57 protein-coding genes, 1 tRNA gene and 1 other RNA gene (1 of these 59 cut by a window edge) are annotated in these 55,804 nt (G+C 62.1%); 25 read left to right on the top strand and 34 right to left on the bottom strand.

Annotated elements, in window-relative coordinates:
• Both LAN70_16115 and LAN70_16110 read right to left on the bottom strand, forming a co-directional pair.
• A protein-coding gene (locus tag LAN70_16115) for a S9 family peptidase (protein ID MBZ5512674.1) crosses the window boundary here: on the bottom strand, nt 1–1,077 show its start. 1,116 nt of this gene lie to the left of the window's left edge; 1,077 of the gene's 2,193 nt are visible here — the first part of the coding sequence; it begins with the start codon at nt 1,075–1,077; its stop codon lies beyond the left edge, outside the window.
• 82 nt (nt 1,078–1,159) lie between these two features.
• A complete protein-coding gene (locus tag LAN70_16110; GenBank protein MBZ5512673.1) occupies nt 1,160–1,840 on the bottom strand; it encodes an HAD family hydrolase in 681 nt (226 codons plus the stop codon).
• Nucleotides 1,841–2,097: 257 nt separating this feature from the next.
• On the opposite strand from LAN70_16110, the gene LAN70_16105 reads away from it, so the two are divergent.
• The 3 genes from LAN70_16105 (at nt 2,098) to LAN70_16095 (ending at nt 5,682) form a co-directional block, all read left to right on the top strand.
• Nucleotides 2,098–3,132: an ROK family protein gene (locus tag LAN70_16105; GenBank protein MBZ5512672.1), complete on the top strand. Its 1,035-nt coding sequence runs from the start codon at nt 2,098–2,100 to the stop codon at nt 3,130–3,132.
• Between the two features lie 39 nt (nt 3,133–3,171).
• Nucleotides 3,172–4,395, top strand: coding sequence for an MFS transporter (locus tag LAN70_16100; protein MBZ5512671.1), 1,224 nt, complete (start codon nt 3,172–3,174; stop codon nt 4,393–4,395).
• Between the two features lie 72 nt (nt 4,396–4,467).
• Entirely contained in the window at nt 4,468–5,682 is a 1,215-nt protein-coding gene (locus LAN70_16095; GenBank protein MBZ5512670.1) for a pyridoxal phosphate-dependent aminotransferase, read from the top strand.
• 87 nt (nt 5,683–5,769) lie between these two features.
• On the opposite strand, the gene LAN70_16090 is transcribed toward LAN70_16095, so the two are convergent.
• The 7 genes from LAN70_16090 to LAN70_16060 all read right to left on the bottom strand — a co-directional run bounded on the left by LAN70_16090 (nt 5,770) and on the right by LAN70_16060 (nt 9,982).
• Nucleotides 5,770–6,402, bottom strand: a complete 633-nt coding sequence (locus LAN70_16090) for an MBL fold metallo-hydrolase (GenBank protein MBZ5512669.1) — start codon at nt 6,400–6,402, stop codon at nt 5,770–5,772.
• A 128-nt stretch (nt 6,403–6,530) separates the two neighbouring features.
• Nucleotides 6,531–6,878, bottom strand: a complete 348-nt coding sequence (gene secG / locus LAN70_16085; GenBank protein MBZ5512668.1) for a preprotein translocase subunit SecG — start codon at nt 6,876–6,878, stop codon at nt 6,531–6,533.
• Nucleotides 6,879–6,946: 68 nt separating this feature from the next.
• A tRNA-Leu gene (locus tag LAN70_16080) sits at nt 6,947–7,031 on the bottom strand.
• A gap of 141 nt (nt 7,032–7,172) precedes the next feature.
• A complete protein-coding gene (locus LAN70_16075; protein ID MBZ5512667.1) occupies nt 7,173–7,709 on the bottom strand; it encodes a hypothetical protein in 537 nt (178 codons plus the stop codon).
• Between the two features lie 138 nt (nt 7,710–7,847).
• On the bottom strand, nt 7,848–8,489 hold the full coding sequence (locus LAN70_16070; GenBank protein ID MBZ5512666.1) for a hypothetical protein: 642 nt from the start codon (nt 8,487–8,489) through the stop codon (nt 7,848–7,850).
• 2 nt (nt 8,490–8,491) lie between these two features.
• The gene (locus tag LAN70_16065) at nt 8,492–9,409 is read right to left on the bottom strand and encodes a prepilin peptidase (GenBank protein ID MBZ5512665.1); all 918 of its coding nucleotides are present in this window, start codon (nt 9,407–9,409) and stop codon (nt 8,492–8,494) included.
• Nucleotides 9,410–9,472: 63 nt separating this feature from the next.
• Nucleotides 9,473–9,982, bottom strand: a complete 510-nt coding sequence (locus LAN70_16060) for a hypothetical protein (GenBank protein MBZ5512664.1) — start codon at nt 9,980–9,982, stop codon at nt 9,473–9,475.
• Nucleotides 9,983–10,096: 114 nt separating this feature from the next.
• Here LAN70_16060 and LAN70_16055 point away from each other — a divergent pair, with 114 nt between their 5' ends.
• Complete coding sequence (locus tag LAN70_16055) at nt 10,097–11,905, top strand: HD domain-containing protein (GenBank protein ID MBZ5512663.1); 1,809 nt, start codon at nt 10,097–10,099, stop codon at nt 11,903–11,905.
• A gap of 136 nt (nt 11,906–12,041) precedes the next feature.
• Here the strand turns inward: LAN70_16055 and LAN70_16050 are convergent, their stop codons facing one another.
• Nucleotides 12,042–12,368: an antibiotic biosynthesis monooxygenase gene (locus LAN70_16050; protein MBZ5512662.1), complete on the bottom strand. Its 327-nt coding sequence runs from the start codon at nt 12,366–12,368 to the stop codon at nt 12,042–12,044.
• A gap of 245 nt (nt 12,369–12,613) precedes the next feature.
• Here LAN70_16050 and ftsY point away from each other — a divergent pair, with 245 nt between their 5' ends.
• From ftsY to LAN70_16025, 5 genes are all read left to right on the top strand, one after another.
• Nucleotides 12,614–13,570 carry a signal recognition particle-docking protein FtsY gene (ftsY, locus tag LAN70_16045; protein ID MBZ5512661.1) on the top strand — a complete coding sequence of 319 codons (957 nt, stop codon included), beginning with the start codon at nt 12,614–12,616 and terminating at the stop codon, nt 13,568–13,570.
• Between the two features lie 9 nt (nt 13,571–13,579).
• Nucleotides 13,580–13,786 carry a hypothetical protein gene (locus tag LAN70_16040; protein ID MBZ5512660.1) on the top strand — a complete coding sequence of 69 codons (207 nt, stop codon included), beginning with the start codon at nt 13,580–13,582 and terminating at the stop codon, nt 13,784–13,786.
• Nucleotides 13,767–14,924 (top strand): bifunctional diaminohydroxyphosphoribosylaminopyrimidine deaminase/5-amino-6-(5-phosphoribosylamino)uracil reductase RibD, encoded by a 1,158-nt coding sequence (ribD, locus tag LAN70_16035; GenBank protein ID MBZ5512659.1) that lies wholly within the window; start codon nt 13,767–13,769, stop codon nt 14,922–14,924. Before LAN70_16040 ends, ribD begins: the two co-directional genes overlap by 20 nt.
• Before the next feature lie 104 nt (nt 14,925–15,028).
• Nucleotides 15,029–15,670 (top strand): riboflavin synthase, encoded by a 642-nt coding sequence (locus tag LAN70_16030; GenBank protein ID MBZ5512658.1) that lies wholly within the window; start codon nt 15,029–15,031, stop codon nt 15,668–15,670.
• Nucleotides 15,671–15,835: 165 nt separating this feature from the next.
• Nucleotides 15,836–16,237 carry a PPOX class F420-dependent oxidoreductase gene (locus LAN70_16025; protein MBZ5512657.1) on the top strand — a complete coding sequence of 134 codons (402 nt, stop codon included), beginning with the start codon at nt 15,836–15,838 and terminating at the stop codon, nt 16,235–16,237.
• 83 nt (nt 16,238–16,320) lie between these two features.
• Here LAN70_16025 and LAN70_16020 read toward each other — a convergent pair whose 3' ends face one another.
• Together LAN70_16020 and LAN70_16015 are read right to left on the bottom strand one after the other, a co-directional pair.
• Nucleotides 16,321–17,202 carry an ATP-binding cassette domain-containing protein gene (locus LAN70_16020; GenBank protein ID MBZ5512656.1) on the bottom strand — a complete coding sequence of 294 codons (882 nt, stop codon included), beginning with the start codon at nt 17,200–17,202 and terminating at the stop codon, nt 16,321–16,323.
• Nucleotides 17,169–17,876: a molybdenum cofactor guanylyltransferase gene (locus tag LAN70_16015; GenBank protein MBZ5512655.1), complete on the bottom strand. Its 708-nt coding sequence runs from the start codon at nt 17,874–17,876 to the stop codon at nt 17,169–17,171. The genes LAN70_16020 and LAN70_16015 overlap by 34 nt, the downstream gene beginning before the upstream one ends.
• A gap of 234 nt (nt 17,877–18,110) precedes the next feature.
• On the opposite strand from LAN70_16015, the gene LAN70_16010 reads away from it, so the two are divergent.
• Both LAN70_16010 and LAN70_16005 read left to right on the top strand, forming a co-directional pair.
• The gene (locus tag LAN70_16010; protein MBZ5512654.1) at nt 18,111–19,394 is read left to right on the top strand and encodes a DUF5677 domain-containing protein; all 1,284 of its coding nucleotides are present in this window, start codon (nt 18,111–18,113) and stop codon (nt 19,392–19,394) included.
• 97 nt (nt 19,395–19,491) lie between these two features.
• Entirely contained in the window at nt 19,492–20,577 is a 1,086-nt protein-coding gene (locus tag LAN70_16005; GenBank protein MBZ5512653.1) for a potassium channel protein, read from the top strand.
• On the opposite strand, the gene LAN70_16000 is transcribed toward LAN70_16005, so the two are convergent.
• The gene (locus LAN70_16000; protein MBZ5512652.1) at nt 20,574–20,969 is read right to left on the bottom strand and encodes a hypothetical protein; all 396 of its coding nucleotides are present in this window, start codon (nt 20,967–20,969) and stop codon (nt 20,574–20,576) included. The genes LAN70_16005 and LAN70_16000 overlap by 4 nt on opposite strands.
• A 268-nt stretch (nt 20,970–21,237) precedes the next feature.
• Here LAN70_16000 and LAN70_15995 point away from each other — a divergent pair, with 268 nt between their 5' ends.
• Nucleotides 21,238–22,266 (top strand): BON domain-containing protein, encoded by a 1,029-nt coding sequence (locus tag LAN70_15995; protein MBZ5512651.1) that lies wholly within the window; start codon nt 21,238–21,240, stop codon nt 22,264–22,266.
• 132 nt (nt 22,267–22,398) lie between these two features.
• On the opposite strand, the gene LAN70_15990 is transcribed toward LAN70_15995, so the two are convergent.
• From LAN70_15990 to LAN70_15950, 9 genes are all read right to left on the bottom strand, one after another.
• A complete protein-coding gene (locus LAN70_15990) occupies nt 22,399–23,430 on the bottom strand; it encodes an NAD(P)-dependent glycerol-3-phosphate dehydrogenase (protein MBZ5512650.1) in 1,032 nt (343 codons plus the stop codon).
• A 154-nt stretch (nt 23,431–23,584) separates the two neighbouring features.
• Nucleotides 23,585–24,238: a glycerol-3-phosphate 1-O-acyltransferase PlsY gene (plsY, locus tag LAN70_15985; GenBank protein ID MBZ5512649.1), complete on the bottom strand. Its 654-nt coding sequence runs from the start codon at nt 24,236–24,238 to the stop codon at nt 23,585–23,587.
• Nucleotides 24,239–24,303: 65 nt separating this feature from the next.
• Nucleotides 24,304–24,885, bottom strand: coding sequence for an RNA 2',3'-cyclic phosphodiesterase (gene thpR, locus LAN70_15980; GenBank protein MBZ5512648.1), 582 nt, complete (start codon nt 24,883–24,885; stop codon nt 24,304–24,306).
• Nucleotides 24,886–24,991: 106 nt separating this feature from the next.
• A complete protein-coding gene (locus LAN70_15975; protein ID MBZ5512647.1) occupies nt 24,992–26,236 on the bottom strand; it encodes a competence/damage-inducible protein A in 1,245 nt (414 codons plus the stop codon).
• Between the two features lie 138 nt (nt 26,237–26,374).
• Nucleotides 26,375–27,445: a gluconolaconase gene (locus tag LAN70_15970; GenBank protein ID MBZ5512646.1), complete on the bottom strand. Its 1,071-nt coding sequence runs from the start codon at nt 27,443–27,445 to the stop codon at nt 26,375–26,377.
• Between the two features lie 40 nt (nt 27,446–27,485).
• Complete coding sequence (locus tag LAN70_15965; protein ID MBZ5512645.1) at nt 27,486–27,998, bottom strand: phosphatidylglycerophosphatase A; 513 nt, start codon at nt 27,996–27,998, stop codon at nt 27,486–27,488.
• Complete coding sequence (locus LAN70_15960) at nt 27,973–28,227, bottom strand: DNA gyrase inhibitor YacG (GenBank protein ID MBZ5512644.1); 255 nt, start codon at nt 28,225–28,227, stop codon at nt 27,973–27,975. The genes LAN70_15965 and LAN70_15960 overlap by 26 nt, the downstream gene beginning before the upstream one ends.
• 120 nt (nt 28,228–28,347) lie before the next feature.
• Nucleotides 28,348–29,853: a 30S ribosomal protein S12 methylthiotransferase RimO gene (rimO, locus tag LAN70_15955; GenBank protein ID MBZ5512643.1), complete on the bottom strand. Its 1,506-nt coding sequence runs from the start codon at nt 29,851–29,853 to the stop codon at nt 28,348–28,350.
• A 99-nt stretch (nt 29,854–29,952) separates the two neighbouring features.
• Complete coding sequence (locus tag LAN70_15950) at nt 29,953–32,205, bottom strand: DUF3488 and transglutaminase-like domain-containing protein (protein ID MBZ5512642.1); 2,253 nt, start codon at nt 32,203–32,205, stop codon at nt 29,953–29,955.
• A 121-nt stretch (nt 32,206–32,326) separates the two neighbouring features.
• Here LAN70_15950 and ffs point away from each other — a divergent pair.
• The 3 genes from ffs to LAN70_15935 all read left to right on the top strand — a co-directional run bounded on the left by ffs (nt 32,327) and on the right by LAN70_15935 (nt 33,986).
• Nucleotides 32,327–32,423: signal recognition particle sRNA small type (gene ffs / locus LAN70_15945), an RNA gene on the top strand.
• A gap of 143 nt (nt 32,424–32,566) precedes the next feature.
• Nucleotides 32,567–33,568 carry a ketoacyl-ACP synthase III gene (locus LAN70_15940; GenBank protein MBZ5512641.1) on the top strand — a complete coding sequence of 334 codons (1,002 nt, stop codon included), beginning with the start codon at nt 32,567–32,569 and terminating at the stop codon, nt 33,566–33,568.
• Nucleotides 33,569–33,602: 34 nt separating this feature from the next.
• Nucleotides 33,603–33,986, top strand: a complete 384-nt coding sequence (locus LAN70_15935; GenBank protein ID MBZ5512640.1) for a VOC family protein — start codon at nt 33,603–33,605, stop codon at nt 33,984–33,986.
• Nucleotides 33,987–34,111: 125 nt separating this feature from the next.
• Here LAN70_15935 and fumC read toward each other — a convergent pair whose 3' ends face one another.
• Nucleotides 34,112–35,518, bottom strand: coding sequence for a class II fumarate hydratase (gene fumC / locus LAN70_15930; protein MBZ5512639.1), 1,407 nt, complete (start codon nt 35,516–35,518; stop codon nt 34,112–34,114).
• A gap of 213 nt (nt 35,519–35,731) precedes the next feature.
• Here fumC and LAN70_15925 point away from each other — a divergent pair, with 213 nt between their 5' ends.
• Both LAN70_15925 and LAN70_15920 read left to right on the top strand, forming a co-directional pair.
• On the top strand, nt 35,732–36,814 hold the full coding sequence (locus LAN70_15925; GenBank protein MBZ5512638.1) for a YpdA family putative bacillithiol disulfide reductase: 1,083 nt from the start codon (nt 35,732–35,734) through the stop codon (nt 36,812–36,814).
• 37 nt (nt 36,815–36,851) lie between these two features.
• Nucleotides 36,852–37,457, top strand: a complete 606-nt coding sequence (locus tag LAN70_15920; GenBank protein MBZ5512637.1) for a hypothetical protein — start codon at nt 36,852–36,854, stop codon at nt 37,455–37,457.
• A gap of 138 nt (nt 37,458–37,595) precedes the next feature.
• Here LAN70_15920 and LAN70_15915 read toward each other — a convergent pair whose 3' ends face one another.
• The 4 genes from LAN70_15915 to LAN70_15900 all read right to left on the bottom strand — a co-directional run bounded on the left by LAN70_15915 (nt 37,596) and on the right by LAN70_15900 (nt 40,476).
• Complete coding sequence (locus LAN70_15915) at nt 37,596–38,396, bottom strand: 1-acyl-sn-glycerol-3-phosphate acyltransferase (GenBank protein ID MBZ5512636.1); 801 nt, start codon at nt 38,394–38,396, stop codon at nt 37,596–37,598.
• A 203-nt stretch (nt 38,397–38,599) separates the two neighbouring features.
• Complete coding sequence (cyaY, locus tag LAN70_15910; GenBank protein ID MBZ5512635.1) at nt 38,600–38,932, bottom strand: iron donor protein CyaY; 333 nt, start codon at nt 38,930–38,932, stop codon at nt 38,600–38,602.
• Nucleotides 38,933–39,022: 90 nt separating this feature from the next.
• The gene (locus LAN70_15905; protein ID MBZ5512634.1) at nt 39,023–39,958 is read right to left on the bottom strand and encodes a hypothetical protein; all 936 of its coding nucleotides are present in this window, start codon (nt 39,956–39,958) and stop codon (nt 39,023–39,025) included.
• A gap of 44 nt (nt 39,959–40,002) precedes the next feature.
• The gene (locus LAN70_15900; GenBank protein ID MBZ5512633.1) at nt 40,003–40,476 is read right to left on the bottom strand and encodes a single-stranded DNA-binding protein; all 474 of its coding nucleotides are present in this window, start codon (nt 40,474–40,476) and stop codon (nt 40,003–40,005) included.
• 406 nt (nt 40,477–40,882) lie between these two features.
• On the opposite strand from LAN70_15900, the gene LAN70_15895 reads away from it, so the two are divergent.
• The 8 genes from LAN70_15895 (at nt 40,883) to LAN70_15860 (ending at nt 49,783) form a co-directional block, all read left to right on the top strand.
• Complete coding sequence (locus LAN70_15895; GenBank protein ID MBZ5512632.1) at nt 40,883–42,655, top strand: activator of (R)-2-hydroxyglutaryl-CoA dehydratase; 1,773 nt, start codon at nt 40,883–40,885, stop codon at nt 42,653–42,655.
• Nucleotides 42,656–42,744: 89 nt separating this feature from the next.
• Nucleotides 42,745–46,341: an acyl-CoA dehydratase activase-related protein gene (locus LAN70_15890; GenBank protein MBZ5512631.1), complete on the top strand. Its 3,597-nt coding sequence runs from the start codon at nt 42,745–42,747 to the stop codon at nt 46,339–46,341.
• 209 nt (nt 46,342–46,550) lie between these two features.
• The gene (locus LAN70_15885) at nt 46,551–47,015 is read left to right on the top strand and encodes a VOC family protein (protein MBZ5512630.1); all 465 of its coding nucleotides are present in this window, start codon (nt 46,551–46,553) and stop codon (nt 47,013–47,015) included.
• Between the two features lie 168 nt (nt 47,016–47,183).
• Entirely contained in the window at nt 47,184–47,468 is a 285-nt protein-coding gene (locus LAN70_15880; GenBank protein ID MBZ5512629.1) for a hypothetical protein, read from the top strand.
• 127 nt (nt 47,469–47,595) lie between these two features.
• Nucleotides 47,596–47,940, top strand: coding sequence for a 4Fe-4S dicluster domain-containing protein (locus LAN70_15875; GenBank protein MBZ5512628.1), 345 nt, complete (start codon nt 47,596–47,598; stop codon nt 47,938–47,940).
• A gap of 277 nt (nt 47,941–48,217) precedes the next feature.
• A complete protein-coding gene (locus LAN70_15870) occupies nt 48,218–48,643 on the top strand; it encodes a DUF420 domain-containing protein (protein ID MBZ5512627.1) in 426 nt (141 codons plus the stop codon).
• A 2-nt stretch (nt 48,644–48,645) separates the two neighbouring features.
• Entirely contained in the window at nt 48,646–48,915 is a 270-nt protein-coding gene (locus tag LAN70_15865; protein MBZ5512626.1) for a hypothetical protein, read from the top strand.
• A 7-nt stretch (nt 48,916–48,922) separates the two neighbouring features.
• On the top strand, nt 48,923–49,783 hold the full coding sequence (locus LAN70_15860; protein ID MBZ5512625.1) for a hypothetical protein: 861 nt from the start codon (nt 48,923–48,925) through the stop codon (nt 49,781–49,783).
• A gap of 7 nt (nt 49,784–49,790) precedes the next feature.
• Here the strand turns inward: LAN70_15860 and LAN70_15855 are convergent, their stop codons facing one another.
• The 7 genes from LAN70_15855 to LAN70_15825 form a co-directional block, all read right to left on the bottom strand.
• Nucleotides 49,791–50,615 (bottom strand): ABC transporter permease, encoded by an 825-nt coding sequence (locus LAN70_15855; GenBank protein ID MBZ5512624.1) that lies wholly within the window; start codon nt 50,613–50,615, stop codon nt 49,791–49,793.
• 26 nt (nt 50,616–50,641) lie between these two features.
• Nucleotides 50,642–51,640, bottom strand: a complete 999-nt coding sequence (locus LAN70_15850; protein ID MBZ5512623.1) for an ATP-binding cassette domain-containing protein — start codon at nt 51,638–51,640, stop codon at nt 50,642–50,644.
• A 177-nt stretch (nt 51,641–51,817) separates the two neighbouring features.
• A complete protein-coding gene (locus tag LAN70_15845) occupies nt 51,818–52,111 on the bottom strand; it encodes a hypothetical protein (GenBank protein MBZ5512622.1) in 294 nt (97 codons plus the stop codon).
• Between the two features lie 181 nt (nt 52,112–52,292).
• On the bottom strand, nt 52,293–53,021 hold the full coding sequence (locus LAN70_15840) for a hypothetical protein (protein MBZ5512621.1): 729 nt from the start codon (nt 53,019–53,021) through the stop codon (nt 52,293–52,295).
• Between the two features lie 177 nt (nt 53,022–53,198).
• Nucleotides 53,199–54,161 carry a heme o synthase gene (cyoE, locus tag LAN70_15835; protein MBZ5512620.1) on the bottom strand — a complete coding sequence of 321 codons (963 nt, stop codon included), beginning with the start codon at nt 54,159–54,161 and terminating at the stop codon, nt 53,199–53,201.
• A complete protein-coding gene (locus LAN70_15830; protein ID MBZ5512619.1) occupies nt 54,158–55,105 on the bottom strand; it encodes a COX15/CtaA family protein in 948 nt (315 codons plus the stop codon). Before LAN70_15830 ends, cyoE begins: the two co-directional genes overlap by 4 nt.
• Nucleotides 55,106–55,215: 110 nt before the next feature.
• Nucleotides 55,216–55,804, bottom strand: a 589-nt coding sequence (locus LAN70_15825; GenBank protein ID MBZ5512618.1) for a carboxypeptidase regulatory-like domain-containing protein, incomplete at its 5' end; no start/stop codon positions are given.

Below are 55,804 nucleotides of genomic sequence, written 5' to 3'. Positions count from 1 at the left end.
TGAGGCGCGCGGCGTCCCTTGATCGCCGAACACACCCGAGCCTACGTCCCAGTCAAAGCTCGTGGTCAGATTGCGCGGCTTGGCGCCCGGCGCCAGGTCTACCACCCACAGGTCTTCCTGGGTATAAGAGCGCACCGGCTGATTGGGCGCGCCCAAGAACGCCATGCGCTTGCCGTCGCGACTGACGGCAATCGAGCGCAGCGCGCCGCCCTCAATGCGCGTGACTTCCTTGGTCTCGCCGCCGATTGCGGGAACCGAGTACACGGCGTTCTGCCCCAATTCGTAGTACGGTTCCAGCGATCGGTCGGAAACGAAATAAATTCTCGAACCGTCCGGCGCCCAGGTGGCTTCCTGTTCGGAAAATTCGCCCGCGGTAAGCTGCTTGGGCTTGACGTTCTCATCCACAGTGCCGCCGGCGGCAATGCTCCAGATGTGGCTGGGATGGGTGAAATCGAGGTATCCGATGCCGTTCATGCGATAGACGGCGCGGCTGATAACGTGCACGTCGCTTTCGTGCTCCGGCTTGCCACACTTCGCTTTGTCACTCTCGGATTCTTTGTCCTTGCCGTCCTTGCACGCTGCTTTCGCTTCATCCTCCGCAGTGGTGGTGCTGTTGAATGCGATGCTGCGGCCGTCCGGCGACCACGTGGGACGTGACGCGCCTTTCGGCAACTTGGTCAGCGGCCACGGCTCGCCGCCGGTGAGGGGAAGGATATAGACCTGCGGCGGCTGACGCTTGCCGTCCTTATTCTCCACGCTGCGCACAAAGGCCAGCCGCGTGCCCTCCGGCGACCACTGGGGAGACGTGTCGCGCGTGCCCGAGGTCAGCATGCGCGGCTCGCCGCCGCGCGTGGAGACGGTCCAGATGGACGTGTCGTAATCGTCCTTCTTGTCGTTGACCACCACTCGGACGAACGCCACTTGCGAACCGTCAGGCGAGACCTGCGGATCGGCGATCCAGGTGAATTGGAACAGGTCTTTTTCCGTGATCGCGCGTTGGCCGGCGGCGGAAGCGGCGAGGGTGCACAGCAACCAGCAGGCGAGCAGGGCGGCACGGCGGCCGCGGGCAGATGTCATGGCGAGCTCCGAATAGAAATGTCGTGATACGACAGGCTTACCGTCCCCCGAGGTGCGGGGTGGTGGAATGATATCAAACGGCCTAGGGGTGCCAATGGTCGAGGCGGGTTTCCAGTTCGGCCAGCGACTCGACCCGCGGATACGCCGTATCGCGATACGCGCCGGCGACATCCATCAGCACCGCACCCATGCCCACAGCCTGCGCGCCGACGAAGTCAATGGAGTAAATGTCGCCGACGTACAGGCTCTCCTCCGGCGTGGCGCCCAACTCCGTTAGTGCGCATTCGAAAATGCGCCGGTCGGGCTTTTCAAAACCACAATGGCGCGAATCGGTGAAGCAAGCGAAGCAGTCGTCGAGCTTGAGCAACTCGAACAACCGGCGCACGCTGCCGTCGGAGTTGCTGATCAGCCCGATGCGATACCGGCGCTTGAGCCGTTCCAGCAACTCGCGAGTGTGGGGACGCACTCGACGCCAGTTGATGCCGCTGCGCGCGGCCGCCACCAGCGCGGCGCGGAGCCGGGCATCATCGGCGATGCCCAGCTCGCGAAACAGGCTGAGGTAATACAGGTCCCAGTATTGCGCGTCCACAGAGTGGCGCCCGTCGCGTGCCGCGTCGAATTGGCGCTTGGCATCGCGTTCGGCGGCCTGAAGCTGTTCTTCGGAAGGAAACAGGTGGAGTTCGGCCAGCGCCGCCAGGGTGAGCGCGGGGTCGGGAAAGACGATGGTACCGCCGGCATCGAAGAAGATCGTAGTGAGTGACACGGAAGCGGCCGCAGGGGCGCGGAACTCAGGCCAATGTACCACAGCCGCGTCGCTGAAACTGCGTGCCGGGGCCCAGGCGAAGCGTAGAATTGAATTTCATTCCGAAATTGCAAGCTTCGCGATCTTAGCCGGCGTGCGGCCGTGTCCCAACTTGGAATTCGCGCACCGCGGAGGAGTAAACCGGGTGCTGGTTGGCGACCCGCCGCTGATATGCTTCGGCAAGCGGCTGGGGCAACGTTGTATAGGCGGGTGCATTCATGGCGGAAACCGTATTCGTAGCGGATATCGGCACGACCAAAATATCGGCCGCAGTTTTGGACCGGGATGGCAAGCTGCTGGCACGCAGGACGGAGTCGCTGGATGCATCCACCACGCTCGGGCCGATCAAGCAGATCGCGCGCATTGCGTCCGAACTAGGGCAGGCACGAGACAAGTACAGCGCAGCAGGAATCGCCGTTGCCGGCATGGTGCGATGCGACGGCACGGTTTGCGCCCAGGAACTGCCGGGCTGGGACAAGGTCCCGCTGGCTCGCCTCCTGCAAAGCAAGCTGCGCGTTCCGGTGGTGGTGGAGAGCAACTACAACGCCGCCGTGCTGGGCGAGACTTGGCGTGGCGCCGGCCGCGGCAAGAACGACGTGGTCGTGCTCACCGCCGGTGTGACCGTGGGCGCGGGAATCATCTGCGGCGGACGGCTGCTGCGCGGCGCGCATGGTCTTTCCGGCTCCGCCGGGTGGATGGCGGTCAGCGAAGCCGACGGTTTCGACGTGCGTAAGTTGGGAGGACTGGAGGCGTGCGCCTCCGAGCCGGCCATTGTGCGTGCCGGGAAAAATGCGGTCGTAGGTGGGTTCGGCGGCGCCCTGGCCGAGTTCGAGCCAGATGCTTTCTCCGCCGAGGATATCGCCGAGCTAGCCCGCCGTGGCGATGCCACCTGCAAACAGATCTATCGGCGCGCCGGCAAGCTGCTCGGACTTGCGGTCGCCAACCTGGTCAATCTTTTCGATCCCGAAGTCGTGGTCTTCGGCGGATCGTTGGTTTCCTCGACCGACCTGTTCTGGGACGAACTGACCCACACCGCCCTCAGCCGCTGCCATCCCATCGCCGCCCGCCAGGTACGCATCCGCATCAGCGGCCTGGGCGAGGATGCCAACCTGCACGGCGCCGGCTATCTGGCATGGCAGAGCGCCAACACCGCCGCCTCCCCGCCCGCCGCCTATGAAGACCCCCACCAGGTTTCGGCCAAAAAGGTGAAGAGAAAACTGTCGTCCCCGCGCGCCCACGCCGTAGCCCGGTAGTTTGAATTCCGGGACAGCGTAAAATTCAATTCTCTCTCCATGGTTCCCACGCCGCCAACCGGTGCAGCCTTCAGTCGCGGACGCCTGTTCCTCTCCGCCTGCGGTGCGCTGTTCGTATTCGGCGTCGTGCTGGTGCTGCTGGGGACTCTTTTCGGCATGCCGCAGATGCGCGCGCGTCTGCAGTTGACCGACATGGTGCGCCAGGGCAACCTGCAAACTCTGCTGCTGTTCGGGGTTTTCCTGGCGACGGTGATCGCCGGGCCGCTCATCGACCGATTTGGCAACAAGCTGGTGTTGGCCGTCTCCGCTTTGCTGGCCACTGTGGCGCTGGCCGGATTCGCGGTCGCAACCGGTTACCGCGCGGCACAGGTATTCGGGTTCATTCTGGGCGCGGGTGGCGGCGGCCTGAACATGGCGAGCAATGTTCTGGTCTCCGATATTTTCGGAGACGATCGTGGCGCGAAGCTGAACCTGGTCGCAGTTTTCTTTGGGGTTGGGGCCCTGTTCATTCCGCTGGCTGCGGCGGCCGCCGGTCCCGCACACATCGTTCCCGTCATGCTCGCGGCCGCCGCCATTTCCGCCGGCTGCATGGTTGCCTATCTTGCCCTTCCGTTTCCGCCGGCGCGCGAGGCCAGCGGGTTTTCGCTCCTTGATGCCGGTAACGTGGTGCGCTACCCCGGCGTGCTGCTGTTCGCGTTTCTTCTCTTCTTCGAATCCGGCAACGAGGCGGCCTTCATTGGATGGACCTCCACCTGGGCCGGAGAGATGTCGGCGACGGCCCGCAACGCGACCCTGGTCCTGGCGCTGTTTCAAGCCATGATGATGCTGGGGAGGATCAGCGCCAGCCGCGTGCTGCGCGCCATCACCGAGCAGCAACTGGTGTTGGCCAGTGGCGTGGGCGCGCTGCTGGCCACGCTGATTGTGGCGCTTGCGCCTTCTGTCCCGGTGCTGGCCCTGGGTGTGGCGCTGGGCGGTCTGGCCTGCGCTTCGATTTATCCCACCATGCTGGCGATTGCCGGCGATCGCTACCGCAGCTTTGCCGGGACCGTGTTCGGCGTGCTCTTCGCGGTCGGGCTCAGCGGAGGCATGGTGTTCCCGTGGAGCATTGGGCACCTGTCGCAATCGTTCGGATTCCGCGCCGGCATGGCCATGCCCTTGCTGGGTGCTTCTATGATTTGCGTGCTCCTGCTGGTGATCAGGGAGTCGTCAGTCACAAGTCGTCGGTCTTCAGCCTCCAGTCGTCCGGGGGCGCCTGAAGACTGACGACTTGAGACTGAAGACTCAAGCAGCAATTTTTCAAATTACAAATTACCAATTACCAATTACAAATTGAGAGTGTTTTCCTCCCGCACCAATTGGCCGCTCGCGCCCAACCGCTTCAGCACGGCTCTGGAGAAGCATCGGGCGTCGGGCAGGGAACTGCTCGACCTTACCGCCTCCAATCCCACCAACCTCGGCCTGCGCTACGACGCGGAGGCGATTCTTGCCGCGCTCGCGAACCCGAACGCCCTGGAATATCGTCCGGACGCCAAGGGCATGCGCGTGGCCCGCGAGGCGGTGAGCGCGTACTACCGCGAGCGCGGCGCCCACATCGATCCCGAGCGGCTGGTGCTTACCACCAGCACCAGCGAGGGTTATTCCTTTGTCTTCCGGCTGCTCTGCGATCCCGGCGATGAAGTGCTGGTGCCCGCGCCCAGCTATCCGCTCTTCGAATTTCTTGCCGACCTCCAGGACGTTCGCCTTCGCCCGTATCCGCTGTTCTATGACCACGGCTGGCACCTGGATGTGCACGCTCTCACCACCGCCGCGGGCGAGCGCACCCGCGCCATCCTGCTGGTTCACCCCAACAACCCCACGGGCTCTTACGTCAAGCCGGCCGAGGCGGAGCAGTTGAACGCGGTCTGTGCCCAGCGCGGCTTGGCGCTGGTGGTTGATGAAGTATTTCTTGACTTTGCCCACGAGGAAGTCGGGCACCCGAGTTTCGTTCACCCGATCACCCGATCACGCGATCGCCCGATCCCGGGTGGGGAACTTCCCAGACCCGCCCTCACCTTCACGCTCAGCGGGCTGTCGAAAATCGCAGGCCTGCCGCAGATGAAGTTCGCCTGGATCGCAGTCAGCGGCCCCGAAGACCTGGCGCACCAGGCCATGGCGCGGCTGGAGGTCATTGCCGATACCTACCTCTCGATGAACGCGCCCATCCAGCTTGCCGCGCCTGTGCTGTTCGCCCAAGGCCACGACTTCCACCGGCAGCTCATGGCGAGGATTCGCGCCAACCTGGCGGAATTGGATCGTCAACTCGCCGCGCAAAAGGCTTGCGCGCGCCTGCAGATCGAAGCTGGGTGGTATGCGGTGCTGCGGGTGCCGGTCACGCGTTCCGACGAAGATCTCGTCATCGAACTGCTGGAGCAGAAATCAGTCCTGGTCCATCCCGGACACTTTTACGATTTTCCCGCCGAGGGATATCTCGTGCTCAGCCTGATTGCGAGTGAGGAAGAATTCAGGGAAGGAGTGAAGCGGCTGCTGGAATTTGTAATTGGTAATTTGTAATTTGCAATTTTGTAATCCGCGCCGCCAACTTTGCCGGTCATGCCGGGATGACTCGGGTTCCGAAAATTACAAATTACCAATTACAAATTACAAATTGATGAGGAAGGGATTGCTCTCCCGCTCCTCCCCAATCGTGGTTTCCGGCCCATGCCCGGGAACCACGATGGTTTCGTCCGGCAGCGCCAGCACGCGCCCCTTCAGCGAGTCCATGATCTTGTCGAACGATCCGCCGGGCAGGTCGGTACGCCCGATGCTGCCGGCGAACAGCGTGTCCCCGGCAATCAGCTTCTGTTCGGCAGGGAAGTACAGGCAGATGCTGCCCTCGGTGTGCCCCGGCGTGTGCATCACGGTAGCGTCGAGGCTGCCCACGCGCAGCCGGTCGGCGTCCTTGACACTCTGATCGATCGCGATCTTGCCTGGCGGCCTCATCCCGACCCACGCCGCCTGCACATCCATCATCTTCAGCAGCGCCTGGTCGCTTTGGTTCAGCAGGATGGGCGCGCCGGTGAGTTGCTTCAACTTCATTGCTCCGCCGACGTGGTCAATGTGCGCGTGCGTGATGACGATCTGCTTTACCTTGAGCCCGTGCTGCTCGACGATTTGCAGAATATCGTCAATCTCGTCACCGGGATCGATCACCATGGCCTCGCGCGTGCCCTCATCGCCGATGATGGAGCAGTTGCACTGCAGCGGCCCGACGGGAAGAATTTTGTGGATCATAAGTAGCTCTCAGCTGTCAGCTCTCAGCTTTCAGTTTGTACATCCCAATCGCAATCCAACGGCAATAAAGGCCTCCAAACCCGGAGGCCTTTGATTCTAGCTGACGGCTGATAGCTGAGAGCTGATAGCTATTTCTGCGTCGGCGCTGTCGGACTGGGCGCTGGCGTAGTGGTCGGCGGCTTTTGCGGCGCCGACTGCGCGGGCTGCGTCTTCAGGTTCTGCAGCACCGAAGTGCTCGGCCGGCGCGAGGCGAAGATGGAGAGCGTGATCGAGGTCAACATGAAGATCACCGCCGCCAAAGTGGTCGCCTTGCTCAGCAGGGTGGCGGCGCCGCGCGGCCCGAAGGCGGTCTGGCTGCCCATGCCGCCGAAGGCAGCGGCGATGTCGGCGCTCTTCCCGCTCTGCAGCAGGACCACGATGATGAGAAACAAGCAAACGATGATGTGGACGACGGTGATCGTGTAAACGACAAACATTTCCGGGCTGATGCGGCGCGAAGCCGCTTCCTTTCTTCGCTTTCCTCTGGCGTTTCGGGATTGCGAGTTGGTGCGGAAGGGGGGATTTGAACCCCCACGCCTTTCGGCGCCACCCCCTCAAGATGGTGTGTCTGCCAGTTCCACCACTTCCGCACTGCCCAATGCGGCCAATCATCAGGTCCGAATCGAATGAGGCGTGATTATTATAGCAGACGCAGTTTGGCCCCTGGTTGCCGCTGCCTCGCGAAAACACGAAGCCCCCAGGCGACTCTCCTGGGGGCGATCTGGTTTCCGCTACTCGGCGCGGACGCCCGCCTTGCGCGCCTGTTCCTGAATGTCGGCCAGCTTCTGCTTGGCATCGGCGACCGCTTTTTGCTTGTCATCAAGCTCGGCGCGCTGCTTGCGGTCATCTTCCGCCCACTTCTTCGAGTCGCGCAGGTTATTGCCTACGTCGGCATAGTAGACCGCTACCTTGAGGCGATACTCGCGCTGGGCGACGTCGAGCTCGCGTTCGAGCTGGGCGATGCTCTTCTTCTGCTCGTCGGCTTTCGCCTTGAAGGAAGCCGCCAGCTTCGCCTTGTCTTCGGCGCTGGGGGCCGCGGCCGCCTCGCCTTTCTCGGACTTCTCGCCTTTGGCTTCTGCCGCAGCGTCGGGTGCTGGAGCGGCGGCCATGGCGATATCGTCGTTGGTAATAACCCTGGCCGAGCTGGGCCGCTTCGACTGCCGCTGCTGCCGCGCCAGTTCGCCGAGAGACTCCTGCGCCCCGGCGCTGCTCACGATGGTGAAGGCGGCCACGAAGGCCACTGCCAACAGTGACAAGGTCCGTTTCATAGAGGTTTTCTTCTCCCGAACCCGCGGGCTGCCCCGCGATTCCAGAGCTCCCAGAATATTGTAGCTCCCCTCGATGGCATTCTTGGCAAGGATTCGCACGGAAGCACTAGGGTAAACGCCGCAATTGGCTACGTCCAATCACTCTGGTTGCCCCACTAACGTCATCAGGCAGACGGCGCCGTAACATTCGCCGCCACTGCCCAGGGCGGGCGCGATGGTGATGGCGAGCCGGCGCTGGTCTCCCGCTGGGGTTGCGTAATCGGCCTCCAGACCCCGGAAGACGGCGGCGTCGCGCAGCGCACGCTCCAGCGCCTCGGCAATGCCGCTTGGGGCGACCTGCGGATCGCGGCTGCGCAGCGAGGTCACGCCGCGGAACAGGTCGCGCGGATGCATGCCGGAAACCATGGCGTAACCGAGCATGTCGCGGGCAGCGGGGTTGGCGAATTGTCCCAGCCCCGCGGGGTTGAAGACGACCACGCCGGTATCGAGGTTGGTGAGCACGGCGGCCGACAGATTCTCGCTCAGGGAAGCGCGCTCGTGCGCCTCCCGGTGCAGCCGCTGCAGTTCCTGCTCCTTCTCCTTGAGCTGCTGGATAACGCCCTGATACGCGGCCACCGCGAACGCGGGAGCATTGTCGGCGCGCGGCGTGGGCACGCTCAGGTCTTCAGCCATTTTCTTACGCATCCGGCGCATGAACCATACGCCGAGGATGAACATCGACGCGACGAAGACGAACAGCAGCGCCATCCGCAGGATCACCGGGTTGGCGAGCAGTTTCACAGCTACACGCCCCAGTACCAGCGGAGCAGGCGGTGGCCGAAGAACAGGGCGACGAGCGCCATGGCGCCGAGGAACACGCCGAACGGCATTTCGTAATGGCTGTACACGGTGCGCGCCGAGCGCCAGGCGCGGCGTCGCGCCACGCTGGCCGGCTCGTGCTGGCGCGCCATCCGCCGGCGCGTGCGCTTCGTCCACACCGTCAACACCGTTGCCAGCCCGAACAGCGAGCCCACCAGCGAGGCGCCGAAGATGGTCAGCACCGTCATGCGGACGCCGAGAAATGCACCCACCATGGCCATGAGCTTCACATCGCCCAGGCCCATGCCTTCGCGGCCGCGCGCGTGCAGGTACAGCATGGCGATGCCATAGAAAAAGGAAGCACCGAGGGCGGCGCCAAACAGCGCATCCCCCAACGACAGCCATCGCCACGGAATCGGCCCGGCGCGGGCGCGCAACATTCCCGGCACGATCTGCGCGACCACGTCGTTCAACGGGGCCGCCAGGCTGAAGGCCAGCCCCACAGCCAGCCCGGGCAGGGTGAAGGCGTCGGGCAGCAGCTTCCACTCCGCGTCCATGAAGATGAGGCCGACGATCAGAAACGAGAACACGCAGTATTTCAGGGTAAGGATGGTCAGGCCAGATTGCGCGTAGCAGGCGAGAAACAGGAACGCCGTCAGCAATTCCACGGCGGCGTAGCGAGGCGATATCGGCGCGCCACAGTGCCGGCACCGGCCCCGCAGGATGAGCCAGCTCAGCACCGGGATGTTGTCGTAGGGCCGGATGGCGTGGTGGCACTGCGGGCAGGCGGAGTGCGGCGTGACCACGGAAATTCCGCGCGGAATGCGGTGGATGCAGACGTTCAGAAAGCTTCCGAACGCCAGCCCGAACAGGAAAACCGCGGTTGCCGGCAGAGGGTCCATTCGCTTGCAGGAATGGATTGATTATGGCAGCGGCCGGCGCAAAGTGGCTAGTGTCGAATGCGGCTACGGTTTGTGAAATCGCAGCAAGTGTCCGGGAAGCATCTCCGCGTTGGGATCGTCCAGGGGCAAATGGCCGGTCCAGTTGGTCCCTTTCCGGTTCACCAGCCGGGTATGCGCGCCCAACTCCCGCCAGCCGCTGCCGGTTTCCTCGCGCACCTGGAAGGCAACGGAGTGCGCTTCGGCCACGTGCGTGTCTTTTTCAGACTGCTCGGAGTTCTCTTCGTGCCGCTGCTTCCACTCGAAGAGCGACGCCTCCAGCCCCTCGCTGACGGCTTCGGTGGGGAGCATGCACAGGATCCAGTCGTGACCCGCGTCAATCGCGTAGGTCCCTGGGCTCACCCCGAGCACGCCTTCCTTGACCACCGCACCGTGATCGCGGGCGAGCTTGACGGTGTCGTCGGTGGAGGCGTGATCCACCACCAGCACTTCGTCGCAGGCGCGCAGCGACTCCAGCGCGCGCCCGATGCGCTCGGCGTCATTGTGGGTATGGACGAGGGCCGTAATCTTGGCCATGGCGGCTTGTCGGGTGTGCTGCGAGGCCCTGTACTAGAGTAATTCTCCCCAGTAAATTCTGCCTCGCCGGGCCCCGCTTTCATCATACAATCGCGCCATTGCGGGGGCGGTAGTTTGTTCAAGAAGCTGGCGATTCCGGAGCGCGTGCCGATCTTATCCCTGATCCTGGGTGTGCTGATCCTGGTCAGCGTCGTGCCCATGTATTTCTACGCCGACAAGGTGATGGCCATCAATCGCGTCCGCCTGAAGACCAACGAAATGTATCTTCAGAACACGATCACCCAGTCGGTGGGTGAGGACATCGAACACCGGCAGCGCAGCCTGGAAACCATGCTCGGCAACCTGGCGTCGGCGATCGTGATTGCCAGCGGCGGCGACCTGCACGGCGAGCATGTCAGCGCGCCCGAGTTGCGCGCTCTGCTGGAGAAGTTCGTTTCATCCTCTGCCGACGTCGGCTACGCCACCGTGCTGAATGCCGATGCGAAGGGCATTTCCGCGGGACGCCTCACGCCCGACGATTTCGTCCACAAGGAGTTGGAGCGGGCGTTCATTGCCGGCAGCCAGGGCCGCGCCTATACCGGGCAGGCGCTGACCATTGAGACCGGCCGGGACCGCCGCATCGTGGTGCTGTTCAGCACTCCGATTACGGCGGGCGGGCGGTTTATCGGGATGCTCGGCGCGGCCATCGATTTGAATTTCTTGCGCTCGCGCTTGCAGGAGGTCGCCAAATTCGGCGGCCTGCTGACCTACGTCGTGGACCGGCAAGGAAGGCTGGTCGCCGCCGCCACCTCCAACTATGCCACCGGCCAGGACATGACGAAGTTTGAGATCGTCAAGAACTTCGTCGAATCCGGCGGCAAGGCGGTGGTCGCGACCAAGGAGTTTACCGTCTTCGGGGCCAACGGCCAGAAGACGGCCATGCTCGGCACCTTCAGCCCGGTGCCGTCGCTGGAGTGGGCGGTGATCGCGCAAAAGCCGCAGTCCGACGCTTACAGCGACGTCATTGACATGCAGTCGCAAGGCATCACCTATGCGATCTACGCGGTGGTGCTGGCGGTGATTGTCGGCGTCTTCGCGGCGCGCCGCATCACCGGACCGCTTGACATCCTGACCAATTCCAGCCGGGCGATCGCACGCGGCGACTTCTCGCAACGCGTGCGACTCACCAGCCGCACCGAATTCGGCGAATTGGCCCAGACCTTCAACCACATGACTGAGGACCTGGAGCGCTTCGTGGCCGACCTGAAGCGCGCCGCCGAAGAAAACCGCGCGCTGTTCATGGGCTCCATCCAGATGCTGGCCGGCGCGGTTGACGAAAAGGACCCGTACACGCGCGGCCATTCCGATCGCGTCACGCGCTACTCCACCATCCTCGCCACGGAAATGGGAATGACGGAAGAGCAGATCGAGGTGGTGCGCGTCTCGGCGCAACTGCACGACGTGGGAAAGATCGGCATCGAGGACCGCATCCTGAAGAAGCCCGGAGCGTTGACGCCGGAAGAGTACGAGGTCATGAAGACGCACACCACGCGCGGCGCCAACATCCTGCGTCCGGTGCAGCAGTTGAAGGAAATGATCCCCGGCATCGAACTGCACCACGAGTCGCTCGACGGGCGCGGTTATCCGTTTGGCCTCAAGGGAGACGAACTGCCGCTGGTGCCGCGCATCATCGCCGTGGCCGATACCTTCGACGCCATGACCACCAACCGCCCTTACCAGGCGGCGCGCCCGCCCGAGTACGCGGTGAAGATCATCAGGTCGCTGGCGCAAAACAAGTTTGATCCGCAAGTGGTCGCGGCCCTGGAGCGCATCTTTGAACGCGGCGACCTGCATCTCCGCCGCGCCGCCGTTGTGGAAGACACCGTGGCCGCGGCCGCAGCCAGCAACACGGGCGACGTCTCGGTGGAGACTGCGCGCAGTTAACTGCAAGAAGAAGCCACGTACTCACGCGGACTGATAACCGACTAGCAACCGATGCTGTTAGTCCGCATTGATCTGCGTAAATCCGCGGCTCTTTGTTCTTCCGCAACCCACTCGGGACTCGCGACTCCGGACTGGTTTATGCCGCGGCGCTCTGGCCCGAACTGATGTCGTGCACGGTCGAGTTCTCCACCGTCAGCGTCTTGATGTCGGGCTGGCCGTTCAACAACGGCACCAGCTTTTGCGCCAATTCAGGGAACAGGGTCTGGTCATAATGTTCCACGTCCTGGCGTGTGTTCCACAGCGTGGTGCACACGAATGTGCCGCTATCGGCGTCGAGCGACTCGACCAGGTCCACGAAGCCGGGCTGCCGGGTGATGTTGGGCAGGACTTCGCTCTTGAGGGCGGTGCGGAATTCGTTGATTTTTTCCGGCTTGATGGTGCAACTGACGATACGTGAAATCATGGGGAGGCTCCTTCTCGCGGAATGGAAATACGCCGGGAAGAATGGGGAACCGTCACACCCCACTGTGACGTGCGGCAAGGGTAGTCCCGGCCGCCGCCCCGGTCAAGCGCCGCGACACCTTAAAATTTCGGTCCCCACAGCTTGTCGCCTGGCGCCGAGGTAGTCCGGCCCTCCTTGCGCGCGACCCCATCTATAATGAATGGTTTGCACACGTGCCCCGGTTCGCACCGTCGCCAGTGATCCCCATGATCCAGACCTTGTTCGGCAGCCTCGACGAGGAGCCCAAAAAACCCGGCTTGCTCGACCGCATGAAGCAGGCGGTCACGCGCACGCGGGAAAATCTCAGCGAGCGCATCGAAGAAGTGGTTTCCTTTCGTCAGGAAATTGACCGCGAGACCCTCGACGACCTGGAAGCCACCTTGATCGCCGCCGACCTCGGCAGCGCGACCACGCACGAGGTCCTGCAGGCATTACGCGAGAAGGTTGACCGCCGGCAGATCGGCAACGTGGACGAGCTCAAGCATGTGCTGAAAGGCGAGCTGCTCAACATCTTGAGCCGGGCCAGCCTGCAACCGGTCAAAGCCGTGGAACCGCCGGAAGTGATTGTCGTCGTCGGCGTGAACGGAACGGGGAAGACCACCACCATCGGCAAGCTGGCGCATGCGCTGCGCGCGCAGGGGAAAACGGTGTTGCTGTGCGCCGCCGACACTTTTCGCGCCGCCGCCATTGAGCAACTGGAAGTCTGGGGCGACCGCACCGGCACCGAGGTGATCAAGACCAAGCCCGGCGGCGATCCCGCGGCGGTCTTGTACGACGCGTTGCAGGCGGCCAAGGCGCGCGACACCGGGTACGTGATCGTGGACACCGCCGGACGCTTGCACACGAAAAGCAATCTGATGGAAGAGCTCTCGAAGATGCGGCGCACGGCGCAGCGCATTGTTCCGGGCGCGCCGCACGAGGTATTGCTGGTGATGGACGCCACCACCGGCCAGAACGGGCTGCAGCAGGCGCGCCTGTTCACCGAGTCGGCGGGCGTGACCGGCATCGTGCTGACCAAGCTGGACGGCACGGCGAAGGGCGGGATCGTCGTCGCCATCTCGCGCGAGCTCGGCGTGCCGGTGCGCTACGTCGGAGTGGGCGAGAAGCAGACGGACCTGTTGCCCTTCGATCCGGAACAATTTGTGGACTCCTTGTTCGAATAGAGGTTGCGTATGACGACATTGATCGCGATTCTGTTGGTCCTGGCCGCGGTCTTTTTTATCTGGCGCATGTTGAATGTGGCTCGGCCTACGGTTGAGCCGCCAGAAGAGGTTGCTGTCCGCGAGCCGGTGCCGCGGCGGCCGTTGAACAGGAGCGGTGCCGTTGCGATCGCAGAGCCCGACGACGAGTCCCATACCGATGCCCGCGCAGGACGATGAACGCTTCATGCAGCGCGCGCTCGAACTGGCGCGGCTCGGCATTGCGCTGACCTCCCCGAATCCCTGCGTCGGCGCCGTGCTGGTGGACGCAAACGGCCAGGTGATCGGCGAGGGCACCTACGCCTACGACGGACTGAAGCACGCGGAAATTCTGGCGCTTGAGCAGGCGGGCGAGCGCACGCGCGGCGCGGCACTCTACATTAATTTAGAACCGTGCTCGCACCAGGGCCGCACCGGGCCATGCGCCGATGCGGTCATCAAGTCAGGCGTGCGCCGTGTCGTCGCCGCCATGCAGGACCCCAACCCGCAAGTGCAGGGGCAAGGGTTTCAAAAGCTGCGCGCTGCCGGCATCGAGGTCATAACCGGGGTTGGCGAAGAAGAGGCGCGCCGGCTGAACGAAGCTTTTGCCAAGCACATCCGCAGCCGCACGCCGCTGGTCGTGCTGAAGGCTGCGATGACGCTGGACGGCAAGATTGCCCCGCCGCCGGGCGATTCCGAAAATCCCTCGGCTCTGGGCGCGGGCGGCGCCACCGGCGGTTGGATCACCAGCGAAGAGGCACGCGCGCATGTGCATGAACTGCGGCACGCCATGGACGCGATCATGGTTGGTGTCGGCACCGTCGTCGCCGACGATCCGATGCTCACCGACCGCACCGGGCTGCCGCGCCGCCGCCCACTGCTGCGCGTCATCCTGGATTCGCGCTTGCGCCTGCCGCTGGAATCGCGCGTGGTGAAAACCTGCCGCGACGATGTGCTCGTCCTGTGCTCGTTCGCGGAGGAAAAAAAGCGCCGGGAACTGGAACAGCGCGGAATTCGCGTCGAGCAGGTCGCGCTCGGCGGTCCGGATGGCCGTCCCGACCTGGGCAGAATCGTGCAGCGTCTGGGTGAATTGGACGTCACCAGCGTGCTCATCGAGGGCGGCGCGATGGTGAATTGGGCGGCGCTGGCCTCCGGCATTGTGGACAAGGTTTTTCTGTATTACGCCCCCAAAATCCTGGCGGGCTGCGGCTCGGTGCCGTTCGCCGCCGGGTCCGGCTTTCGCCGCATGAGCGAGGCCGCCCATGTTAAAAACATGCGGCTCTACCGCTTCGGGGAGGATTTTGCTGTAGAAGGTTATTTGAAAGATCCGTACTCATAGGTCTTTCGGTCTTCCGGTCTATCGGTCTATCAGTCGCGACGAGTTCTTCTTGCCACCGAGAGACCGACAGACCGAATGACCGATGGACTGTTTGCGAGGCATTCATGTTTACAGGATTAGTGGAAGACGTTGGCCGCATCGCGAAAATCACCACCACGGGCGGCACGCGCCGCCTGATCATTGAAGCCGAGCGCGTCCCGCGGGAACTGAAGAAGGGTGACAGCGTCTCGGTGAGTGGCGTCTGCCTGACCGCGGTGGAAGTCACGCCCAACTCATTCCGCGCCGACCTGGCGGAAGAGACTTGGCGATTGACCTCGTTCTCGCGCATCCAGGAGGGCGCGCTGGTCAACCTGGAGCTGCCGATGAAAGCCGACGGCCGCATGGGCGGGCACATGGTGCAGGGACACGTGGACGGCACGGGAAAATTCCTTGGACTGGAGCGCGTCCCCGGCGCCGACGATTTCTGGCTGCACGTCGAAATTCCCGCCGAGTTGGAGCGCTATGTCGTGTACAAGGGTTCGATCGCCATTGAGGGTATCAGCCTCACGGTGGCAAAGGTGGAGGCAACGAAGGTGACCATTGCCATCATCCCGCACACCGCGGAGGCGACCAATCTGTGTTCCCTCAAGCCGGGCGATCCGGTGAACATCGAGACCGACATCATTGCGAAATATGTGGAGAAGATGATCGGCGGGCGTTCGACGGGCGCGGTCACCGTGGAGCGTCTGGTGGCGCAAGGATTCTGACCATCCGGCGATCGGGTGGTCGGGTGATCGGGTGATCTCGGCGAAGACGACGATCACGGTACGACGAGAGTATCTGCTTCTGTTTTGATAACGTAATTCCTCGGTGTACCTCGGTGTCCTCGGTGACTCGGTGGTGTGAAGAAATGTCTCGCAGGAGGAAAGAGAATGGCGGGAAAAATTCCTGAAAAATATCTCGATTTGTTCAAAGGCAAAAAGGCATTTGCCAATCTGGGCACGCTCATGCCCGACGGCCAGCCGCAGGTGACGCCCGTCTGGTTTGACTTCGACGGCGAAAACCTCATTTTCAATTCCGCGCGCGGACGGCAGAAGGACCTCAATGTCCGGCGCGACCCGCGCGTGTCCCTCTCGATCGTTGACCCGGAAAATCCCTACCGCTACGTCGAGGTCCGCGGCCGGGTGATCGACATCACCCAGGAAGGCGCCGAGGACTCTATCAATAAGCTGGCGAAAAAATATCTCGGAGTGGACAAGTACCCCTATGCGCAGCCGGGCGAGGTGCGGGTCATCTACACCGTCCGGCCGGAGCACGTGCACGGGAACGGCTAGTTCTCAGTTGTGAGTTGTGAGTTCTGAGCGAAGAGGGAGCTCGATAACTCACAACTCAAAACTAAAAACTCACAACTTGCGGCTTAGATCCCCGGCTGTTGTCCGGGTGCGCTGTCCGGCCGGCGGAACTGCTCGGTGTTGAGTTCGTCGAGTTGGAGAAACTGCCGGACGATCGGCTCCGTGCTTGCGGCCATCTCTTCCGAGGTGCCTTGGAATATCGCGCGTCCTTCGTGCAGAAACACGATGCGGTCCGCCAATTTTTCCGCCAGCCTCATGTCGTGCGTCACTACGACGCTGGTCAGCTTCAACTGAAACTTTAACTTTTTGATCAGATCTCCAAGAAGCTGCGCCATTAGCGGGTCCACCATGGTGGTCGGCTCGTCGTACAGAACGGCCTCCGGCTGCGCCGCCAGCGCGCGCGCGATGGCCACCGAGCGCTTCATTCCGGTGGACAAATCCGGGGGCAGCAGGTCACGCATGGCTCGCACGCCCACCATGTCGAGCAACCCGTCCACGACTTGAAAAATCTGTTGCTCGTCCAGGTCGCCGCGCTCGCGCAGCGGAAAGGCAACGTTCTCGCCGACGCTGAGGGAATCGAATAGCGCGCCGTTCTGGAACACCATGGTGACCTTCTTGCGGATGCGCTCCAGGTCGGGTTCGCCGTAGTCGGTGATGTCCTCGTGCGCCACGATCACGCGCCCCGAGTCCACTTTCAGGAATCCCATGATGCTGTGTAGCGACACCGATTTTCCCACCCCGCTGCGTCCCAGGATGCAAACCGTCTCGCCCGGCATCACCTCGAAATTGACGTGGTCCAGCACGCGGTTGTCGCCAAACGCCTTCGATACGTCCTTGAACTCGATGTAGGGCTTCACCCCCTCCGGACCGTATTCCAGCGAGGCTGCGGTTTCGGTGGCGGGAGAACGACTGCCTATGTGGTTGCTCGTCTGCATGCCTGGTCCCATTCCTCGGGGGTATTCAGATTGTCGAACATTCGGGGATCAAAAGCCAGTTCCTGCATTTCAACGTCGCCGATCTCGCGCGTCGTGACCCCGGCGAACAGCGGGACGATAGGGTTGCGCCCCTGGCGCAGCGCGTTTTCCGCCACCGCGGCAAACTCGCGCCGGTAGACCGCGCACAGCGGTTGCGCTTGCCCCCCGGGTGGTTGCCCCACCCTTGCCTCGCCCGCGGGAGCCTGCCCCGAAGCGGAGCGAGGGGGCGAGACAGGGTGGAGAAGTCCTTCTCTCGGGACTCGGGACTCGGGACTAACGACACACGTGACCGGCACGGTGACAGTCGCTCCGCTCGTCCTTGCCTGTTGCACGAGATAGTGCACGAACTTCGGATCGAGAAACGGGGTGTCCACGCCGATTATCAGGTTCAGCTCGCATGCGCTGCCGGAGAGCGCCGCGTGAATGCCCGCCAGCGGCCCCTGCCCGCCATAGACGTCTTCGATGACGCTTCCGTAGGCGGCAAATTTCTCGCGCGGCCCCACGATCGTGACTTCCGGGCTGACGCAGCGCGCCACGGCCAGCGCGCGTTCCAGCAGCGTGCTCCCACCCAGGGTCAGGAACGCTTTGTCGCGTCCCATGCGCGAGCTTTGTCCACCGGCAATCACGAACGCTGCGACTGTCGTCATGCGAGCATCATAATGCAGGCTTATGTCATCGGGTGATCTGGTGATCGGGTGATCTGCATGTCAAGAGGAAAACAACAAAAGATGTGATTTGGGGCGAATTATTTTGCGGGTGAGTTCCGAAATGGAAGCTACAAAGCGTGGGTGCGCGAGTGGCGTGTCAGTGCGAGAATGATGCCTCGAAAACCGGAAAAGGATAGGTCGATGGGAACTCTTCAGAAGATGCTTGAGACACAAATGGACAACATCCCGTCGTTGTTAATCGCAACTTTAGTAAAGGAGAAACTTGAGGCTCGGGGAATCAAGCTCACCGAGAGGCAACTCCGGAGACTTCACAAAGCAGTTCGCGATGGGAAAACCGAAGGCCTCAAGTTCCACAGCGGAAAGTCCACTGAAAGGAATATCTCCATTGACATTACAGAAGAAGACAAGACGAGCCTTCTCAACAGAGCCAATCGGTTTTTTGAGGAAGGCTTGACAGAGGTCGTTCAAAAGGTCGCGGACGACATCTCTGTGAAATTGCTACGGCAGTTGAAGCGCAACTGGCCTGCTGAGTCTCGGGCGCAACGCCGCGAGATTGACGGATTTCGGAAACGTTTAGAGGCACGATGGGGCAGTGCGCTGGAGCTATTGCGATTTCTGGTAACGATCTCTCGCGAATTGGGATCCGAGTCGAACGTTGAGATGCGCGTTGCCGCGAACAGCAAGAAGAGCAATCTGATCGAAGTAGTGACGCGTTGTCACGCGCGAGCCTGTACGCTCGTCGAAGAGGTACTTTGCCTGCTATCAGCGGGATTTGCTGACGGTGCAATGGCGCGGTGGAGAACGCTGCATGAAATAGCTGTGGTCGCACTGTTCATTCAACAACACGGCGAAGACGTAGCGGAACGTTATGTCGGACACCTGGCAGTCGACTCGTACAAGGCAGCGAGTGAATACAGAGACTGGCAAGATCGGCTTGGATTAGAGCCTATCAGCGACAAGGATTTTGAAGATATGCGTAAAGCCTCGGAGGCCGCGGTCGAACGTTTCGGGCGGCACTTTAGGGGCGACTACGGTTGGGCGGCCGACACACTCGGCAAGGAGCCAAAGTTTGTCGACATTGAGCGTGATGTTCGTCTGAATGCACTCCGAACTTATTACCGGATGGCTGGGCACAGCATACACGCTAATCCCCAAGGGGCTTTTTTCAGTCTCGGACTTATGCAGGAAACGCCGACCCTGCTCGCTGGTCCGAGCAACGCAGGATTAGCCGACCCAGGCCACAGCGCCGCGATTTCATTGACGCAGGTATCTTCGGCTCTTGTTGCCGTACACTCGACGTTCGACAACGTCGTGGGCTTGGCGATTATGGCGAAGATAGAGCCCGAGATCGGAAAAGCATTCCTGAAAGCGCACAAAAAGTTGGAGCGCGACGAAAGGCGTGTTCGCCGCGTCGAAGCGATGATAGACCGCCATTGCTCTCTATCGAAAGCGGCCGGCAGAGACCCTTTGCCTCGCAGCCGGCATTCAGACCGGTGACCAACTCGTAATCCGCGTGTGCTAAAATCGCGCTCGTTTTCATCCCCAACATCGCCGAACTCCGCCCCAGGCGCAGCATCGGGGCACCGGACCAAGCATGAACATCCGCCGACGGCTCCTTTACGCCATCCTGGCCCTGACCACGATGACAGCGATTGCGGTCATCGGGTACCAGGTGCTCGGCGGCCCCTCGGTCAGCTTTCTCCAGTCGCTGTATATGGCGGTCATCACGCTGGCCGGAGTGGGCTACGGCGAGATCGTCGACACCAGCCACAACCCGGCGCTGCGCGTCTTCAACATGTTCGTCGTCGCCGTCGGTGTCATGATCACGGTGTACGTGTTTTCCGTGGTCACCGCTTTCTTGGTCGAGGGAGAGATCCGCAACCTGTTCTGGAGACGTACCATGCTGAAGCGCATCCAGGAACTGAAGGACCACTACATCGTTTGCGGCCTGGGCGACACCGGGCGCTACGCGGTCGAGGAATTCCACCGCACCAGTACGCCCTTCCTTGTGATCGAGAGCAATGAAGACAACATCACGCGCTTCAAAGAGCACGAGAGTGGCCGCTACAAGGAGATCCTGTACGTCATCGGGGATGCCACCGAAGAGAAAGTGCTGGACGCCGCCGGTCTGGACCGTGCCAAGTGCGTGATTGCGGCCGTCGCCAGCGACAAAGACAACCTTGTGACCACGGTGATGGTCAGGCAGAAAAACCCCGCGGTGCGCATCGTGGCCCGCTGTGCCGACGTGAAGTTCGCCGACCGCATGCTGCGCGCCGGCGCCAATACCGCGGTATCGCCCAACGCCATCGGCGGCCTGCGCCTGGCCAGCGAGGCGCTGCGCCCGCACGTCACCAGCTTCCTTGACCTCATGCTGCGCGAGAAGTCCCGCACCCTGCGCATCGACGAAATCGTGGTTGCCGGCAGCTCGCCGTGGGTCGGCAAGAGCCTGGAAGAGCTGAAATTCCGCGCCAGTTACCACCTGCTGCCGCTCGCCGTGAAGAGCAGTCCCGGAGAGCACAAGCACGATTTCATGGTCAACCCGCCCGACACGCTCGCCCTGCAGGGCGGAACGGTGGTGATTGTGATGGGAGATGTGGAAGAGATCCGGCGCGCCCGCCACGATGCGCACCACACGCCGCACATGCACACGCCGGCATCGGGCGCGGCTTCCACCGGCTAGGAATTGGCCTCGGCGGGTTCATCAACGTCGATGGGCGCCCACAGGATTTCCAACCCGATGATGCGCCCGGCGAGATCCAGTTCCAGGCGTCCGGCGGCCCGCGCCACCACATCGCCGCTCAGCTCCGGCATGGTGATGTACACCCGCGGCTCGATGTAGCTGGCATTGCCGGCTTCCTTGAGGAACTCCAGCGCCGCTTCGCAGCGGCAGATTTTCGGCAACTCGAAACTGAAATCGGCCAGATCCCCGTTTTCACACAACGAAATCGCAACTTCCACCGGCACACGCTCTTGCACTTCCTCTTCTTCGAACGTGCCATGGGAGTTGAAGGCCACGTAGTATTGGTAGCCCAACTGCTCGTCAAATTCCGTCCGCTCTACCTGGATCGCCATAGTCGCCGTCAACTGCTGGGGTCGCGCTGAGGGTTGCTTTTTATCACATGGGCGCGCCCAGCCCGTCATGAAAAAGCTGAAATCGCAAGCCTGCCGGCCCAAGGTGGTTCGTGTTCCGATCCGCATTCCATGGGCCGACCGCAACCAGGCGCTGCGGAGGACTGAAGCGCCGCCGCCGGCGAGGGAATCAAGGGTTCTTGCATACAGACAAAAGCGGCAGCTCTGCATCTAAGGAATAGCATCCACCGGTTACCACGAAGGAGCGATCATGAAGGCAAAATCTTCGCTGTTTCTCGCACTATTACTCGCGCTCGGCATGACCATGGCGTGCAACCGCGCCCCCAATGACGCGCAAATCGCCAATCAGGTGCAATCCAGGATTACCGCCGACAGCAACATCCAGAACAAGCAGATTGGAGTGCAGTCGGCCAATGGTGTGGTCACACTGTCCGGCACGGTGGCCAGTGAGGTCGAGCGCAGCGCCGCTGCCAACGATGCGGCGCAGGTCTCCGGCGTGAAGACCGTGGTCAACGATCTCCAGGTGTCGCAAGCGGCGATGGCGCCGCCCGCGCCTGCTCCGATGAAACACCCGGCGCCGGCGGCGCGTACGGCGTCGCGGCATCGTGCCCCCGCCCTGCGCCGCCCGCGCGATCACAGCCGTCCTTCGGCTGCCACCTACGCTGCTCCGGCCGGCAACATGGCATCTGCTCCCGCAGCGCCGGCAGTGCCTGCCCCGCCGCGGGTTGTGACCGTTCCCGAGGGCACCAGCTTCTCCGTTCGCCTGGTGGACCCGATTGACACTGAACGCAATAAAGTCGGCGACACGTTTCGCGCGACCGTGTCACAGCCGGTCATGATCGGCGATGAAGTCGTGATTCCCACTGACGCCGACGTTGAAGGCCGGGTGGTTGATTCCAAGAGTTCCGGCCACTTCCAGGGGCAGTCCGCCATTGCGCTCACGCTGACTCGTCTGCGCATGAACGGCAAGACCTACGCCCTGCGCACCAACCAGTACGACAAGCAGGGCAGTTCTCGCGGCAAGCGCACCGCAGCTACCGTCGGCGGCGGCGCGGCGTTGGGAGCGATTATTGGCGGGATCGCCGGCGGCGGTAAGGGTGCTGCCATAGGAGCAGGCGTGGGCGCCGGGGCCGGTACCGGAGTGCAGGCGGCCACCAAGGGCCAGCAAATCCAACTGCCTCCCGAGACTGTTCTGAACTTCCGCCTTGAAGGCCCGCTCAACGTCACGCCTGCCTCGGCGTCGGACCGTAACGCCGGCCGGCAGCGCGTGGACCAATAGCGAGTCGCGAGTTCCGAGTTGTGAGATTGCAAGTTGCTGGGAAAGCGACACCGCGGATTAACGCGGATTTTCGCGGGATCGATATTTCCGATCCGTGTTCATCCGTGGAAATCCGCGGTTGGGTTTTGTCCTTTAAGCCCTATGCAGCGCGATTTCGCTGGCGCCGGGCCGCGTCATCAGCTCGTGGATGGCTTCGCGCGGCGCCTTACCCTGGTTCAAGATCGCGTCAATCTGCTCGGTGATGGGCATTTCCACCGCGTATTTCCGCGCCAGGCCGACCGCCGCCTTCGTCGTCAGCACGCCCTCGGCGACCATGCCGTGCATGCCGGAAATAATCTCGTCCAGCTTGCGCCCCTTGCCGAGTTCCACGCCCACGGTGCGGTTGCGCGACAGGCCGCCGGTGCAGGTCAGCACCAGGTCGCCGATTCCAGCCAGCCCCGCCATGGTGTCGGCCCGCGCGCCGCAGGCCACCGCTACGCGGGTGATTTCCGCCAGCCCCCGCGTGATCAGCGCGGCGATGGTATTGAACCCGAGCCCCAAGCCGTCACACACACCGGCGGCGATGGCGATCACGTTCTTCAGCGAGCCGCCCAGCTCCACGCCCGCGACGTCATCGTTGGTGTAGACGCGGAAGCAGGGCTCGCTGAATTCGCGCTGCACCGTCTCGGCAAGCAGCGCGTCCCGGGACGCGACGGTGATCGCCGTGGGGTCGCCGCGCGCTACTTCTTTCGCGAATGACGGCCCGCTCAACGCCCCGATGCGCGGCTTCGTTACGCGCCCGCTCTCGCGCAGCACCTGGGCAATCACTTCGCTCATGCGGAGAAGGGAATCGGTTTCCACGCCTTTGGTGGCGCTGACGAACATCATCTCCGGCGTGAGGTGCGGCGACATCTGCCGGAACAGCCCGCGGCAGTGGTGCGAAGGCATCACGCTGACGACGATTTCCGCCCCGCGCAGCGCTTCCTCGAAATTGTTGGTGGGAGTGACGGTGGCGGGAATGTTGGCGCCGGCGAGAAAAAGATCATTCGTGCGCCGCGCCAGGATGGACTCGCGAACCTCTTTTTCGAATGCCCACAGCTTGACGCGGTGGGTGCCCTTGCGTCCGAGCACGATGGACAGCGCCGTGCCCCACGCTCCCGCGCCGATAACCGTAATTTCACTCATCAGTTTTGCAGAACAGTTTCAGTTTCGAGTTTCAGTTTTAAGCTGTCCGTAATTCAGCCCGCAAAGGCGGGCGGAATTCGTTAGCCCACCGCGGCAGCGGTGGGAAGTGGAGTTGAACCGGCGAGCGCCAGCGGCGCGGCACCAGTGCTACACGTCACCTGTGCTTCAACTCAAACCGGTGCTCCGTGCCCGCCAACAACCGCCGAATGTTTTCGTGGTGCTTGGCAATGATCAGCGCTGAGGCCGCGACCATCGCGGCGAATACAGCCGGCGAGGCCTGATACCGATACAACAGCCACGCAAACAACGGAAATGCCGCCGTCGCCACAATGGAGCCGAGCGAGATGTAACGGAACGCCGCGACAATCACGACAAAGAGCAACAGCACGATCAACACTGCTTTTGGCGCGAGCGCGATGAATGCTCCCACACCAGTCGCAACGCCCTTTCCGCCCTTGAACTTCAGCCAGACAGGGAAGACGTGGCCGAGAATGGCGAACACAGCGCCCAGGGCCATCAACAGCGTCGGCGAGACGTCATACGTGTCAATGTACCCGGGAAAGAAGTGATTAAGGCGCGAATGGGCTATTGCCATTGCAACTGTCACGGCGCAGAACCCTTTCGCTGCATCCAGAATGAGCGTCGCTACGCCCAGCCCCGGCGCCTTTCTCGCCACGTTCGTCGCGCCGATGTTTCCACTGCCGATGGCGCGTACGTCCTCGCCGCGAAACACGCGCATCAGGATGTAGCCGAAGGGAATCGACCCTAGCAGGTAGGCGACTACGGCGACGATGAAGTAGATGGCCATGAAGAAGTCGTCAGTCGTCAGTCTTCGGTCGTCAGGCCTGAAGACCGACGACTGAAGACTGACGACTACTCCAACGGAAAGCGCGCGATCTTCGTGTAGCGCGCCCCACCCGGCGACAGCTTGCTTTCGTACAGAAAGAATTCGCGAGTGGTCATTGTACCGAAGTCGGGTGCGGGCTTGCCTTCCAATTTCTCTGCCAGCCGTCGCAGCGGCGGGCTGGGGCGGTCGCCCGGCTTGGGTTGCGGCCTGCCGGAACCGGAGCGCGCCAGCGTCAAATGCGGCTGGTAATCATTGGTCTCGCGCGGCACGCCGGTGCGCGCCACTGCCTCGTCCACCGCCTTGGCAAGCTGCCGCAGTTGCTCTCCGGCTTCAATACCGAGCCAGAACACGCGCGGGCTGCGTGCGCTGGGAAAAAAACCATTCCCGCGAAATGAAATGTCGAACGGTTGTCCACGCACCGTCGCCAGTTCGCGCTTGATCTCCTCCACCAGCTCGTCCTTTTGCTCGCCGATGAATTTCAGCGTGACGTGGAACGATTCCGGCTTGACCCAGCGCGCCTCGGGCGCAAATCCGCGCACCCCTTCCAGGTAGCGCGTCATGTGCTGGCGAATGTCGGGATCAATGTCGAGTCCGACGAAAACACGCATAAAACCATTTCCGATTGTCGATTGCCGATTGTCGATTGAACCCGGCGCAAATCGGCAATCGACAATCGGCAATCAGCAATGCTTTTGTCGTTCGCGAAATTACGTGTCACATCAACCTTCGCCGCACCATGTCGAGCGCCTGCTGGGTTGCCCACCAGCGGATGCGATCGCGATCGCCGGGAAACTTACGCTCCACCACTTCGGTACGCTTTCCGTCGGCCACCGCGATATAAACCAGCCCGACCGGTTTTTCTTCCGTTCCGCCGGTTGGCCCGGCCACGCCGGTGATTCCCACGCCCACGGTCGCGCGGCACTCCTCGCGAATTCCCTCCGCCATGGCCTCAGCGACTTCCTTGCTCACCGCCCCATGCTGTGCCACCAGCATCGGCGGCACGTTGGCGAATAACGCCTTCATCTCGTTGTCGTAAACAATGGCGCCGCCGACAAAGTACCGCGAGCTGCCGCTGACCTTGGTGATCCGCTCGCCCAGCATTCCCCCGGTACACGACTCCGCGACCGCGATATTGGCGCCGCGCATCTGCAGGAAGTAGCCGACAATCTGCTCCAGCGATTCGCCCTGCGAGGAGTAAACGAAATCGTCCAGTTCGTCTTCCAGCAAACCCGCCAGCTCGTCCACGCGGGCTTGCGCCGCCTCCTGGGAATCGGCTCGCGCGGTCAGCCGAAGCTGGACCTCGCCCGCCCCCGCCAGGATTGTCGTCTGCACGTCGGTGAAACGCTTGTAAATCGGCGCGCCCCGCTGGTCGCACTCCGATTCCGGCATCATTGCCACCTTCAGCACGCGGGTGGCGATGAACTGGCGCGGCAGGCGCTCGCGCAGCCGCGGAATGCACTGCCCGTCGAACATGGGCTTGATCTCGTGGGGCGGCCCGGGCAGCAGCATGATGTAGCGCTGCGCCCTCTCATGCTTGTGCTCGATCCACTGTCCCGGCGCGGATCCCATGGCGTTGGGCAGCACCTCGGCGCCGTCTATCACGTCCGCTTGGCGCTCGTTGTTCTCCGGCATTTTGCGCCGCAGTTTGGCGAACCGCGTGTAGAGCTGGGTGATGATTTCGGAATCGCGATGAATCCCGCGTCCCAACGCGGCGGCAACGCACTCGCGCGTCAGGTCGTCCTCGGTTGGACCCAGCCCCCCCATGAAGATCAGGATGTCGGCGCGGCCGACGGCGACCCTGGCCGCGGAAGTAAGGTGCTCGCGGTTGTCGCCGACCACCGTCTTGAACGCCACTTCCACGCCGAGCTCATTCAGTTTTTCGGTTAGGTAGAGCGAATTGGTGTCCTGGAAAAAAGGCGTGAGCAGCTCGGAGCCGATAGCGATGATCTCGGCGGTCACGAAGGAAGTCTAAACCGGTCGACGGTCGACGGTCGATGGCTGTCCGTCAGTGGCAAACTTCTTGCACACCCAAGACGGGTAGTCGTTCCAATTGTCGAGAGCCACCGCTTTGAGCCGTCGACCGCAGACCGTCGACTGCTACGCCGTCTCCTCCGCCGCCAGCAGCGGATGTCCCTGGATGTCCCACGAGAGATGATGGACGGCGTTGTTGGTGGCCAGCACCGCGGCGCGTCCGGGCGCAAACGCCAGCCCCACCAGGTTCTGCCCGGCCACCACCAGCGAAGCGTGCTTGTCCGGCGTGACCCGCACCACTCCCCGTTTGCCGCGCAGCGACGCCGCCACGTACAGATTCCCGTCCACGTCGAAGGCCAGGCCCTGCGGTCGTCCCAGTCCGCGGAAGAACACGGAGACGCTGCCGTGCGGATCGACCTCGTGCACCGCATCGAAGCTCGAAGTCGTCGGCCCGGTGACGTACAGATGTCCCTGGGGGCTGAATGCCATGTGATACGCCGATACGCTCGGCTCCAGCGTCGCAAACACGAAAATCTGCCGGTCGCGCGAAATTTTGAAAATCGTTCCGCTGCGGTCGCCGACGTATAAATTCTCCTCCCGGTCGAACGCCAGCCCGGTGGCCACGCCCATCCCTTCCGCGTAGGCGGACATGGTGCCGTTGGGCGCGACGCGGTATACGGCGCCGTCGTAGCGCGAGCTGACGTACATCTGCCCCTCGCGGTCGAAGGCGATGGCGGTCGGGTTCATCATCTCGGCCAGGAACGGCTTGACGTTGTAGTTGGTGTCGATCTTGTAGATCGCCACCGGCACCTTCTGGCCCCGCGATCCGGAAAACGTCACGTAGATGTTGCCTTCCAGGTCGAGCGCGGGATTGGTGACCGGGTGCAGGTTCTCGGCGATGGTGACCGCCACCCGGATATCGTGGGGGTTGCTGGCGTGCCCGTTGGCGTCCACCGTCACCGGCCCGGAGTGCGCGCCCTCCGGAACGCGCGCCACCAGGAACTGGTCGGAACTGATGACCACCGCGCCTTCGACGTCGCCGAACTGGACCTTGGGGCGGCGCAATTCGTGCGGGCGCAGGCCGCTGCCGATGATGCGGATCTCGCCGCCGGGCAGGGCAGCGCCCGGCTCCACGGTATCAATCCGCGGTTTTCCGTTGACGTTTTTTTTCCCCAGCAGCCGGTCAGAGATTCCCATGGTCCTTTGTGCACTTAGATGCGCAAGTGACGATCGCCGATCACGGCAGCAGGCCCCAATGACGCAACGCCTGCATCACCGCCAGCGCGTAAAGCCCCGCGCCGACGTCGTCGAGCATGATTCCGGCGCCTTCCGGCAAATCTTCCAGCCGGCGAAGCGGCGGCGGCTTCACGATGTCGAAGGCACGAAAAAGTATAAGGCTCACCAGCAGAGTTTTCCAATGCAGCGGCGCGCCGATGAGGGCGATCAACTGCCCCGCCACTTCGTCAATGACTACGAAACCCGGGTCTTTCCGTGCCGACTCGCGCGCCACCCGGGTGGACGCCGGAATTCCCACCGCCGTCACCAGCGCCGCGGCGGCGATTGCAACCGGAATTTGATGTCCACCCGCGAACGGGGCAAACGCGCGCCATAAGCCGACGGTCGCTACTGACGCCCAGGTCCCCGGGCCGGGCTTCAGCTTGCCAATCCAAAAAAACGTGCCGATCAGCCATGCCCATGCGGTCTTCTGCGCAACGGTGGATGACTCAGGAGCGCTTGCGGTCGTTGTCATCGTGCTTGCTGTCCGGTTTCGAGAGGCGGCCTTGGTCCACAGTGTAATCCGCCTCGCCGAATTGGTCGCCCTGATTGATAGGAGTGGAAACAACGTATCCACCACTGGCCCACTTGCCCAGGTCAATCAGCCGGCAACGTTGGCTGCAGAAGGGGAACTCAGGATCGTCGCGCAGCACCAGCTTGCGGCAGGTGGGACAACGTAGGCTGCGGACACGCTTCTTCGCCATGATTGACCCTATTTTATGGGATGCACGTCGGCGATTTGTAATTTTCAAACCAGAGGCAGTAGAGAAGCCAGCGAAGGTCCCGAGCCGGCCGATTACAAATTACCAATTGCAAATTACAAATTAGAGAATCCGCGCGACTAGGTCGTACTCATGCGCTTCCGTGATCTCGCACCGGTGAAACGTTCCCGGCTCCAGTTCCGACTCGTCGGCAAAGTCGCTGATGAACACCTTGCCGTCAATTTCCGGCGCGTGCATCGGCGTGCGGCCTTCCCACAGCAACTCGGTCTCGCTCGACGGGCCTTCGATCAGCAGGTCGAACTGGCGTCCGAGCAGCGCCTTTTTCCGTTTGCGGCTGATGGTTTTCTGCATTTGCATCAGCTTCCGCCGCCGCCGTTCGATCTCCGCCGGCGGAACCTTCTTGCCTAGCTCGTGCGCGCTGGCGCCCTCCTGGTCGGAGTAGGCAAACGCGCCCATCCAGTCGAACTGCGCCTCGCGCACGAAATCGCACAGCTCGTCGAATTCGCGCTCCGTCTCGCCGGGGAAGCCGACGATGAAGGAGGTGCGCAGCGTCAGGTCGGGAATGGTGCGGCGCATTTTCTCGATCGAGCGCAGGAACAACTCCGCGCCGCCGCCGCGTTTCATGCGCTTCAGCACCGTTGCCGATGCGTGCTGCAGCGGCACGTCCATGTACGAGCAGACCTTCTCCTGCGCCGCGATCGTCTCCAGCAGGCGCCCGGTGATCTTGTTGGGGTACGCGTACAGGAACCGGATCCAGCGCAGCTCTTCGATTCCGGCCAGCTTTTCCAGCAGCAGCGCCAGCCCGTCCTTGAGTCCGAAATCTTCGCCGTAGCAGGTGGTGTCCTGGCCGATGAGCGTGATCTCGCGCACGCCGCCACGCGCCAGCCGCTCCGCCTCGGCGATTACCGACTCGAAGCGCCGCGAGCGGAATTTGCCGCGAAGCTGCGGGATGATGCAGAAGCTGCACGGGTGATCGCAGCCCTCGGCAATCTTGATGTACGCCGAGGCGCGCGGCGTCGCCAGCATTCGCGGCGTGGTCTCGTCGTAAAGGTAATTCGGCAAGTCCGCAATCGCGCCGTCCCATGCCTCACGCGAAAACCGTCCCGCCTGCTCGCGTGCTTGTCCTTCGGCGCGTCCATTACCGCCCAGAATCACAAATGGCGAGCTGCTTTCCTGGCGACCGGCGCCTGGCGACTGCAGCCCAGTTGCTTCCAGAATCTTCGGCAGCTCCCCCGTTCCCACCACCGCGTCCACGTCCGGAATGTCCGTCCGGATCTCGTTGCGGAAGCGCTCCACCAAGCACCCGGCGACCACCAGCTTGCGCGCGCGGCCGTTGGTTTTGTGGCGCGCCATTTCCAGGATGGTGTTCACCGATTCCTGCTGCGCGCTTTCGATGAAGGAGCAGGTATTCACCACGATCACGTCGGCGTCTTCGGCCCGCGCCGTGATCTCCGCGCCAGCCTGCGCCAGCATGCCCATCATGACTTCGGAGTCCACAAGGTTCTTGGGGCAGCCCAGGGACACGAATCCAACCTTCTGCGGCCGCGTCTTTGGCGCGTCCTGCTCAGAAGCAATGGGTTTTTCGAGGGTGACCGGCTGGTCAGGCATGCGGTGCTTCAATTGTAGCAGTACTGAGTACCGAGTACTGAGTACCGAGTAAAAGCAAAACGCTGTCGAAGCTCAGTACTCGGTACTCAGTACTCGGTACTATTTCGCCTTGATTTCCTCGAAGATCTCCGGCAGCCTCGCCGCGTCCTCCGGCGATTTGCCAAACCGCGCCCGCTCGTAATGCCGCGTGAACGCCGCCACGGAATCATGCAGCGGCGGGTCCGGAATGCTGGCCACGAACTCGCGCGGCGTCTGCGCCGGCTTCTTGGGAAATCCTTTTCTGTCCAGCGACCGGATCATGCGTGCGTACCAGATGCTGGCTGCGGCGCCCGGAGCCTTCACCGGGTTGCGCGCCACCCGGTGCCGGTGCGCCGCTCTCCAGATGCGTGCCGCGTTCGCCAGCAGCACGCACAGCATCATCGTCAGCAGCGCGCCCATCGCCCACGTGCGCGGACTGCGCTCGGCATCGCTGTGCACGCGGCGCGCCCGCGCCACCAAGTCTTGATAATGGCGGCGGAGCCAGGTGCGTGCCTGGTCGCCCACCGTGCGTCCGTGCGCCATTGCCGTGATGGTGAGCGTGCGCTGGTGCAGGAAGTCGTAGTTAATCACCCACTCGCGCCAGAACTCGCGCGCCGCGTCCAGGTAAAGCAGGAAGCGGTGCATGCTCCCGACCACCAGTTTCGGATCCGCCGGCGTCGGATCGAAGCTCACCCAGGCGTAGCCCGGAATGTACGCCTCCACCCAGGAGTGCGCGTCGCGTCCGCGCACGATGTAGCTGCCCGTCAGGTCGTTGTATTCGCCGCCGCGGAAGCCGTTCACGATCCGCGCCGGGATTCCCAGCGTGCGCAGCATCACCGCCATGGCTGACGCGAAATACTCGCAATGCCCTTCCTTGCGTTCGAACAGGAAATACACCAGCGGGTCCGGCGGCGGCGTAGTCGCCATCTGCAGGCTGTAGCCGTAACGGGTGCGCAGGTAGAGCTCGATCGCCGACGCCTTCTCGTAATCCGTTCCCGCACCCGCCGTGATCTGCTGCGCCAGTTCGGTTACCCGCCGGTCCACACGCCCCGGGAGCCGGAGGTAGATCATGGTGATGTCGGCCGGAACCTTGCCGGCCGGCCGCCGCAGCCGTTCCGCGCCCGGCTGCCCCCACAGCGACGACGCGGTGTAGCTCTCCGTCATGCGGTTGCGGTCCAGGTTGTACACCGCGCCGCTGTCGTCCACCCCGATTTCCGCGATCCGACCTAGCACGCTGATCGGCACCGGCGCCAAAAACAGCACGTTGGTCCCGATCGGCTCCATCAGGACTTTGTAGGACAGTGGCCGCAGTCCGCTGCGGTCGACCGGCAGGTTCCGCGCGTTGGTCTGGGCCAGCGACAAGTTATAGCGCCCCATGCCAGTCAGGCGGACTTCCGGGTCGTAGCGCGGGTTGGACGTCATCGCCTCCATCGTGCTCGACACCGGGTTCTTCCACTCCTTGCCGTTGAACTCCGCCAGCGCCACGCCGCGCCACTTCAGGTCGGCGTAGGCGCCGCGGTCGCCCTCGATCTCGATGTGCATGACCACCGTGTCCGACTGCTTGATGCGCCCGATCTCGCCCAATTGCACGTGGTCGCTGAATCCGCTGACGAACTCGTTGCGCGGCGCATAGGCGCTCAGGTAGCCCGCCGACAGCCGCGGCAGGACGAAGAAAATCGCCGCCGCTCCCAGCACCACCGACGCCGTAATCAGCAGCGCGATACTGGAGAGCGAGCGCATCATCCGCCGCGCAGGGTTGGGCACCGCCGGCGCCGGCAGCGCATGCGACGCGGCCTCCGCCGAGCGCTTCATCTCCATGCTGATAAACGTCGCCACCGCCAGCAGCATGAACGCGCAGAACGCGCCGAAAAATACCGTGTCCACCGTCAGCACCGCCGCCGCCAGCACTTCGAGAAACGAAAGGATCGCCAGGTAGAGGTGGTCGCGGTTGCGCTGCACCGAGAAAATCTTCACCACCATGACGAACAGCACCAGGTGCACGGTGGCGTCCACGTAACTGCCGGAGACGAGGAAAATGTCGGCGGCGTAGAACAACACGTAAAACAGCGTCAGGTACGACGTCCAGCGCTCGGGAATCTGCAGCGTGCGCCCGCGCAGCATCAGGTAAGCGCGCAGCAGCAGCGCCGCGGAGACCGTCACCAACGAAACCGCGTCCAGCCGCCCCGTCATGGTCAGCGTCACGAACCCGGTGGTCACCAGCAGGAAGAGCGAAATCTGGAAATACTGCTCGATGGTGTTGCGGAAGGTGGGCGCCTGCCGGGCCGCGGGTGGCGTCAGGATGGAGATGAACTCGAGTTTTTCGCCGCCGGGCACAGCGCTATTGTGGCACAGGGTTATCGGTTAACGGTTGTCGGTTCTCATTTACCGAAAACCGACGACCGAAAACCGACAACGATCACGCCGTCGCGCGAATGTTAGAATCAACCGTGTCGGGCATCGGCCCCGCGCGACGTATTCCCGCCAATCCCGCCAGGTCCGGAAGGAAGCAACGGTAACGGGCTCTTACGTGCGCAGCGGGTTCGCCGGTGTCCGGCTTTTTATTTTGGACACACCCGCCCCTTTCGTTCAGAATGTCTGTTTTTGCGCGGGTCCTCAGTCCCGAATCACGACGCCCGGATCGGTGGGCGCTTGCGACTCGCAACTCGGGACGCGCGGCTGCGAAACGGAGACCTCATTGAATACTCCCATTCGGGCGAAGATCACCTCCCTTGGCACCTACGTTCCTCCGCGTGTCCTCTCCAATCAGGACCTGGAAAAGATGGTGGAAACCAGCGACCAGTGGATCATGGAGCGCACCGGTATCCGCGAGCGCCATCTCGTCGACAAGGGCGTGGCCGCCAGCGATCTTGCTTTCGAAGCCGCCAAGTGCGCCCTGCTGAAACGGGGCATCGCACCCGAGGAGATCGAGGCCATCATCGTCGGCACGGTCACCCCCGACATGTTTTTCCCCTCGACCGCATGCCTGGTGCAGCACAAGCTGGGCGCGAAAGGCGCCTGGGGCTTCGATCTTTCCGCCGCCTGCTCCGCTTTCGTGTACGCCTTGCAGGCCGGAGCGCAGTTCATCAACAGCGGCGCACACAAGAAAGTGCTGGTCATCGGCGCCGACGTGATGTCATCAATCATCGACTACACCGATCGTGCTACCTGCATCATCTTCGGCGACGGCGCCGGCGCCGTGCTCTTGGAACCCGCGTCGGAAGGCGAGGACGCCGGCTTGATCGATTTCCTGCATTACGTGGACGGCGCCGGCGGCTGCTCGCTCTATATGCCCGGGGGCGGCAGCCTGAATCCCTCGTCGCACGAGACCGTGGACAAGAAAATGCATTTCGTCCACCAGGACGGCCAGTCCGTGTTCAAGTATGCGATCCGCAACATGGCCGATGTCTGCGAGCGCTTGCTCAAGCGCAACGGCCTCACCCCCAAGGACGTAGACTGCTTCATTCCGCACCAGGCCAACAAGCGCATCATGACCGCCACCGCTGAGCGTCTCGGCCTCCGCGCGGAAGCGCCCATCATCAATATCGACCGCTTCGGCAACACCACCGCCGCCACCGTGCCGCTCGCCATGCAGACTGCCATTGACGAAGGCAAGCTGAAAAAGGGAAGCCTGGTGCTGCTGGCCTCGGTGGGCGCCGGGTTTACGACGGGCGCGACGCTGTTGCGCTGGGCGTATTGACGAAAGACCGAAAGACCGAGAGACTGATGGACCTATGAAACGCGTTACCGGCATCGGCGGCATTTTCATCAAGGCGAAGGACCCGCAGGCGATGTACGCCTGGTACGAAAAACACCTCGGCATGAAACACATGCCCGATCTGCAATCGGTGGACTTCCCCTGGAAGGACAGCGCAACCGGCGAGGAAGCCCACACCTACTGGTCGCTGTTCAAAGAGAACACAGACTACTTCGACCCCAGCAAATCCGCGGTGATGATCAACTACCGCGTCGCCGACATGGACGCCGTCATCGCCGGGCTTCAATCCGAAGGCATAGAAATCCTCGGACGCGAGGACTACGACTACGGCCGCTTCGCCTGGATCGTGGATCCCGAGGGCAACAAGATCGAACTCTGGCAGCCGCCGAAGAAGACTTAACCACGGATTCCCACGGATTCCCACGGATCAGAACAAGAAACAAAACGCGCCAACGTTCCGGCGCGTCTCTTCCCTTATCTTTTTCCGATCCGTGTTTATCCGTGGCGATCCGTGGTTAATTTTTCCTACGGATGAGTCATCGTCTCCGGTTTCACCAGCTTGTCAAACTCATCCGCCGTCAGGAAGCCCATCTTCACCGCCGCTTCCTTCAAGCTGCTGTGCTCCACGTGCGCTGTGTGCGCCACTTTCGCGGCGTTGTCATACCCAATCTTGGGCGCGAGCGCGGTCACCAGCATGAGCGAGTTCTTCACGTACCAATCCACTTTGTCGCGGTTCACTTCGATGCCGTCGATCATGAACTCGACAAATCCGTGGCAGGCGTCGGTGATCAGCGTCACCGAGTGCAGGAAGTTGTAAATGATCACCGGCTTGAATACGTTGAGTTCGAAGTTTCCCTGCGACCCGGCGAAGCCCACCGCCGCCGTCGCCCCGTGCACCTGCGCGCACACCATGGTCATGGCCTCGCACTGCGTGGGGTTCACCTTGCCCGGCATGATGGACGATCCCGGCTCATTCTCCGGAATCGTCAACTCGCCCAGCCCGCAGCGCGGCCCCGACGCCAGCCAGCGAATGTCGTTGGAGATTTTCACCATGGACGCCGCTAGCGTCTCCATCGCTCCCTGCGCGAACACCACTTCATCGTGCGCCGACAGCGCCGCGAACTTGTTGGGATGCGAGCGGAAGGGAAGTCCGGTCAGTTCGGCGATCTTCTTTGCGGCCCGCTCGGCAAATTCCGGATGCGTGTTCAGGCCCGTACCCACTGCCGTCCCGCCGATCGCCAGCTCGTACAAACCTTCGAGCACCATCTCCAGCCGCCGGATGTCGCGCTCCACCAGGCTCGCCCACCCGCCAAACTCCTGCCCGATGGTGAGCGGCACCGCGTCCTGCAGGTGCGTGCGCCCGATCTTCACGATGCTGTCGAATGCCTTCGCTTTGCGCTCGATCGCCTGCTGCACCGTCTTCAGCGCCGGGATCAGCGCCCTCTTCACGCGCTCCGCCGCCGCGATGTGCATCGCCGCCGGAAACGTGTCATTCGACGATTGCGACATGTTGACGTGATCGTTGGGGTGGATCGGCTTCTTCGACCCCATCTCCCCGCCCGCCATTTCGATGGCGCGGTTGGAGATCACCTCGTTCACGTTCATGTTGGTCTGGGTGCCGCTGCCCGTCTGCCAGATGCGCAGAGGAAACTGGTCGTTGAGCTTGCCGGCGATCACCTCGTCGGCCGCCTGCGCGATCAGTTTCGCTTTGTCCGGCGGCAGTTTTCCCAGGTCCTGGTTGACCAGCGCGCACGCTTTTTTCAGGATGCCGAACGCCCGGATCAGCTCCGGCGGCATGGTGTCGCGGCCGATGTTGAAGTGAATCAGCGAGCGCTGCGTCTGCGCGCCCCAGTAAACGTTGGCGGGCACCTCGATCTTGCCCATGCTGTCGGATTCAACGCGCGTGCGCGGCTTCTCTACCGTGGTTGCCATATCGCGCTCCTGAAATGAGTACCGAGTACCGAGTACCGAGTGCTGCAATTATGCCGGGAAAATTATAGTCCTCACGGGCCAGGTGATTGTGCGCTGGAGCACACAACTGGGTGACATGCGTGGGCGTTCTTGCTCGGTACTAGGTACTCAGTACTCGGCACTTATCTCCAAAATTCTGCCATTCGACAATCCCGCCTCGTGAATCCAATCCCCGTGCCTCCCGACAACACCCAGAAGTTCGACCTCCTCGTCATCGGCGCCGGCCCCAGCGGCCTGGCCTCCGCCATCGAGACGCAGCGCGCCGGCTTTCGCGTGCTGCTCATTGACAAAGGCTGCCTGGTCAATTCGCTCTTCCATTACCCGGCGAACATGACCTTCTTCACCACGCCAGAATTGTTGGAAATCGGCGACATCCCTTTCCCCAGCGCCAACGTCAAGCCCACGCGCGAGGAGGCGCTGGAGTACTACCGCAAGGTCGCCGAGCACTACCGCCTCGACGTCCGCCAGTACGAGCGCGTGGACGAGGTCTCGGGCAGCGACGGCGATTTCCTGGTCCGCACCTCGACCGTCGAGGCCGACATTCTCGGCGCGCTGGAAGGTCCAGAAAAACGCCACGTCCCCGGCCGCCGCGCCGAATATCGTGCCCGCAAGCTGGTCGTCGCCACCGGCTATTACGACCTGCCCAACCTCATGCAGATCCCCGGCGAGGACCTGCCCAAGGTCTTCCATTATTATCGCGAGCCGCACCCGTTCTTCGGCCGCGACGTGCTGGTTATCGGCGGCAAGAACTCCGCCGCCATCGCCGCGCTGGAACTCTGGCGGCACGGCGCACGCGTCACCCTCGTCCACCGTGAAGAAGCCCTGCACCCGCATGTCAAGTATTGGATCAAGCCTGACATCGAGAACCGCATCAAGAACGGCGAAATCACCGCCTACTTCCGCACCGTGGTCAAGGAGATTCTGCCTGAGTCGGTTGTCATCCAGACCCGTAGCATTGCCGGCTGGCTGTGGGCAAATCGCGGCGAAGTGCGCCTGAAAAACGATTTCGTTTTTGCGCTCACCGGCTATCACCCGGATTACGAGTTCCTGCGCAGTCTCGGCGTGCAGCTTACGCCCGAGGAGTGCCGCCCCATCGTCAACCGGGAGACGCTCGAAACCAACGTGTCCGGCATTTATGTGGCGGGCGTCATCGTTGCCGGCTCCAACACCAGCGAAATTTTCATCGAGAACGGCCGCTTCCACGGCCAGCACATCGCCCAGGATCTGAAGAAAAAGCTGTCAGCTCTCAGCTCTTAGCTTTTGGCTGACAGCTCAGAGCTATTACAATGCTGTCATGCGCACTTCTCTGATCATCCTGACGATCGCGATCGCGTCACTGGTCGCGTGCAACCAATCCTCCGCTCCCGCTTCCGTGTCGGCGAAACCCGGCGAGACCGCGAAATCTGCCGATCCCGTTCAACAAAAGCTCCAGGATCTGGCTGGCTCCACCGCCACCGACTGCGGCCGCGTCAAATCGCAGGCGCCGGACCTGACGCAAAAAGCCGGCGACTGCGCCATGCAAGCCGCCAAGGACAAGCACGCTTTCTACGTTGCCTACGACATGCCCGGCCTCACCGTGGGTGTGGCCGGCAATTCGGAAGGAAAGCTTTTCTCCATCCAGTCGGAACAAACGGACAACCCGCCAACGAGCGCGAAGGCGGAAGTCAAGAGCGCCCCCTGTCCATCTGACCTGCGCTTCGCGCAGAGTGGGCGCGTCACTTGCATGGCCCTCGGCGTCGGCATGGGCGGCACCGGCGCCAACCCGCATGGCGGCATGCCGCCCGCTACCGGCGAGAATCCCCACGGCGGGATCACCATGCCGAATCTCGGCACCCCCAACCCCCACGGGACGGCGCAGCCCTCGCATCCGCCGGCCAGCAAAACGCCGCCCAAGCAATAATTCCATGCGCACTCACCACCGAGGCACCGAGGACACAGAGGTGCACCGAGTTTTTCATCTCCTTGTCTCGGTGAATCTCGGTGTGCTCGGTGACTCGGTGGTCAAGAACGCTCAATTACGCATCCGTAACTTGGTTAACTAGCGACCCGCCGCCTCGCACAATTCCCTGACTGCCTCCTGCACTCTCGCCGCCAACTCGCCCAGGTCTTTGCGGGTGTACTCCGCCATCGGAATTGGTTCGCCGACCACCAGCCGCAGCGGTGCCCGCCGCAAGTGCGCCGACCCGATCGGCAGGCCTGCATACGTTCCCAGGATCGCCACCGGCACCACCTCCGCCTGCGCCTTCATCGCGACATAAAACGCGCCGCGCCGAAAGGGCAGCATCTTGCCGGTCGGCGAGCGCTCTCCTTCAGGGAATACGACCACGGACATGCCTCGTTGCAGCGTCTTCACCGCCTCGCGCAACGCTCGGCGCGAGAGCGCGACGCCTTCCGGCGCGATTTCCAGCGCGCCCGCCCGGCGCAGGTACCAGCCGATCAACGGCACGCGAAACACCAGCCGGTGCGCCATGATGCGGAACGCAAACGGCAGATGCGCGTAGAGCAGGGGAATATCGAGCGCGGAAAGATGGTTGGCGGCGTAGAGGCGCGGCTTGCCGGCATCGATCCGCTCCAGGCCTTCCACCGTGACCGGCGCCAGCAGCTTGAGCAGCAACCGCGCCCACCAGCGCACCACCGCATGCTGCGCCCGGCCGCTCTGGTCAAGGCGCGCCAGCACCAGGCAAATCGGTTCCACGATGATGGTGAGGAGAAGGATGGCGGGCCAGAACAGCAGCAGCGCCCGGGCCCAGCTCAGCAGATTGCGAACGGTTTTCGGTTGGCGGTTATCGGTGTTCGGTAATCGGCGGAGATTTTCAGTCGTCCCTACGGGACTTCTCATCTTTGCGCGATCATTCCCGGCACTGAAGTGCCGGGCTATTTTCATGCGTCGCTACGCGACTGACGCCGGCCTTCCGGCGACAATCGGAGAACCAAAATTCGAAAACCCGCAATCAAAAACGACACCCGGCAAGGCGTAACCGATAATCGATGACCGGTAACCGAAAACCGTGAACTGAAAACCGATAACCGAAAACCGAAAACCTAATCCAAATCGATCGCTTCCGACCCCAACTGCTGGTTCATCAGCCGCGACACCAGCGGCTTCAGTCCCTCGCCGGTTTTCGCCAGCACGAAATCGTTCTGGTCATCGTTCCAATCCAGCTTGAAGCTGGTGGAGAGCGCGGAAATCCATATCTGCCGCACCGGCGCATTTCGCGATATCACGAACCGCCCCGGCGGCTCTTCGAAGCCGATGTGCAGCGCGCCGGACTGGTCTTCCACCTCGAAGTCGGCGTCGTCCTCGGCTTCAATCAGCGATTGCTTCAACGATTCCATTGCGGCGTCGGCGTGCCGCCTGAACTCCATTTCTTCCATGGCGCGGCATTCTAGCATTTCGCGGTCTGCTCTCAGCCATCAGCTATCAGCTTTCAGCCGGAAGGTGGAGCGCGACGCAGGCTGCTTGCCTTATCGGGAGGTGGGCAGACACGGGTTCGGAGTACTTCTCAGTCGCTCATAACGAAATTCGCCCGCGTTCCACTTGAAGCTAGTGCAAGTAGGCCGCTGCAAATACCGATTCTCCAGATCTCTTACCGACCATTGAACCAGGGGCTGATTGTCACTTGCGAACTTTCCCCGGGCTTCGGCCAGAATACCGCCGGGTTCATTACCAACCGCCGTCGTATAGAACCAGCGTTTCTCGATCGCGCACCAACGTTGTGCTGGTGCTGTCTGATCGCAAGACCTACGTCGGCATACAAACGACAGCACGCGGCGCAGTTCACCGCCATGCATCCGGAAGTGTGCCTCGTCCTGAGTGTATATGCCTGTGCCGCCGCCGCTAGCGCGTAGGACCAGTTCAAAATGCTGCGGCGTGGCCGGGCCGGGCTGCGGGGCAGGATGAAGTTGGACGAACTCGGTCAACGCGTCCCGGTCTACGTACATTTCGTACTTGCACCAGCAGACAAAGGCCGCAACGCGTTTCCATTGCCGATCTGCCGGCGTGGCGATCGCCACCGCCGTTGTCTGCGCCTCCGAGATCTGGACAGCGAGTATTGCCTGCTGCGTCGCGTCCTCGCCGAGTGCGGCATAGGCCAACCGAACCTGATCGGGCGTCGCGACCTTATTGCCAACGATCTGGCTCGGAGACGTCTGCGACCACACGGCCAACTGAACCTGCTGATCGGTAAGGCCGAGCAGGTGGAACGCATTTAGGCGGGTTTGTTCGTCGCTGGAACGCAGATCGCGGGCAACGGACTCCGGGGTGGGCCAGCGCACATGTTCCCGGCGCATGCCAAGATAGCCAACCTCTTCACCGACCGCTGGCTTCGGTTCCTGCGCCACGGCGACGGCGGATACCAGTAGAACTCCCACAGCGCCGAGGAGCAAAAAACGCCGCATCATCGCTATTCACCGATTGCGCGTCACTGAGATTGCGAGTCGCTGACCTAAAACGGAATATCCTCATCCGTAATCTGCGTGCTCGCCGCCGGCTCCGGCTCCGGTGTGCGCTGATCCATATTCGACGACGCCGCCGCCGCGCCGCGCCCCCGCCCGCCGCCACCTTCGCCGCCCTCGCCGCCGCCGCGTCCGCCCAGCAGCACCAGGTCGTTGACGACGATGTCGGTACGATATTTCTTTTGCCCGGTTTCCTTGTCGTCCCAGGAGTCGGTCTTCAGGCGCCCTTCGATATAAACCTGGCTGCCCTTCTTGCAATACTCGCCGACAACCTCCGCTGTGCGTTGCCAGGCCACGATGCTGTGCCACTCGGTGCGGTCCTGCCAGTTGCCGTCCTTGTCCTTGTAGCGCTCGTTGGTCGCCAGGCTGAACTTGGCCACGGGCGTGCCGCTCGGCGTGTATTTGACCTCGGGGTCCTTCCCCAAGTGTCCGACTAAGATGACCTTGTTAACGCTCTTTGGCATGAAATGCTCCTCATGAGTCCGTGTGAAAGGGGCCAGTGTAGCAGAAAGTCTGTCAGTCTATCGGTCTCTCAGTCTGGGCGGGTCTATCGGTCTTTCAGTCTCTCGGTCTGTCGGACGGAACAGAACGACTGATGGACCGACAGACCGATAGATCGATTCGACCAATCGACCAACCAACGGAATGTGCGCTTTGTCACAATTTTCCCCGTAACTTGCTGAAAACCCAAAGTCGTGCCGCTCCGCTCGCCTCCCAACTCCGCCGCTTGACCACGATTTTCCTCCGTTCGACAAATTCCATTCTTCGTTCCCATTTCGGACCCGCAGAATGGTGTGCGCCGCGGTGTTGCCCGGTGAGGATGGCGACCCGCGATTCAGGCAAACCCCTATTCGGGGCAAAGGTGGGGAAATGAGCACATCTACGCAGATTCCTAGCGGTCCAGGCTTGGTGCAGATTTCATCACTCGAAGACATGATCCGCGATCGCGTTGCCGAGGAGCGCGCGCGCCTGGAAAAAGAGGCTGGCGTGGTCCACAAGCAGGTGCACCACTTCCAAAAACCGGTGGAGCGCACCTTCACCGCGGAACAGCGCTCCAAGACCACGCTGCTGTTCGGCGGCCTGACCTGGAAGCACGAGAAGCTCATCCACGGCGCCCTGGAAGGCCTGGGCTACCGTTGCGAGGTCGTGCCCGTGCCCGACGTCAAAGCCTTCCAGCTCGGCAAGGAGTACGGCAACAACGGCCAGTGCAACCCGACCTACTTCACCGTCGGCAACCTGGTCCAGTACCTCCAGAAGCTGGAGGAATCCGGCGTCCGGCGTGAAGACCTGCTCAACAACTACATCTTCCTCACCGCGGGCGCCTGCGGCCCGTGCCGCTTCGGCATGTACGAAGCCGAATACCGCCTCGCCTTGCGCAACGCCGGTTTTGACGGCTTCCGCGTCATGCTCTTCCAGCAGTCCGGCGGCCTCAATCAGGGCGAAGCCGAAGCCGGCCTCGCCATGAACCTCGATTTCTTCCTCAACCTGCTCAATGCCATGAACATGGGCGACGTGATCAATGAAGTCGCGCACCAGATCCGCCCCTTCGAGCTCAACGCCGGCGAGACCGACGCTGTCCTCGACGAGTGCGTGGATTACATGCACGAGGTGCTGAAGAAGAAATCGCCGTGGTCCATCGAAGGCGCGCTCGGCAAGCTCGGCAAGAACATCCCCATGAAGGGAACCGTCGAGTACGTCGGCAAATTCCTCAACCAGCTTTACAGCGACGACTACACGACCGCGCTCAACCACGTCCGCGACCGCTTCGCCTCCATTAAGGTGGACCGCCTCAAGGTGAAGCCCATCGTCAAGATCACTGGCGAATTCTGGGCGCAGACCACCGAGGGCGACGGCAACTTCAACATGTTCCCCTTCCTGGTCCGCGAAGGCGCGCAGATCATCGTCGAGCCCATTGGCACCTGGATCATGTACATGATCCACCAGGTGGTGCAGAAGATCCGCGACACCAAGGGCCTGGAAGAGGGCGCGGTCATGCCGCCCCCGTGGCGTCTCGACAAGCAGGCCAAGATCGAGATGAACTACCGCCAGAAGCTCGCCAAGCTGAAGGCGGCCGAGGTCATCTTTTCCCGCGAGTACCACAAGATCGTGGACTCTCTCGGCGGCACGGCGCACAAGCTGGTCAACCAGTACGAGCTGCAGCGCCTCGGACATCCCTACTACAACTCGCGCGCCGGCGGCGGCGAAGGCCACCTCGAGGTCGCCAAGAACATTTATTACTCCAACAAAGAGCTCTGCCACATGGTGCTCTCCCTCAAGCCCTTCGGCTGCATGCCCTCAACGCAATCGGACGGCGCGCAGTCCGCGGTCGTCGCCCACTACAAGGACATGATCTTCCTGCCCATCGAGACCTCCGGCGAAGGCGAGATCAACGCCCACAGCCGTGTCCAGATGGCGCTCGGCGAAGCCAAGGCCAAGGCCAAGATCGAGTTCAGGGAAGTGCTGGAGAAACTCGGCAAGACCGCCGACGAACTCCGCGCCTACGTGGACGCGAATACGGAAATGTCGAGCGCTCTGTACAAAGTTCCCAAGTACAAGGGCGTCATCGGCACCGCGCCAAACTTCGCCATCCACGTCGCCGAAAAAATGGGCGCCAGCGTTCCGTACCACGCCGAGGCCCACTAATTTGAACCGCAAAGGACGCGAAGGACGCCAAGGCGTTTTCCTTTCCATCCTTTGCGGCCTTTGCGGTTGAAGGTTTTCCCAGGAGAACCATGCCAGGACTTACCGACAAAGCGGATTCCACGAAGAAATACGACCAGCTATGGATGGGCCTTGACGTTGGCTCCACCACGGTGAAGGTCGTCGTCATTGACGGCGACACCGACACGATCCTGTGGGCGGACTACCAGCGCCACGAAACCAAGCAGCCCGAAAAGGCGATCGAGATGCTCAAGGCCATCTCCGCCGATTTTCCCAACACGCCGGCAGAAAATATCCGCGTGTTCATTACCGGCTCGGGCGGCTCCGGTATCGCCAAGCACATCGGCGCCAAGTTCGTGCAGGAAGTCAATGCGGTCTCTCTTGCCGTGGAAAAGCTTTACCCCGCGTGCGGCTCGGTCATCGAACTCGGCGGCCAGGACGCCAAGATCATCATCTTCAAGGAAGACCCGGAGACCGGCAAAAAGAAGAAGCTGCCCTCGATGAACGACAAGTGCGCTGGCGGCACTGGCGCCGTCATCGACAAGATCAACGCCAAGCTCCGCATTCCCTCCGAGCAGCTTTGCCAGATGGGCTACAAGGGCCTGAAGCTGCATCCGGTGGCCGGCAAGTGCGGCGTCTTTGCCGAAACCGACATCAACGGCCTGCAAAAGCAGGGCGTGCCTCCCGACGAGCTCATGGCCTCGCTGTTCGAGTCCATCGTCCAGCAGAACCTTTCGGTCTTGACGCGCGGTAACACGCTGCGTCCGGTCGTCCTGCTGCTCGGCGGCCCCAACTGCTACATCAAGGGCATGCGCGACTGCTGGAAGGTGAACATTCCCAAGATCTGGGAAGAGCGCAATTACCCGCTGCCCGAAGGCGTCAATCCCGAAGACCTCATCACCACTCCCGATAACGCCCAATACTTCGCCTGCATCGGCGCTGTCGAATACGGCAAGTCCGAAGACCCCGGCATCGGTCAGTATGTTGGCTTCGACAAATTGGAGTGGTACATCACCGAAGGCCGCGCCCAGGAAAAAGCCAAGAAGGGCGGCGCGCAGGCTCTCGCCAGGAGTCCGGAAGAGCTCGACGATTTCAAGACGCGCTACACCAAGAAGAAATTTATCGCCACCACCTTCCAGCCCGGTCAGGTGGTCGAAGGCTTCATGGGCATTGACGGCGGCTCCACTTCGACCAAGGCCGTTCTGGTTGACAAGAACCGCAATGTCCTCTGCAAGACCTACCAGCTTTCGCGCGGTAATCCGATTGAGGACACCCAGGAGGTCGTGGCTAAAGTAGCCAAGCAAATCAGCGACCAAGGGGCAATACTTAAAGTGTTAGGTGTAGGCACCACGGGCTACGCCAAGGACATTTTGAAAGACGCCGTCGGCGCCGATGTCGCCCTGGTCGAAACCGTCGCCCACACCCAGGCCGCGCTCCACTTCTATGCCGACGCGGACGTCATCTGCGACGTCGGCGGCCAGGACATCAAGATCATCATCCTCAAAGACGGCCGCGTGAAGGACTTCAAGCTCAACACGCAGTGCTCCGCCGGCAACGGCTATTTCCTCCAGGGCACCTGCGAGAGCTTCGGCTTCAAGGTCGAAGAGTTCGCCGACATCGCGTTCAACGCCAAGGGCTACCCGCAATTCGGCTACGGCTGCGCCGTGTTCATGCAGTCCGACATCGTGGACTTCCAACGCCAGGGCTGGAAGCCGGAAGAAATTATGGCCGGCCTGTGCAACGTGCTGCCCAAGAACATCTGGCTCTACGTGTCGCAGATTCCCAACCTGTCGGCGATCGGGAGAAAGTTCATTCTCCAGGGCGGCACGCAGCACAACCTCGCCGCCGTTAAATCGCAGGTGGACTTCATCGAGTCGCGATTCAAGGGCAAGGAAGTCAAGCCCGAGGTCATTGTCCACCAGCACTGCGGCGAAGCCGGCGCCATCGGCTGCGCCTTCGAAGCGGTGCGCCTGTGGGAGAACGGCAAACAGACTACTTTCATCGGCCTTGACCAGGTCGCCTCCATCACCTTCACCACCACCCGCAATGAAGCTACCCGCTGCTATTTCTGCAAGAACAAGTGCCTGCGCACCTTCATTGACGTCAAGACCGCGGTGCCGAACCCGAACTATAAGCCGCCGGTGAAGACCAAGGTCCCGCTGACCGACGGCGCGCAGCGCCTCATCATCGCCACCTGCGAGAAGGGAACGGTTGAAAACGTCGAGGAGATGCGCGTCATCAAGGGCGACATTGACGCCATCAAGAAAGAAAACCCCAACCTGGTGGAGATCGCGGCCAAGGCGGCCTTCAAGAGCTACGAGCCGCCGGTCGTGGCCGATCCGCTGCCGAAAATGCAATTCACCGCCGCGCAGAAAAAACGTGCCGAGCTGATGAAGAAGCGCTCCGAACTGAAGATCGGCATGCCCAAAGCGCTCAACATGTACTCCTGCGGCCCGTTCTTCACCGCCTACTTCGAGTCGCTCGGCCTCAAGGCGGAAAACCTCATCTGGTCGGAGTACACCAGCGAGCAGCTCTACAAGGAAGGCGCCAAGCGCGGCGCCATCGATCCCTGCTTCCCGTCCAAGGTCGGCATCCCGCACGTCCACAACCTGCTCTACGCCATTCACCCCAAGAAGCAGCTCGACATCATCTTCTTCCCGATGATCGATTCGCTGCCCACCTTCCTGGTGAAGACGCAGAGCTCGCGCGCCTGCCCCACCGTCACCGCTACTCCGTCGTCGGTGAAAGCCGCATTCACCAAGGAATCCGACTTGTTCACCGAAAAGGGCGTCATCTGGAAGGACACGCTCATCGAGCTGACCGACCCCAAGGTCGCGCATCGCCAGATGTACGACGACTGGAAAGACATCCTCGGCCTCAGCGAGGAAGAGAACTACCGCGCCGTCGAGCAGGGCATGGCCGCCATGCTGAAGTTCGACAACGACATCATGCGCGGCACCGCCCGCGAGGTCCTCAAGAAGCTGGAGCGCGAGGACAAGCTCGGCATCGTGCTCCTCGGCCGCCCCTACCACAACGATCCCGGCATCAACCACGAGATCCTGGAAGAATTCCAAAAGCTCGGCTACCCCGTCTTCTCCCAGGATTCGCTGCCGCTGGACGATGAGATCATCTGGAAGCTGTTCGGCGACGAAGTCAAGATGGGTGTCATCTCGCACCCGCTCGATGTCTCCGACGCCTGGAAGAACTCGTACTCCGAGAACACCACGCGCAAGGTCTGGGCGGCGAAGTACATCGCGCGCCATCCCAACCTGGTCGCGCTCGAATTGTCCAGCTTCAAGTGCGGCCACGACGCGCCCATTTACACCGTGATCGAGGAAGTCGTCGAGCACTCCGGCACGCCGTACTTCTGCTTCAAGGATATTGACGAGAACAAGCCGACCGGTTCCATCAAGATCCGCGTCGAGACCATCGGCTACTTTCTCAAGCGCTACCGCGAAGACATGGTGCGCAACAACCAGAAGCAACTGACGGTCGAGGAGCAGCTCAAGCAGTTCGAGCAGCGCCTGCGCCACGAGCTCACTCTGGCCGCCAGCGTCGGCTCCAAGGCGGGTTGCTGGGGCACCGAAGAAACCGCGCCGGCCGAACTGATTTCCATCGCCGGCGTCCAGCAGGGACAGCAGGACCTGGTCGAAATGGCCGGAGACTAGCTGGGAAGAGCGCGCTGGGAAGGGCACGGCTTTAGCCGTGCCAACAAGCGCTTATCGAACGCGGGCTTTAGCCCCTGAGGTTTCCTTCTGGGCTGATCGCCTTCTTCCCCTTTGCCGACGCGGAGGGGCTTTTTTCTGGAATCCTTCGCACGTTTTATGAATCCGTAACGGCTAACGACCAACGACCAACGACTGCTTCCGGAGGTCCCATGCCCACGACGAAAACCCATTACATCCCCGCCGGCTATCACTCCGTCACGCCGTACATCATCGTGCGCAACGCCGCCCGTGCCCTCGACTGGTACAAAAACGTGTTTGGGGCGCAGGAAGAGTTCCGTTTTCCCACGCCCGACGGAAAAATCGGCCACGCCGAAATCAAGATCGGCGATTCTCACATCATGCTCGCCGATGAATTTCCCCAGATGAACGCCGTCAGCCCCGAAACCATCGGCGGCACCGCCTCCGCCCTCATGATTTACGTCGAGGACGTGGACTCCGTCTTCAAGAAGGCTGTCGCCAACGGCGCGAAAGTGAAGCAGGAACCTCAGGACAAGTTCTACGGCGACCGCAATGCCACTATCTACGACCCCTTCGGCCACCAGTGGACGATTGCCACCCACGTCGAAGACGTTTCGCCGGAAGAAATGCAGCGCCGCGCCGCCAGCCAGAAGTGATCGGGAAGGGCATTAGCCGTGCCCAACGACCACCCCTAGTTTTTGTCATTCCGACCCTGACGCGAAGCGGAAGGGGGAGGAATCTGCTTTTGCCGTCGACCATCGACCATCGACCGTCGACTGTTCACCCGCTTTGTTACAATAAAACGCAGGCGAGGATCTGCACGGATGGCAATGGAATCCGATAAGGTGATGTTCGAGATTTACCGCGAGGCCGCTTACACCGGCAAGTACCGCGTCGTCTATTACACCGAACTCAACGAGAATAACAAAGAGTGGGAGATCAACCGCGCCCTTTCCGGAGAGCACTTCTACGACGGCTTCATCAAGAACTACCGCAAGGACGAGGCCAAGGACATCATTGACGCCATCTTGAAGCGCATGAACGACGGCGAGAAGCTTGCGCCCACCGATGTGGAAACCGCGCTCAGCGAGCATATCGCGGCGGGATAGTCTTTCGGTCTATCAGTCAATCGGTCGCGGTGACCGATGGACCGATAGACTGATAGACCGACAGACTGACAAACTGACATACTGAGAAACTGAGACCATGTCCACCCAACCGCAAATGAACCCGGGGATGGTTCCCGACGAGCTGAAGCACGAGCCCCGCTCCAAGGGCCTCACCACCGCGCGCAAAAAGAAACCCAAAGAGCTGGCGGTGATCACCGAGTGTTGCACCGGCTGCGCCGGCTCGCCTGCCTGCGTGGAATATTGTCCGGTGGAGGATTGCATGTTCTGGGTTCCGGACGAAGATCATCCGCCCTTCGGCCGCATCCAGGTGGATCCGCTGCTCTGCATCGGCTGCAAGAAGTGCACCAGCAAGGGTCCCGACGGCGCCTTCCTCGACGGTTGCCCCTGGGACGCCATCGTCATGGTGGACACCCCCGAGGTCGAAAAAGAAGTCGGCGTCATGCCCTACTAGAAAGTCAACTGATCCAGCGCCGCAGGCGCGAATGAAAATAGCCCGGCACTTCAGTGCCGGGAATCGAAATCCAAATCAGATCATCCAAGTCCCGTAGGGACGGCTGAACGCGTTAACTACATGGTACTTTTTTCCGTCGCGACGCAGCCTGATTCTCGGCCCGCCGCGCTAGTCGGACCAGTCCCAGGTAACCTGGGCTGAACCTCAGGTTACCTGCACGTAACTTGTTGATTTCTCTGAATGGGTAGGGGGAGGGGGTAGGGTAACTACGAATACGATATCAAATTTGTCATCGTTACCAGCTCTTAACGCCGTGCTGAATGGCACCAGCGCCGTTTTGATCGCCTCGGCGCGCAATTCCATTCGCCGCGGAAACATCGCCCGCCATCGCGCCCTGATGATCGCTGCAGTTGTGACTTCTTCGATCTTCTTCGCCTCTTACGTTTACTATCACGCGCACGTTGGCAGCGTGCATTTTCCGGGACAGGGAATCGCGCGCACCATCTATTTCTCCATCCTGATCACGCACACGATTCTGGCCGCGACCGTTCCGCCGCTCGTCATCATCGCGCTCACGCTCGGTCTGCGCCGCCGCGACCAGCGCCATCGCGCCATCGCGCGCTGGACTTACCCGATCTGGCTTTACGTCTCGATCACCGGCGTTGTGATCTACTTGATGCTGTACCAGTTGTTCCGCGCTTAAGTATGCCCGTGGTAAAGCTCAAGATCGATGTCGGCGAAACCATCGGCCACGAAGCCTGGTTCGCGCTGCAGCAGTATCCCGAGAGCCAAGGCTCGTTCTTCGGCCCCGAATTCGGCTCCAGCGGAGCTTGCAAGCATCCTGCGAATATTCCGCACCCCAAGGGCGAATGGATCGGAGCGGAAGTGCTGGTCTCGACCAGCCTGCTGGCGCAGTACGCCATGTCGCATTACCTTGAGCAGGAGCGCGTGCTCGACGTTGATATTGAGGAGTGAAGATTTCTTGCCGTTGCCGACCCCGATCGTGAAAGACCCCAACTTCGAGCGCAAATCCATGTCGGTGCGCTCGCGCATCCTGTTCTTCGTGGTCGCATGGGCCATCGTGCTGCTGCCGTTTCTGTTCTGGCACAGCACCTGGTTCGGGCGCCAGCTCACCGACCGCGAGCTCGATGAGTACATCCACGACCAGCAGAAGCCTCGCCGTATTCAGCACGCGCTCGTCCAACTCGGCGAGCGCATGGCGAAGCACGACGCCGGCGCCGCGCGCTGGTATCCCGACGCCGTCCGCCTTGCCTCCAGCCCGGTCGAAGAGGTCCGCAATACCGACGCGTGGATCATGGGCCAGGACAACACGCGCCCCGAATTTCACCAGGCGCTGCTGCCGATGCTGCGCGACGCGTCGCCCATGGTCCGCGGCAACGCCGCGCTCTCGCTGGTCCGATTCGGCGACGCCAGCGGACGTCCGCAGTTGGTGGAAATGCTCCAGCCCGCCAAAGTCACGGCGCCGCAAGCGGGACGCGTCGCGGACCTCGCCAAGCTCGGTGAAGCGATCCGCCAGAACGGAACCATCGCCAAGCTCGACGTGAATGGAACCACGGTGGAAGTGCGCTCGCCAATCGCTGGACGCGTGCGCTCCTTCGGTGTCGCGCAGGGCGCGCAGGTGCAGGCGGGAACCGAACTGGCGGTGATGGATCCCGCTCCCGAACAGGTTTGGGAAGCGCTGCGCGCGCTCTACCTTGTCGGCCGCAAAGAAGACCTTCCCGCCGTTACTGCTTATGATAAGAACCTGCCCAACATGCCGGATCGCGTGCGGGAACAGGCAGTGCTCACCGAGAAGGCGATCCTGGGCCGTGAGCGCAAGTAGCTGGCTGCTAGGCCGCGGGTTTGGTCGTCCGGCGATTGGCGACCACGAACGCAGCGAAGAACATCACCAGGGAGAATCCCATCAGCACGATCAAACAAGTGCTCACGGCAAAGATCGCACTGGCCGGGAAAAGCAGTGTGCGCAAGGCTTCGGTTCCGTAGGTCAGCGGATTGATGCGCATCAGCAGGCGAATCCATCCGGAGGCGCCGGTGAGCGGAAACAGCGCGCCCGAAAGCAGCCACAGCGGAATCAGGAACAGGTTGATCACCGCGTGGAAGCCCTGCGAGGAATCCATCGGCCAGGCGATGATGAAACCCAGCCCGGTGAGGGCGAACGAGACCAGGAAGACGTCGAGCACGATCAGGCCGAACTGCGCCAGGCCAAGATGAATGCCCAGCGCGGGCGCGAAGCAGAGAAACACCAGCCCCTGAATCATCGAGAGCGTCGTTCCGCCCAGCACCTTGCCGAGCACGATGACCGAACGATGCACCGGCGCCACCAGCACCGACAGCAGGAACCCTTCCTTGCGGTCCTCGATCACCGACATCATGGTAAAGATCGAGGTGAAGAGCACGATCATGATGAGCGCGCCGGGAAAGAAGTAGTCGAGATAGTGCTGGTTGCCCGCGCCGCTGCCGCCTTTGAACGAGGTGCCGAAGCCGGAGCCGATCACGATCCAGAACAGGACCGGCGAAGCAATGACGCCGACTACCCGCGAGCGCTGGCGGTAGAAGCGGACGATCTCGCGCCACCACAGGCTGAGTGCGGGGATGAGCGCGCCCACCGAGGGCGCTGCGATTGGTGCGGGAACGGTTTGGGTGCCTGAAGCCATAGCAATTAGCAATTAGCGATTAGCAATTAGTGCTCGGTTCTGGAGGCGTGTTGGTCTTCCGCCTTCTGGTCGTCGGTCCAGAACCTGTGTCCGGTGCGATGGATGAATACATCCTCCAGCGTCGGCTTGCTCACCGACATGGATTGGATCTCGCCGGGAAAAGCTTCCACCACGTCGGTGACGAAGCGATGGCCGCTTTCCCGCTCCAGGCGCACCTTTCCGGCAATCACGGTGGCGTCGAGCCGGTAGCGCCCGTGGATGCGCCGTGCCAGCGATTCCGGATCGGCGGCTTCCAGCAAGATGACGTCGCCGCCGATCTCGCGCTTCAGTTCCGCGGGCGTTCCCAGCGCGACCAGCTTGCCTTCGCTCAGGATGGCGAGGCGGTCGCAGCGCTCGGCCTCTTCCATCAGGTGCGTGGTCACGATCACGGTGACACGCTCCTGCTCGCGCAGGATGTGCAGATACTGCCAGAGGTCGCGGCGCGCGCCCGGATCGAGGCCCGTCGTGGGCTCGTCCAGCAGCAGCACCGACGGATGATGCAGCAGGCCCTTGGCTAGCTCCAACCGTCGCTGCATGCCGCCGGAAAAGGTCTCGGCGCGGTCGTTGGCGCGGTCAGCAAGCCCGACACGCCCCAGCATCTCCGCGATGCGCACTTTCAGCGGCGCTCCCCGCAATCCGTACAGATGTCCGACGTGGCGCAGGTTCTCGGCCGCGCTCAGCTTGATGTCAATGCTCTGCGCCTGGAATACGACGCCGATATGACGGCGCAGTCCAGTGGGATCTTGCGCCGCGTCGTGGCCCATGATGACGGCGCGGCCCTGGGACGGAAGCATCAGCGTGGAGAGAATGCGGAACAGCGTGGTCTTGCCGCTGCCGTTGGGGCCGAGCAGGCCAAAGATCTCCGCCGGGCGCACGTCGAAGGTGACACCGTCGAGCGCAGGTCGCCCGTCGTAGAGGTGGCGCACGTCCTCCACCTGGATGACAGGCGCGGTTGCGGCAGTTTGTGGGGCTAATTCGGCGGACAAGGCCACAAGCCATTTTACAGCAGGCTGCAGGCTTCAGGCTTCAAAGAGGCGCATAGATCCTGAGCTCGCGTCACCCGGTGCGGGTTCAGGACCTATGCGGGAGGGGCAGGATCGCACACCCCTCCCTCCGAACCCTTGCCGCTCGGGCTTTTCGTCCTCTTACAGAACGCTCCGCCTTCAGGCGGCGCGACGTTCGTGGCCGGCGGTCGCGGCTGCCTGCTCGCGCGGCGCGAACAGGCTGTACACGCAGAGCAGCGCCGCTGCCGCCACGATCACCAGGCCCATGCTGCTCAAGTCGAATCCGTCGGTCGGGCCGGCGAATTTGCGCGCAACGCCGCCTGCAATTCCACCGACGACGCCGACCAGCACGCACGCCAGCCAGCTTTGCGCGCGCTCATACCACAGCACCGATTTTGCGAACCCACCCACCAGTCCGCCCAGTACGGTCCAGAAAAACATCGCAGCAGCCATGCCATCCTCCTTGTCGAACTATATATCGTAACACGATATATTAATATCTTAGCACGACACTATGCCCGTGTCAACCGGGAAGCAGGCTGGTAATTGCGCAGCAGGGAAGGGCTTGTCGGTGGTTGGGACCTAGTGGGAATTCAACACAGTAGAACCACGGACACCGGTGGGTCGGTTTGGGTCATACGGCTTGAGGAATTGATTCGCGCGTTCTGCGTACTCTCGCGATCCAACGGAAGAGGAAATACGCGGAGACCAGCGGAGGTGCGAGCAGCAAGAAGCCAGCGAGCACATCAAACCAAGTAAAACGGTAACGCCGATACACGTTGTAAATGGGCTCCAACTTTAAGGAGACTCCAAGCTGCCCTGCTGCGGCGCGCAGTTCATCATAATTCGAGAAAACAGTTCTCTTGCCCGTCTGCGTATCCAACGCAAAATAAGCATCTACCGAACTGCTATTCTGTCCAAAATGTTCAGCCAATTTCGTGTCCGCACCACCGAGAATGTAGCGCCCCGCCACTTGGACCAAGCGGACACCATCCATCGAGTCGCCTTGCGACACAACAGTCCCGCTGAAACGCTGCGTTTTGGGGTTGTAGATCCAACCTTGGTCGGTCAGGTCGATCATCATGAGGTGATATCCATTCGGCAGGGGGCAATGCCACGTATCACCTAGACCGAGGTCACGATTGAGAACGGTTTCATTGATGATGGCTTGGAATACAAACACGGCCGCTCCCCAGGCAACACAGATGAACGGAAACAGGGCAGCCGCAATAATGACTGTTCGACGACCATGACTCGCGGCCCGCGTGAGCAACGCTGTCGTCCCGCCGAGAACGAGCGCCCCTACCGTAGCCAAAACAGCCCAAACCACTGCCCAAATTAGGAGGACAAACCCTAAACCCATGGCGGGTGCATATTAGCATTGCGCCCACGCCGCACAACCGAGTACACGTACCTCAGCGGCTAAAGCCGAAGGTTAATTGGCAGCTTGGCGGCACGGCTCCCTCGGCTTCGCTCGGGACAGGTTCCGCCGTGCCCTTCCCAGAGGACCAGCGCGAGTTCAAACATTCACCAGGGAGAGCTAGCGGGAATTCAGCATCATCAGCGCGAACAGCAGCGGCAGGTAGAAAACGGTGGCGAGAAGCAACTGGCGCGCGCGGCGCTTGGAGTGGCCCGAGGTCAAGGGCTGCTTGAAGGCGGCGAGGCGGATGCCAAAATAGAAGAAGATCATGCCCATGACGGCCGCGCCAAAAAGATAGAGGTTGCCCGACATGTGTAGCAGCGTGGGCGCGAAGCTGGCGGGCAGCAGCGCGATGGAATAGAGCACGATCTCGCGGCTGGTGGCTTTGCCGGTAGCCTCGACCACGGGCAGCATGCGGATACTGGCCCGCTGGTAGTCCTCGCGGTAGAGCCAGGCGATGGAATAGAAGTGCGGGAACTGCCAGAAGAAAACAATCGCGAACAGGATGAGGCCTTCAATTTCGATGCGTCCGCGCAGGGCGGTCCAGCCGAGCAGCGGCGGCATGGCGCCGGGAAAGGCGCCGACAAAGGTGCAGACGGGCGAAACGCGCTTCAGTGGCGTGTACGCAGCCAGATAGACGATGGCGGTGGCGAGCGCCAGGCACCCGGTCAGGAGGTTGCAGAAGAGCGCCAGGTAAAGCGCGCCGCCGAAAACCAACATTCCCGACACCATGCTGGCATGCACCAGGCCCATGCGCTTGGAGGGCAGCGGCCGATGCGCGGTGCGGCGCATGAGGGCATCGACGTCTTTTTCAAAGACCTCGTTCAACGCGGCGGAACCGGCGGCGATGAGCGAGATTCCGATGAGCGCGTGCAGCACCGGCCATGAAAGCTGTGCGACCCCGGCGCGCGGCGCGGCGAAGTACGCACCCGCCCAGGCGCTGAGCACGATGAGCGAGGTGACGCGCAGCTTGATGAGCTCGGAGTAATCCTGAAGTAGCCCCCCCACCCTTTCGCGCGAAAAGCGCGCGCGAAAAGGGTGGGCCACCCCATCGGTGTGGATTGGAGGCGTAGCGGCGCTCATACGGCCACCGGCTTGACAGCGTGCGCGGGAATGCGCTCCGCGGTTGGAATCGCGACGTGCCGCCATGCCTGGATGGCAAGCACGACGGTGGTCGCCAGCAGCAGCGCGCCCACGGCAACGTGCGCCACGGTGGCGTAGACCATCGGCATTCCAGGCTGGGGCGCCTCGCGTCCCCATTCGACGCGGGTCAGCCAGGCGCCAAAACCGAGCGTGAGTTGGACCATCAAGAGAGCCAGCAGCATGAGAGCGGGACGGCGAAGCTGTTGCACCAACGCATATTCACTGAGCACGCGCACCACCGTCCACAGCAGGACAAACGTCACCACAGCGGCGCTGATGATGTGCGGCAGGAGTTTGATGCCATGATGGCGGAACGCGGCTCCCAAAATTAATTGCACATAGACGCAGGCCGCGGCGGCGGTCGCCAGCCAGGGCAAGCTCGGCCGCTTGGTGGGAAGCTGCATGCGCGGGTCCTGGACCCAGGTGCGTCCGGTGAGAAGCCAGATGGAAACCACGAGGCAGAAAAACGTCTGGCCAAGGGTCGCGTGGGCCGCGGAAACGCTGGGCGGGAGGAAGTGCAGCACGGTAATCCCGCCGAGGACACCCTGGGCGATCACGGTCGCGAGCGCAGCCCATCCCAGCTTGCGCATCCAGGGACGGCGGTCCACCTTCGAGGTCCAGATGGCCAGAACGATGGTCAACAGTCCGATGAATTGCGCGAGGATGCGATGGCCGTGTTCCCAACGGATTCCGCCGACCAGCGGCACGGTGAAGTAGCCGTAAGTCACCGGCCAATGATGGAACGAGGTCGGCCAATCGGGAACGGCGAGCCCGGCGTCATTGCTGGTGACCAGGGCGCCGGCGATGATGAGAAGAAAAGTGCAGAAGGCGACGATGGTCGCGAAACGATGATGCGCCTTATTGAATGGCGTGGTCAGCGACATGTAAGTTATCAGTTGTCGGTCATCGGTCGCGGGTTTCCGGTCCCCGGTTGACGATCAGCTTGGCTGAACCGAAAACCGAGAACCGAAAACCGAGAACCGAGAACCAGGAACTACTGCGCCGCTTTCATGGTGAAGTCGGCGGTCTTGGATTCCTTCGGGCCGACGGTGATCTGCTGCGTCTGCTCGCCGAGTTTTTCCTGCACCACGGCGATGGTGTACGTGCCCGGCGGTAGTCCCTTGAGGGTGTACTTGCCATCCTTGTCGGTGACCGCAAAATACGGGCTCTTGACGACATTGATGTACATCTTCATCCAAGGATGCTGGTTGCACTTCACCGGCAGCATAATTTCTTCGCGGGCGAAGGTCTTCTCGATGGCCGGCGCCTTGGGCGGTTGCGACTCGTTCCACTCCCGGTTGTCTTTCGGTGTGGGGTGGATGTTGTGGGTGGTGGGATCGCTGTTGAGGACCTTCAAGGTCTGGCCGGTCATGATGCCGAGCACGTGCGGGTGATAGCGGCAGCCCTGCTGATCGAGCGTGACGGGCTCCTTAGGCACTTCGAAAGTGCGGCTGCCCAGCCCGTCCTTCACGTACACGAAAGCGTTTTCCAGATTGCCGCTATTGACGACCAGGGTCTCGACAGTGTTGGTTCCCTTGCAGGCAGGATCCTGGCTCATGTCGATTTTCTGGGCTTTGGGAGCT

The organism is Terriglobia bacterium, from assembly GCA_020072845.1.
Classification (GTDB): Bacteria; Acidobacteriota; Terriglobia; order Terriglobales; family Acidobacteriaceae; genus JAIQGF01.
The sequence above is the reverse complement of the archived record's forward strand: the minus strand, read 5'-3'. Positions and strand labels throughout refer to the sequence as shown.

What these genes read in the sequence shown, in the direction of transcription:
- LAN70_16005 (MBZ5512653.1), top strand. Translation starts at nt 19,492, where the DNA reads ATGAACATCCGCCGACGGCTCCTTTACGCCATCCTGGCCCTGACCACG.
- LAN70_15990 (MBZ5512650.1), bottom strand. Translation starts at nt 23,430, where the DNA reads ATGAGTGAAATTACGGTTATCGGCGCGGGAGCGTGGGGCACGGCGCTG.
- LAN70_16015 (MBZ5512655.1), bottom strand. Translation starts at nt 17,876, where the DNA reads ATGACGACAGTCGCAGCGTTCGTGATTGCCGGTGGACAAAGCTCGCGC.
- LAN70_16040 (MBZ5512660.1), top strand. Translation starts at nt 13,580, where the DNA reads ATGACGACATTGATCGCGATTCTGTTGGTCCTGGCCGCGGTCTTTTTT.
- LAN70_15920 (MBZ5512637.1), top strand. Translation starts at nt 36,852, where the DNA reads ATGCGCACTTCTCTGATCATCCTGACGATCGCGATCGCGTCACTGGTC.
- LAN70_15960 (MBZ5512644.1), bottom strand. Translation starts at nt 28,227, where the DNA reads ATGGCGAAGAAGCGTGTCCGCAGCCTACGTTGTCCCACCTGCCGCAAG.
- LAN70_15885 (MBZ5512630.1), top strand. Translation starts at nt 46,551, where the DNA reads ATGCCCACGACGAAAACCCATTACATCCCCGCCGGCTATCACTCCGTC.
- LAN70_15970 (MBZ5512646.1), bottom strand. Translation starts at nt 27,445, where the DNA reads ATGGGAATCTCTGACCGGCTGCTGGGGAAAAAAAACGTCAACGGAAAA.
- LAN70_15935 (MBZ5512640.1), top strand. Translation starts at nt 33,603, where the DNA reads ATGAAACGCGTTACCGGCATCGGCGGCATTTTCATCAAGGCGAAGGAC.
- LAN70_15995 (MBZ5512651.1), top strand. Translation starts at nt 21,238, where the DNA reads ATGAAGGCAAAATCTTCGCTGTTTCTCGCACTATTACTCGCGCTCGGC.
- LAN70_16020 (MBZ5512656.1), bottom strand. Translation starts at nt 17,202, where the DNA reads ATGGGACCAGGCATGCAGACGAGCAACCACATAGGCAGTCGTTCTCCC.
- thpR (MBZ5512648.1), bottom strand. Translation starts at nt 24,885, where the DNA reads ATGCGTGTTTTCGTCGGACTCGACATTGATCCCGACATTCGCCAGCAC.
- LAN70_16100 (MBZ5512671.1), top strand. Translation starts at nt 3,172, where the DNA reads ATGGTTCCCACGCCGCCAACCGGTGCAGCCTTCAGTCGCGGACGCCTG.
- ftsY (MBZ5512661.1), top strand. Translation starts at nt 12,614, where the DNA reads ATGATCCAGACCTTGTTCGGCAGCCTCGACGAGGAGCCCAAAAAACCC.
- cyaY (MBZ5512635.1), bottom strand. Translation starts at nt 38,932, where the DNA reads ATGGAAGAAATGGAGTTCAGGCGGCACGCCGACGCCGCAATGGAATCG.
- fumC (MBZ5512639.1), bottom strand. Translation starts at nt 35,518, where the DNA reads ATGGCAACCACGGTAGAGAAGCCGCGCACGCGCGTTGAATCCGACAGC.
- LAN70_16065 (MBZ5512665.1), bottom strand. Translation starts at nt 9,409, where the DNA reads ATGGACCCTCTGCCGGCAACCGCGGTTTTCCTGTTCGGGCTGGCGTTC.
- LAN70_15840 (MBZ5512621.1), bottom strand. Translation starts at nt 53,021, where the DNA reads ATGGGTTTAGGGTTTGTCCTCCTAATTTGGGCAGTGGTTTGGGCTGTT.
- LAN70_16060 (MBZ5512664.1), bottom strand. Translation starts at nt 9,982, where the DNA reads ATGGCCAAGATTACGGCCCTCGTCCATACCCACAATGACGCCGAGCGC.
- LAN70_16105 (MBZ5512672.1), top strand. Translation starts at nt 2,098, where the DNA reads ATGGCGGAAACCGTATTCGTAGCGGATATCGGCACGACCAAAATATCG.
- LAN70_15965 (MBZ5512645.1), bottom strand. Translation starts at nt 27,998, where the DNA reads ATGACAACGACCGCAAGCGCTCCTGAGTCATCCACCGTTGCGCAGAAG.
- LAN70_15895 (MBZ5512632.1), top strand. Translation starts at nt 40,883, where the DNA reads ATGAGCACATCTACGCAGATTCCTAGCGGTCCAGGCTTGGTGCAGATT.
- LAN70_15890 (MBZ5512631.1), top strand. Translation starts at nt 42,745, where the DNA reads ATGCCAGGACTTACCGACAAAGCGGATTCCACGAAGAAATACGACCAG.
- LAN70_16000 (MBZ5512652.1), bottom strand. Translation starts at nt 20,969, where the DNA reads ATGGCGATCCAGGTAGAGCGGACGGAATTTGACGAGCAGTTGGGCTAC.
- LAN70_15915 (MBZ5512636.1), bottom strand. Translation starts at nt 38,396, where the DNA reads ATGAGAAGTCCCGTAGGGACGACTGAAAATCTCCGCCGATTACCGAAC.
- LAN70_15830 (MBZ5512619.1), bottom strand. Translation starts at nt 55,105, where the DNA reads ATGTCGCTGACCACGCCATTCAATAAGGCGCATCATCGTTTCGCGACC.
- LAN70_16050 (MBZ5512662.1), bottom strand. Translation starts at nt 12,368, where the DNA reads ATGATTTCACGTATCGTCAGTTGCACCATCAAGCCGGAAAAAATCAAC.
- rimO (MBZ5512643.1), bottom strand. Translation starts at nt 29,853, where the DNA reads ATGCCTGACCAGCCGGTCACCCTCGAAAAACCCATTGCTTCTGAGCAG.
- ribD (MBZ5512659.1), top strand. Translation starts at nt 13,767, where the DNA reads ATGCCCGCGCAGGACGATGAACGCTTCATGCAGCGCGCGCTCGAACTG.
- LAN70_16090 (MBZ5512669.1), bottom strand. Translation starts at nt 6,402, where the DNA reads ATGATCCACAAAATTCTTCCCGTCGGGCCGCTGCAGTGCAACTGCTCC.
- LAN70_15865 (MBZ5512626.1), top strand. Translation starts at nt 48,646, where the DNA reads ATGCCCGTGGTAAAGCTCAAGATCGATGTCGGCGAAACCATCGGCCAC.
- plsY (MBZ5512649.1), bottom strand. Translation starts at nt 24,238, where the DNA reads ATGGCCATCTACTTCATCGTCGCCGTAGTCGCCTACCTGCTAGGGTCG.
- LAN70_16010 (MBZ5512654.1), top strand. Translation starts at nt 18,111, where the DNA reads ATGGACAACATCCCGTCGTTGTTAATCGCAACTTTAGTAAAGGAGAAA.
- LAN70_15855 (MBZ5512624.1), bottom strand. Translation starts at nt 50,615, where the DNA reads ATGGCTTCAGGCACCCAAACCGTTCCCGCACCAATCGCAGCGCCCTCG.
- LAN70_15900 (MBZ5512633.1), bottom strand. Translation starts at nt 40,476, where the DNA reads ATGCCAAAGAGCGTTAACAAGGTCATCTTAGTCGGACACTTGGGGAAG.
- LAN70_15875 (MBZ5512628.1), top strand. Translation starts at nt 47,596, where the DNA reads ATGGTTCCCGACGAGCTGAAGCACGAGCCCCGCTCCAAGGGCCTCACC.
- cyoE (MBZ5512620.1), bottom strand. Translation starts at nt 54,161, where the DNA reads ATGAGCGCCGCTACGCCTCCAATCCACACCGATGGGGTGGCCCACCCT.
- LAN70_15880 (MBZ5512629.1), top strand. Translation starts at nt 47,184, where the DNA reads ATGGCAATGGAATCCGATAAGGTGATGTTCGAGATTTACCGCGAGGCC.
- LAN70_15845 (MBZ5512622.1), bottom strand. Translation starts at nt 52,111, where the DNA reads ATGGCTGCTGCGATGTTTTTCTGGACCGTACTGGGCGGACTGGTGGGT.
- secG (MBZ5512668.1), bottom strand. Translation starts at nt 6,878, where the DNA reads ATGTTTGTCGTTTACACGATCACCGTCGTCCACATCATCGTTTGCTTG.
- LAN70_15905 (MBZ5512634.1), bottom strand. Translation starts at nt 39,958, where the DNA reads ATGATGCGGCGTTTTTTGCTCCTCGGCGCTGTGGGAGTTCTACTGGTA.
- LAN70_16025 (MBZ5512657.1), top strand. Translation starts at nt 15,836, where the DNA reads ATGGCGGGAAAAATTCCTGAAAAATATCTCGATTTGTTCAAAGGCAAA.
- LAN70_16030 (MBZ5512658.1), top strand. Translation starts at nt 15,029, where the DNA reads ATGTTTACAGGATTAGTGGAAGACGTTGGCCGCATCGCGAAAATCACC.
- LAN70_16075 (MBZ5512667.1), bottom strand. Translation starts at nt 7,709, where the DNA reads ATGAAACGGACCTTGTCACTGTTGGCAGTGGCCTTCGTGGCCGCCTTC.